The organism is Streptomyces swartbergensis, from assembly GCF_002148965.1.
Classification (GTDB): Bacteria; Actinomycetota; Actinomycetes; order Streptomycetales; family Streptomycetaceae; genus Streptomyces; species Streptomyces swartbergensis.
Genome location: NZ_NGFN01000022.1, coordinates 1 through 45,809, shown reverse-complemented (window position 1 = coordinate 45,809; position 45,809 = coordinate 1). Strand labels below are relative to the sequence as shown.

The following is a 45,809-nucleotide window of genomic DNA, read 5'->3' as shown; positions in this document are numbered from 1 at the left end:
CCCGTGCATCGCGCCCGTCCCGCGGGGGATGCCCGCCCTGTCGCTCGTTCCCGCCAGGTCCGGCACGCCGCCGGCCCCGGCCCCCCTCCCGGCCACCCTCCCGGTCGTCCTCTCCGTGGGGCGGCTCCGGTGCCAGGATCTCCGCCATCCGCAGCCCGCGCGCCAGCGCGTGCTCCCCGGCGTACGCCTCGATCTGCTCGGCCGCCGCGCAACCCCCGGCGGGCAGCCGCGCCCACACGGTCTTCCGGCCCGTGCGGTATGTGACGCCCCAGGACTCGGAGAGCGCGCCGACGAGCCGCAGGCCGCGCCCGTACTCGGGGGTGTCGTGCGGCGTCTCCGGCTCGCCGCCGCGCGGGGCGCGCGAGGGGTGGTGGTCGGAGACCTCGACGACCAGCGCGGCCGTGTCCTCGTCGTCGGCTTCCAGCCGGCACTCCAGCTCGACGTCGGTGCCGGCGTGCACGACGGCGTTGGTGACGAGCTCGCTGACGACGAGCAGGGCGTCGTCGGCGAGACGGTCGGTGAGGTGCTCGCCGCCGGGCAGGCCGAGCCCGGTCCACTCGGCGAGCGCCGCGCGCACCAGGGCGCGGGCGGAGCCCGGCGCGAGGGAGCTGCCGGACAGGGTCGCGTACGCCCGCGCACGCTCCTTCTCAGGCGCCTCCGAAGCGACCACGGACACCTCCGATGCGGCCATGGGCTCCTCGGACACGAGCACGGGCGCCTCGGACACGAGCACGGGAGCCCCGGGTGCGAGCACGGGCTCCTCGGACACGAGCACCGGCCCCTCAGTAGTCAGCACGGGCGCCTCGGATACGAGCCCCGGCGCCTCGGAAGACAGTGCGCACTCCTCGGACACGGCCCCCTCGTGCACGGGCACCGGCGTCTCCGAGGCGTGGGCAGGCGCCTCTGAGGCACGGGAAGCGGTCTCCCGTTGCGTCGGAATGGCCCCCATGGACAGCTCCCCGGGCAGTTCGTACGAATACGCCACAGTCGATGCCGACAGGGTGACAGACTGGCCACGCCCATAAGCGCCGAGTTACTGAAGTGGGCCGCCATGAGTGAGAACAGTGCTACTCCTGTGGTCGAAGACGGGCACGAAGACGGTCAGATTCGTGCATCCGATCTCCGTCCCCTGCTCGCAGCCATGACAGCCGCACGCGACGGCGACTTCACCAAGGTGCCGGAAGCCGGCCACGGGATGGTGGCCGAACTCACCGCGGTCTACAACCAGATCATGGACCGCAGCGTTCACTTCACGACCGAGGTGCAGCGCGTGAAAAGGGAGCTGGTGCGGCACGGCCGGCTCGACGAGCGGCTCTCGGCCAGTCCGGGTCAGGGCCTGTGGACGTCCCGCGTCAACGACGTGAACCAGTTGCTCGACGCCCTGGTCGCCCCGGCGGCGAACGCCACGCGCGTGCTGGACGCGGTGGCCGGCGGCGATCTGACCCAGCGGGTCGATCTGCACGACGGCACGCGGGAGTTACGCGGCGACCTGCGGCGGCTCGGCCGGGCCGTGAACAAGATGGTGGACCAGCTCTCCCTGTTCACCGGCGAGGTGACGCGGGTCGCGCGCGAGGTCGGCACCGAGGGGCGGCTCGGCGGCCGGGCCAAGGTGCAGGGGCTTTCGGGCAGTTGGCGGGACGTGACCGAGGCCGTCAACACCATGGCGGCCCGGCTGACGGCCCAGGTGCGGGACATCGCGGCGGTCACGACGGCGGTGGCGCGCGGCGACCTCACCCGCACGGTCACGGTCGAGGCGACCGGCGAGCTGCTGGAACTGAAGCTGACCGTCAACACGATGGTCGACCAGCTCTCCGCCTTCGCCGACGAAGTGACCAGAGTCGCCCGCGAGGTCGGCACGGAGGGGCAGTTGGGTGGCCGGGCGCAGGTCCGGGGCGTGTCCGGGGTCTGGAAGGACCTCACCGACAACGTCAACTTCATGGCGTCGAACCTGACCTCGCAGGTTCGCAACATCGCCCAGGTGACGACGGCCGTGGCCAACGGCGACCTGTCCCAGAAGATCACGGTCGACGCGCAGGGCGAGATCCTGGAGCTCAAGTCGACCATCAACACGATGGTCGACCAGCTCTCCGCCTTCGCCGACGAGGTCACCCGAGTCGCCCGCGAGGTCGGCACCGAGGGCAACCTCGGCGGCCGGGCCCAGGTCCGGGGCGTCTCCGGGGTCTGGAAGGACCTCACCGACAACGTCAACTTCATGGCCGACAACCTCACCTCCCAGGTGCGCAACATCGCCCTCGTCTCCACCGCCGTCGCTCAGGGCGACCTCGGCAAGAAGATCACGGTGGAGGCCAAGGGCGAGATCCTGGAGCTGAAGTCCACGATCAACACGATGGTCGACCAGCTCTCCGCCTTCGCCGACGAGGTCACCCGAGTCGCCCGCGAGGTCGGCACCGAGGGCAACCTCGGCGGTCAGGCCCAGGTCCGGGGCGTCTCCGGCGTCTGGAAGGACCTCACCGACAACGTCAACTTCATGGCGCTGAACCTGACCTCGCAGGTCCGCAACATCGCCCAGGTCACGACGGCCGTGGCCAACGGCGACCTGTCGAAGAAGATCACGGTCGACGCCCGCGGCGAGATCCTCGAACTGAAGGACACCGTCAACACGATGGTGGAGCAGCTGCGCGCCTTCGCCGACGAGGTCACGCGCGTCGCCCGCGAGGTCGGCACCGACGGCCGGCTGGGCGGCCGGGCCCAGGTGCTGGGTGTCTCCGGCGTCTGGCGGGACCTGACGGACAACGTCAACTCCATGGCCGACAACCTCACCTCCCAGGTGCGCAACATCGCCCAGGTCGCGACGGCCGTGGCGCAGGGCGACCTGTCCCGGAAGATCGACGTGGACGCCCGCGGCGAGATCCTGGAGCTGAAGACCACGATCAACACGATGGTCGACACGCTGTCCTCCTTCTCCTCGGAGGTCACGCGCGTGGCCCGCGAGGTCGGCTCCGAGGGCCAACTCGGCGGCCAGGCCCGGGTCGAGGGCGTCTACGGCACCTGGAAGCGCCTGACGACGAACGTCAACGAGCTGGCCTCGAACCTCACCACCCAGGTCCGCGCGATCGCCGAGGTCGCCTCCGCCGTGGCCCAGGGCGACATGTCCCGCTCGATCACGGTCGAGACCCGCGGCGAGGTCACCGAGCTGAAGGACAACATCAACCTGATGGTGGCCAACCTGCGCGAGACGACCCGCGCGAAGGACTGGCTGGAGTCCAACCTGGCCCGGCTCGCCGCCCTGATGCAGGGCCACCGCGACCTGATGGAGGTCGCCGACCTGATACTCCGCGAGCTGACCCCGCTGGTGAACGCCCAGTACGGCGCGTTCTACCTGGCCGACCCGGAAGAGGCCGGAGCAGCGGTTCCCACCAAGGGGCTCGCCTTCATCGCCGGCTACGGCGCCGCCCAGGACGCGACCGTCGAGACCGGCGCCCTCCCCGTGCACGGCCTGGTGGCGCAGGCGGCCCGGGAGAAGAAGCGGATCCTGGTCGAGGGCGCCCCGCCCGACTACATCAAGATCAACAGCGGCCTCGGCGAGGCGGCTCCCACGACGATCGTCATCATCCCGATCCTCTTCGAGGACAAGCTCCTCGGCGTCATCGAACTCGCCTCCTTCTCCCGCTTCTCCGACGTGCACCTGGCCTTCTTCGACCAGTTCGTCAACACCATCGGCGTCGCCATCAACACGATCATCGCCAACTCCCGCACGGAGTCCCTGCTCGGCGAGTCCCAGCGCCTGGCCATGCAGCTCCAGGAACGCTCGGACGAACTCCAGAAGCAGCAGGGCGAACTCCAGCGCTCCAACGCCGAACTGGAGGAGAAGGCCGCCCTGCTGGCCACGTCCTCGCAGTACAAGTCGGAGTTCTTGGCGAACATGTCGCACGAACTGCGCACACCGCTCAACTCCCTGCTGATCCTGGCCCGGCTGCTCTCCGACAACCCGGACGGTCATCTCTCGGACCAGGAGGTGCAGTTCGCGACGACGATCCACCGCTCGGGCTCGGACCTGCTCCAGCTGATCAACGACATCCTGGACCTGTCGAAGATCGAGGCCGGCCGGATGGACGTACGCCCCAAGCGGCTCCCCCTGATCAAGCTGCTCGACTACGTCCACGCCACCTTCCGCCCCCTCACCATCGACAGGGGGCTCGCCTTCGAACTGGCGGTCGGCGAGGACGTACCGCGCGAGATGTACTCGGACGAACAGCGGCTCCAGCAGATCCTGCGCAACCTCCTGTCCAACGCGATCAAGTTCACCGCGGCGGGCAAGGTCGAGCTGCGGGTCGACCGGATTCAGGACACCGAGCATCGCTACGTCCGGGACACCGACGACGTCATCGCCTTCGCCGTGTCCGACACCGGCATCGGCATCGCGCCGGAGAAACTCCCCGTGATCTTCGAGGCGTTCCAGCAGGCCGACGGCACCACCAACCGCAAGTACGGCGGCACCGGGCTCGGCCTGTCCATCAGCCGGGAGATCGCGGGCCTGCTCGGCGGCCGGATCGTCGCGGAGAGCGAACCCGGCAAGGGCTCGACGTTCACCCTGTACGTGCCTGTCGTGAGCCCCGGTGACACGGCCCCGGGACCGGCCCTGGGCGACCACCCCGAACTGCCCTTGCCCCTGCCCCTCCAGCCGTCCACCGCCGGACCGTTCCCGGCCGCGTACGACACGGACGAAGCCTGGCCCCTGCCGACCAAGCTGGAGGCGTGGACGTCCGGCAGGCCGGGCCGGATCCTGGCCGGGCGGCGGGTGCTGATCGTCGACGACGACATCCGCAACGTCTTCGCCCTCACCCATGTCCTGGGCCGCGTCGGCATGATCGTGCTGTACGCGGAGAACGGCCGGGAGGGCATCGAGACGCTGGAGCGCAGCCCGGACGTCGAGCTGGTCCTGATGGACATCATGATGCCGGAGATGGACGGCTACGAGACCATCGCCGCCATCCGCAGCACCCCGCGCTGGGCGGAGCTGCCCATCGTCGCCCTGACCGCGAAGGCGATGCCCGGCGACCGCGAGAAGTCCATCGCGCGCGGCGCCAACGACTACGTGCCCAAGCCGGTGGACATCGACCGGCTGCTGACGGTCGTCTGCGAACTGCTGAACCCCGAGGACGGGGAAGAGGAAGCATGAGCAGCTCGGCCGGTCACCCCGAACGCGCCGGGATCCTCCTGGTCGACGACATGGAGGACAACCTGACCGCCCTGGAGGCGGTCCTCGCCTCCCTCAACGAACCGATGGTGCGCGCCCGTTCCGGCGAGGAGGCGCTGAAGGCCCTGCTGCGGCAGCCCATCGCCCTGGTCCTGCTCGACATCCGCATGCCCGGCATGGACGGCCGCCGCCGACTACGTGACCAAGCCCTTCGACCCGTGGGTGCTGAGGGCGAAGGTCAGCGTCTTCCTGGACCTCTATCGCAAGGGCAGGGAGGTGGAACGCCTGCGCGCAGAGATCCAGGACCTGAAACGCCGGGTAGAAAAAGGCACCTGAGGGGCGCGGGGAACTGCGCGACAAGCCACGACGAACCCGCAGCCGCCACACAGCCCCCCGACCACCCCCCTACGCCTCGCGAGACCCTTCGTACATCTCCTCGATCAGATGCTTGTACTCCCGCTCCACAACCGGCCGCTTCAGCTTCAGACTCGGCGTGATCTCACCGTGCTCGACATCGAGATCCCGCGGCAGCAACCGGAACTTCTTGATCGTCTGCCACCGCTGAAGCCCCTCGTTGAGCTGCTTCACATACCCGTCGACCATCTCGACCGTGACCGGCGAGGAAACGATCTCCGCGTACGACTTCCCCTCCAGCCCGTTCTCCTTCGCCCACTCCCTGATCGCGACCTCGTCGAGCGCGATGAGCGCCGTGCAGAAGTTCCGGTCGGCGCCGTGGACGAGGATGTTGGACACGTACGGGCACACCGCCTTGAACTGCCCCTCGACCTCCGCGGGCGCGATGTACTTGCCGCCGGACGTCTTGATGAGGTCCTTCTTGCGGTCGGTGATCCGCAGGTACCCGTCGGGCGACAGCTCCCCGATGTCCCCGGTGTGGAACCAGCCGTCCGGCTCCAGGACCTCGGCGGTCTTCTCGGGCAGCTTGTGGTAGCCCTCCATGATGCCCGGGCCGCGCAGCAGGATCTCCCCGTCGTCGGCGATCCGCACCTCCGTGCCGGGCAGCGGCTTGCCGACCGTACCGGTGCGGTAGGCCTCGCCCGGGTTGACGAACGACGCGGCCGAGGACTCGGTCAGGCCGTAGCCCTCCAGGATGTGGATGCCGGCGCCGGAGAAGAAGTACCCGATCTCGGGTGCCAGGGCCGCCGAACCCGAGACGCAGGCCCGCAGGTTGCCCCCGAAGGCCTCCCGGATCTTGGCGTACACCAGCGCGTCGGCGACCTTGTGCTTCGCGCCCAGCCCGAACGGCACGGACGCGGTTCCGGTACGCCGGAAGTTGTCCTGGGAGACCTTGGCGTACTCGCGGGCGACCTCGACGGCCCACTGGAAGATCTTGTACTTGGCCCCGCCGCCCGCGCGGGCCTTCGCGGCGACGCCGTTGTAGACCTTCTCGAAGATGCGCGGCACGGCCGCCATGTACGTCGGCTGCACCACCGGCAGGTTCTCGATGATCTTGTCGACGCGGCCGTCGACGGCGGTGACGTGCCCGACCTCGATCTGGCCGGAGGTGAGCACCTTGCCGAAGACGTGCGCGAGGGGCAGCCACAGGTACTGCACGTCCTCGCTGCTGACCAGCCCGGTCGCGGCGATCGCCTTGGCCATGTACGACCAGTTGTCGTGCGGCAGGCGCACGCCCTTGGGGCGGCCGGTGGTGCCGGAGGTGTAGATGAGGGTGGCCAGCTGGTCCCTGGTGAGGGCGCCGACCCGTTCCTTGATCAGGTCGGGGTCCTTCTCCAGCCGGGCCGCCCCGCGCTTCTCCAGCTCGTCGAGGGTGAGGATCCAGTCGGCGGTCTCGACCCCGGCCGGGTCGATGACCACGACGTGCGTGAGATCGGGCAGCTCGGCGCGCTTCTCCTGCGCCTTGGCGAGCTGCTCGACGTTCTCCGCGATGAGCACCCGGCTCTCGGAGTCCGACAGGATGTACGCCGACTCCTCGGCGTTGGTCTGCGGGTAGACCGTCGTCGTGGCGGCGCCGGCGCACATGATGCCCAGGTCGGCGAGGATCCACTCGATGCGGGTGCTGGACGCGAGGGCGACGCGCTGCTGGGGCTGCACGCCCAGCTCGATGAGCCCGGCGGCGATGGCGTAGACCCGCTCGGCGGCCTGCGCCCAGCTCAGCGACTTCCATTCGTCCGGCCCTTGCCCGGACGCGGGCACCGGATAGCGGTAGGCCTCGGCGTCCGGCGTGGCCGCCACGCGCTCCAGGAAGAGGCCCGCCACGGACGGCGGACGGTTCTCGATCAGTGTCTGTGTGTCGCTCACGACATCCTCCGGGGGCCCGCGACAGTGCGGCTGGCTCAAGTGCGGCTGGTTTTCACTCACGAGCTGCTGTTCGCGAGCGTTGTTTAACTCGCGAGTAACTATCGAGCAGGGATCAGAGTAAAGGTCGACCGGCCGCTTCGTAAGGGTCCGCGGCCTGTCACTTCATACAGAGAGCTACCCCGCATACGCACAGGGCCCGCCGCACTTTCGCACGACGGGCCCCTGTTCTACCCGGTTTGCGGCGTAACCCACGGTAACCCGTGATTACTTCTTGCCCTTGCCCGACCCCGCGTTCTCATCGCTCGACAGGACGGCGATGAACGCATCCTGCGGAACTTCCACGGAACCCACCATCTTCATCCGCTTCTTGCCCTCCTTCTGCTTCTCCAGCAGCTTCCGCTTACGGGAGATGTCACCGCCGTAGCACTTGGCGAGGACGTCCTTGCGGATGGCGCGGATGGTCTCGCGGGCGATGACCCGGGAGCCGATGGCGGCCTGGACCGGCACCTCGAAGGCCTGCCGCGGGATGAGCTCCTTGAGCTTCGCCACGAGCCGCACGCCGTAGGCGTACGCCTGGTCCTTGTGGGTGATCGCCGAGAAGGCGTCGACCTTGTCGCCGTGCAGCAGGATGTCGACCTTGACCAGGCTGGAGGTCTGCTCGCCGGTGGGCTCGTAGTCGAGCGAGGCGTAGCCGCGGGTCTTGGACTTCAGCTGGTCGAAGAAGTCGAAGACGATCTCCGCGAGCGGGAGGGTGTAGCGGATCTCGACCCGCTCCTCGGAGAGGTAGTCCATGCCGAGCAGGGCACCGCGCCGGGTCTGGCACAGCTCCATGATCGAGCCGGTGAACTCGCTGGGCGCCAGGATGGTGGCCCGCACGACCGGCTCGTAGACCTCCGAGATCTTGCCCTCGGGGAACTCGCTCGGGTTGGTGACCGTGTGCTCGCTGCCGTCCTCCATGAGGACGCGGTAGACCACGTTCGGGGCGGTCGCGATCAGGTCGAGCCCGAACTCGCGCTCCAGCCGCTCCCGGATCACGTCCAGGTGCAGCAGGCCGAGGAAACCGACGCGGAAGCCGAAGCCGAGGGCGGCGGAGGTCTCCGGCTCGTAGACCAGCGCGGCGTCGTTGAGCTGGAGCTTGTCGAGGGCCTCGCGCAGCTCCGGGTAGTCCGAGCCGTCCAGCGGGTAGAGGCCGGAGAACACCATCGGCTTGGGGTCCTTGTAGCCGCCGAGCGCCTCCTGGGCCCCCTTGTGCTGGCTGGTGACGGTGTCACCGACCTTGGACTGGCGTACGTCCTTCACACCGGTGATGAGGTAGCCGACCTCGCCGACGCCGAGACCGTCGGACGCCAGCATCTCCGGCGAGTTGGTGCCGATCTCCAGCAGCTCGTGCGTGGCACCGGTGGACATCATCTTGATGCGCTCACGCTTGTTGAGCTGCCCGTCGATGACACGGACGTACGTCACCACGCCCCGGTAGGAGTCGTAGACCGAGTCGAAGATCATGGCACGCGCGGGCGCGTCCTTCACGCCGACCGGGGCCGGGACCTGTTCGACGACCTTGTCCAGCAGCGCCTCGACACCGAGCCCCGTCTTGGCGGAGACCTTGAGCACGTCGTCGGGCTCGCACCCGATGAGGTGGGCGAGCTCCTCGGCGAACTTCTCGGGCTGCGCGGCCGGCAGGTCGATCTTGTTCAGCACGGGGATGATCGTGAGGTCGTTCTCCATCGCCAGGTAGAGGTTGGCGAGGGTCTGCGCCTCGATGCCCTGGGCGGCGTCGACCAGGAGGATGGTGCCCTCACAGGCGGCGAGCGATCGCGAGACCTCGTAGGTGAAGTCGACGTGCCCCGGGGTGTCGATCATGTTCAGGATGTGCGTCTTGCTCTTGTCGTGGGTCGGGGCCCACGGGAGTCGCACCGCCTGGGACTTGATCGTGATGCCGCGCTCACGCTCGATGTCCATGCGGTCGAGGTACTGAGCACGCATCTGCCGCTGCTCGACCACTCCGGTCAGCTGGAGCATCCGGTCGGCGAGCGTGGACTTGCCGTGGTCGATGTGCGCGATGATGCAGAAGTTGCGGATCAGAGCCGGGTCGGTACGGCTCGGCTCGGGCACATGGCTAGGGATCGCGGGCACGCAGGGTCCTGATTCTTGAGGCGTCCGCAGTGTCTGCGGTCTCGGGTCGGATCGATACGTAGCCTCCATGGTCCCACGGGTGGGGACCATGGACGGGTTTGGGCCATGAATGAGCCCGCTGGTACCGTGGGGGGCTGTGCCTCATGCCCTCTCGCAGGAGGCACGCCTGAAGAAATCACCCGGTACAGACCGTGCGGCATCCGTGCGGCCCCGTGCCAGAACCTGAGAAGGCTCATTCGTGGCGAACATCAAGTCCCAGATCAAGCGGATCAAGACCAACGAGAAGGCGCGGCTGCGCAACAAGGCCGTCAAGTCCTCCCTCAAGACCGCGATCCGCAAGGCCCGTGAGGCTGCTGCCGCGGGTGACGTCGAGAAGGCCGCCGAGTACCAGCGCGCTGCCGCGCGTCAGCTCGACAAGGCCGTCTCGAAGGGCGTCATCCACAAGAACCAGGCTGCCAACAAGAAGTCGGCGCTGGCTCAGAAGGTCACCGCGCTCAAGGGCTGACATCTGATGTGACGCCGGAGGGAATCGAGCGGGCCCTCTCTCATCCGCTCCCGTCCGGCACCCCTCGGGTCCGCGCGCGGCCTGCGTTCGCCACGCGGGCGCGGATCCAACAGCTTGAAGCGAAGGCCGGGTGCTCTCCTGTTCCCCATGGGAGGGCACCCGGCCTTCGGCCTGTTCAGGACCAGAATTCATTGTTCTTGTCGATGTCCTCGACACACTCGTCGAGGTCGGTGACCTTGTCTCCGACGATCCGGAAGATGAGGCATCCGGTGTCGTCCAGGCGCTTGCCGTTGCGCTCGGCCGTGAAGCGGGTCATGCCGACCGCGTGACCGCGGCCGTCGACAGCGATGCCGATCAGTTCGGCGCGCATCGTCCCGTTGGTCTCCGCGCCGAGCCGTTCGTACATCTCGATGATCGAGTTCACCCCTTTGAAGTCGCCCGACAGCGGGTGCTCCCCGGGTACGTGGTGTGTGGCGTCCGCTGCTATCAGCCCGCGCAGGGTGTCCATGTCACCGCGCGAGAAGGCCTCGAATCCCTTGCGGACCAGCGCTGCGTGCGGGTGCTCAGCCATGTCCTTCGCCACCTCTCCGTCTCTTGGCGAGTACGGCCGACACTCCCGATTCTCCCTCCGGACGGTTCTGGCGGCACAGTGGAGACATGGACGGACACAGGGACGCAGAAGACGGGAACGCGCTGGCCGTGGCCCGTGTGGCGACCAGGCTTCCCGCCCAGGACCTGGACCGGGCACGGCGCTTCTACTCCGAGAAACTGGGCCTGGAACCGGCCGACGAACGGCCCGGCGGGCTGCTGTACCGGTGCGGCGGCGCGGAGTTCGTGCTGTTCCGGTCGACGGGAGCCTCGCCCGGCACCTTCACCCAGATGGCGTTGGAGGTCGGCGACATCGATGCCGCCGTGGCGGAGCTCAAGCGGCGCGGCGTGGTCTTCGAGGAGGTCGACGTGCCCGGCTTCCGCACGGAGGGCGGGATCGCCGAGATCGAGGGGAACTACCCGAGCAAGGGCGCCCGGGGTGAACGCGGTGCCTGGTTCCGGGACAGCGAGGGGAACCTGCTGGGGATCGGGGAGCCGGTCGTCTGAGCGGAGGCTCGGTGACCCAGGTGATGGGGGCGAGGCGTCCCGCTGGGATTACCCCCGGCCCCTGGACCGCGCCGCCCGTGCGATGGTGACCACCGCCTTCTCCAGGGCGTACCCGGGATCGTCCCCGCCGCCCTTCACCCCCGCGTCCGCCTCGGCCACGGCCCGCAGCGCCACGGCCACCCCGTCCGGAGTCCAGCCCCGCATCTGCTGCCGCACCCGGTCGATCTTCCACGGCGGCATGCCCAGCTCCCGGGCGAGATCGGCCGGCCTCCCGCCACGCGCGGACGACAGCTTCCCGATCGCCCGGACGCCCTGCGCCAGCGCACTCGTGATCAACACCGGCGCCACTCCGGTCGACAGCGACCAGCGCAACGCCTCCAGCGCCTCCGCCGCCCGCCCCTCGACCGCCCGGTCGGCGACCGTGAAGCTCGACGCCTCGGCCCGGCCCGTGTAGTACCGCCCGACGACCGCCTCGTCGATCGTCCCCTCGACATCCGCGACCAGCTGCGACACCGCCGACGCCAGCTCCCGCAGATCGCTCCCGATCGCGTCGACGAGCGCCTGGCACGCCTCCGGCGTGGCGGACCTGCCCACCGCCCGGAACTCCTGCCGCACGAACGCCAGCCGGTCCGCCGGCTTCGTCATCTTCGGGCAGGCCACCTCGCGCGCCCCCGCCTTGCGCGCCGCGTCGAGCAGCCCCTTGCCCTTGGCCCCGCCGGCGTGCAGCAGTACCAGGGTGATCTCCTCGGCGGGCGCCCCCAGGTAGGCCTTCACGTCCTTGATCGTGTCGGCCGACAGGTCCTGCGCGTTGCGTACGACGACGACCTTGCGCTCCGCGAAGAGGGACGGACTCGTCAGCTCGGCGAGCGTGCCGGGCTGCAGCTGGTCCGGGTTCAGGTCCCGCACGTCCGTGTCGGCGTCGGAGGCCTTCGCGGCGGCCACCACCTCCTGCACGGCACGGTCGAGCAGCAGCTCCTCCTGGCCCACGGCGAGCGTCAAGGGGGCGAGAGGGTCGTCATTCGCAGTCTTCCTGGCCATCGCGACAAGCATCCCACGCGGCACTGACAACCAGGCCTACGGTTCCTCCCGCCAGCCCTCCCACTCACCGGCGAACCGGTCCAGCTCCCCGGGATCCAGCCGCTCCTCCTCGTCCCTCAGGACGACCAGCCACTGCGCGTCCTCGGCGTCGTCCTCACCGGCCAGCGCGTCCCGCACCAGCCGCGGCTCCTCGACGACCGCGAACCGCTCCCGCAGCGCCTCCACCACCTCGTCCGCGGCATCACGGTCGGGCAGCACCAGCACATGTCGCACATCACTCACGCCGGCCATTGTCCGACACCGGCTCACGACCCGGCCGCTCAGCCCTTGCGGACGACTTGCACGTCGAGGTCGACCCTGATGCTCGGTCCCACCACCGCGATGCCCCGGGCCAGCATCGTCTGCCAGCTCACCGTGAAGTCGTCCCGGTGCAGTTCGGTCGTGGCCCGGCAGGCCGCCCGCACCTCGCCCTCCATGCCGTTGCCCAGCCCCAGGTACTCCGTGTCCAGCGTGACCGTGCGCGTCACGCCGTGCAGCGACAGCGCCCCCGTCACGGCCCACCGGTTCCCGCCCTTGTGCACGAACCGGTCGCTGTAGAACTCGAGGGTCGGGAACTTCGCGACGTCCAGGAAGTCCGCCGACCTGAGATGGTCGTCACGCATCCTCATGTTGGTGTCGATGGACGCCGCGTCGATCACCACGTGCATCGCCGACTGCTCCAGCGGCTCGCTGATCCGTATGACTCCCGCGAAGGACTTGAACTGTCCGTGGATGCGGGCGAGTCCGATGTGCCGCGCGGTGAAGCCGATCGAGGAGTGCGCCGACTCGATCTCCCAGTCGCCGGGCCCCGGCAGCTCCGGCGGCCGGGCCACCTGGAGCATCACGTCACCGAGCGACGCGAGCGCGTTCTCGGCGACCTGCGTGGTCGCCCGGTACGGCGTGTACCCCTCCGCCGACACGGCGAGCCGGTACTCCCCCGCGGGCACCGTCGTCATGAACGACCCGAACGGGTCCGCTCCCCCGCTGACCACCGGACGCCCCATGGCGTCGGTGACCGCGAACTCCGCGTGTCTGACCGGTTCGTTGACCGGGTCGAGTGCCCGGCAGGCCAGCACCCCGGCGCTCGGCGGCATCGGCACCGCCGCCAGAGGGCTCGTCCGTTGCACCCGGTTGGTTCGGTTTCCCAGCAAGCGGCCGATCATCTGGACACCTCGCGCGACTCGTATGCAGCTGTTTGATCACGGTTGATCGAGGAGGCATTCGACCACCGATGAGGCTTTCGAGGCAACACGAGACCACATCACGGGAATCCAGCACTTGTGCTGGGACTACGCACGAGTAGCACCATGTGGCCCAAGTGGGCTTTCTGGCCCATCTGCCCCTTATATCCTCGCTACTTCATCGCCCTTTCCTGCCCTCCTGTTCCTGCCCTCCTGCCCCTCGCGTCCGGATCAGCTGTCCCGGCCGGTGCCCCGAACCGTCGGCACGGAGCCGAGTTCGATACCGAACCGCTCCCGGTACACCCGGAGCACCTCCTCGTCCGTCCCCAGCTCCCGCTCCTGACGCGTGCCGTCGGCCCCGGTCACCGTGAACCTGCGGCCGCTGAGCGTGATCCGCCCTCCGTCCTCCGTGACCCGCGAACAGACCAGCGACCGCGTGAAGTGCGACACCGGCGAGGTGCTGTGCCACCACGCCCCGGCCACGAAGTCCCCCAGCACCCGCGGCCGTACCTCCAGGCGGTACTGCGGTCTGCCGTCGCGGATCACGTCCAGGTCCGCCGCCTCCATCGAGTCGTGCCCACCGCGCACCCCCGCCGCGTCCGGCCGCGCCTCGACGATCCGGAACGTGCCCCCGGGATCCTCCTGTTCTCCCCTCTCCCCGAACGCCAGCGGCAGGTGGCTGTGCGCCCCGAACCCGACGTCGGCCAGCCAGTCGCCCCCGTCCACCGTCCGCACCCGCAGCGCGAGATGGTCGTACGGGATGCCGAGCCGCTCCTCGTCCCCGTAGACCCGCGCCGCCAGCAGCGCCACGTCGTACCCCAACGCGGCCAGCAAGGCCCCGAAGGCTCCGTTGAGTTCGTAACAGAACCCGCCCCGCCGGGCGCCCACCACCTTGTCCAGCAGCCGCTTCTCCTCCAGCACGATCTCCTCGCCGAGATGGATCGACAGATTCTCGAACGGCACCGTCTGGAGGTGGCGCAGGTGCAGTTCGCGGAGCACGTCGACGGTGGGCCACGCCGGGTGCTCGACTCCCAGGCGGCGGAGATAGGCATCAATCTGTGCTGAGTGCATGCCCTCAGTCTCTCGCCACCCTCAGCTCGCCGCCCCCTCCTACGACCGCCAGTGCGCCGTCCCGGTCCGTCCGCAGCACCGCCGCACCCCCGGCGCGCAGCGCCGCCACCGTGCCGGGCGCCGGATGCCCGTACCTGTTGTCCGCACCGCAACTGATCAGGGCCAGCCGCGGAGCCGCCCGGCGTATCAGGCCGGGGTCCTGGTAGGCCGAACCGTGGTGGGCGACCTTCAGCACGTCCACGCTCCCCAGCGCCTCGGCCGCCGGTGATCTCGCCAGTGCCCGCTGGGCCGGGGGTTCGAGGTCGCCGAGGAGCAGCAGGCGCAGCCCGGCCGACCGGACCAGCATGGCGACACTGGCGTCGTTCGGCCCCTCCGGCGCCGGGTGGRCCGGGAGGAGGTGCGGATGCGAGCCCGGTGGTGTCGGGGGCGGGCTCGGGGGCGGCCACACCACCTGCCAGGACAACTCCCCCGCGCGGCGCTGCTCCCCGGCGGCGGCCCGCGTCACGGGAACCCGCCGGGCCGCCGCCTGTCTCCGTACGAACGCGGCCTGGTCCGCGGGCTCTTCGAAGCCGGTCGTCTCGATCGCGCCCACCGCCCGTCCGCGCAGCACCCCGGGCAGGCCCGCCACGTGATCGGCGTGGACGTGTTCTTTACGTTCACCATGTCTCATGAGACATCGACTAGTAGGAGGCGTCCCTGCTCCAGCTCCTGCGGTGCTCAATTGTCCTCGGCTAGCGGCAGCGGTGCCGAGACAATGGCACGCCACGGCGCTGGAGGCAGAGCCTGGACACGGTCAGCTTCCGTGATGCGGTTGGTCCTGCAACGGGGCTTGCGTCGGAGGCGCCAGGAGTTGATGGTGGCCATGGCCTGTTCGCCGAGGGCTCGGATTTTGGCCGTTGACGACGCCCTTGGCCTTGATACGGCGAGCGCCGCCGCGGGGGCCGGCATCGCGCGCGTCTCGGACCAGTTCTCCCGCGGCACGGGTGCACTTTACAGATGATCGACTAGCCATTGCACCAGGGAGACCGCACCAGTGATCGCGGCCAGTACGAACACGGCCACGGCCGCCACGACGAAGGTTATGAGCAATGCCGTCCGCAGATTGGCCCACCATCCCAACCGTCGACGGCACCGCCATCTCACATACACCAAATATCCCCAGACGAACGGTTGGATCAGGATCCGCAACCCTCCAAGCGGGCGCAGCAGATTCCGCCGTGACTTGGCAGGCAGGTCTTGCACCAGGACGTCGTCGTCCGTCATTTCCCTGAGCTGTTTCAGGCGAGCTCTCATCCGCTCGGTCGGGTCCTCGCCCTCCCCGGGCAGGTCCTCCGCCCGGAGGATGGCCTTGTGGAGTCTCCGTTCTGTGTCCTCGCCGTCCAGTTGCCCTGACAGGAGGAAGGCCAGCAGGTGGTGGGCGGCATCGAGCCGTCCCCACGCGAAGTCGTGCCCCCGCCATTCCTTGCTCAGAAATGCGGCGAAGTGGTAGCAGCGCAGCCCATACAGCTTCTTGGCTCCCAGGTCCACCGACCAGTCCTCTTTGAACAGCGGCCCCATGTGATCCGGGCCGAGCCGCAAGAATCGGAACTCGGGGGCAAGCTTTTCCATGGCTCGTGCGGGTGGGGCGAAGCTTTGCGTGAGGACCTCCACCCAAAGCATGGCCGCAACGACGTCCTCCGGTCTCCGCCAATGCCTCAGCCGGGCACTTCCGTGGGCCGTTTGCAGGAAGCAGAGCGCGGCGGCATGCACCAAGCTGCCGACCGTCGAAGGGATTGAGAGGTTGGTGAAGACGTCATTTACTTTGATCGCTTCCTCGCAGGGACCGGGAGGACACTCGTCCCATTGCGTCTGCTTGCGCACAACCTTGTTGATAGCGAGGACCTTGAGGAGACTGTCGTTGACGGCCCGGATTGCATCGGACACCAGTCGCACGTTCTCCCTGTCGTCGGTCTCCCGCGCTCTACGGAGAAGCAGATGAAGCAGGAACAGAAGGTTCTGCAGCAGACGTTCCGCAGGGGTGAGACCCCAACGCCACTTTTCCAGCCCGGGCTCGATGAGGCTCCGCTCGGTGGCAGGCGGGAGCCACACCAGATTCTTCTGCGCAAGGATCTGCCGAAGGAGCGCTTCTGGAGGCTCGTCGGCGGTTTTCAGTGAGGTCACGCGCGCGTTCGAAAGGGCGAGCCGTTTCCGCACGGCCAGGACCCGACTCCTTCGGTATTCGGCGTACAGCGCCTGTGCCGCCACCCGCATGCCGCACTCCTCCTCGCTTCCGCGGTTCAGGAGCCGTTCGAGCAGCTCGTCCCGGGATCTCGGGCCGCTGATCTCCAGGCGAAACTGCACATCCTCAATGCCAGAACGGAAGTCGATCTCCTGTGGGTAGTTAAGCGCGCTCCAAGCGGCCGTCTTCATGCTGATCTCGTCGCACCGACGGTTTTTGACCGCCTCGTCGGCCAGCACTCCCCCGGATGGGACAACGAACATGACGACACGCTCGGCCGGGCCGCCACGGCGTTTGGTGATTTCGTCGAGGACGGGGGCGAAGGGAGCGTTGTTGAGAACTCCGCCGTCCATCACACAACTCGCCGGGGCGTCAAGTTCCTTGTCCGGGTGGACCCGGTAGTCTAGGAGTGGATGTTCACTGACCGGCTGGAACGCCACCGGATAGCTGGCCGTGGCGCGCGCCGCTGTGACCAGAACCTCGGTATGGGCGTCGGTGAAGTCCCTGATGGCCCACGGCTTGAGCTCCCACCCGGTCCCCTCGTCCCTGTAGCGGAAGGTTTCCGGCTCGTTGCGGAACCGGTACATGCGGCGGTGGTCCCGCGCGCTGAAATCGCTGCCGGCGCTGTCCTCATAGGCCCTGTGACGGCCGTCCAGGGCGGTGGCGGTGACGAAGAGTGTGACGCGCTCCGACTCCGCCCCCCGGAGCATGTCGGAGAGAACGCCCCTCACCTGCTGCTTGAACCAGTCTCCGTCGAGCAGCGCCTTCCGTGAGGGGCCCTTGCGGCTCAGTTCGTCTAGCGAGGCGACCGTGCGCCACAATTCGCGAAGGGGGAGGAACTGCGATCCCCGGGCAATGCCGGTGGCCATGAGTAGGCCGTTGAGACCGCCGGCGGAGGTGCCTGAGATGATGTCGATTTTCACCTCAACCCGGGCCTTCTTCGCCACTTCCTGCCAGAGCCGGAAGACTTCGCGCTCCTCCTCCGGGACAGTGTCGGGGTGATCTCCGCGTGACGCCCGCCGAAGCAGGTCGAGTTCGTGGGTGACGCCACCCATCCACACGGCGAGACTGACGCCGCCGTTCATCACGAGTGCAATCCGGTGCTCGCTCTTCGGCAGGGAGCTCGGTTCGTCCCGGGCGCAGGCCGAGGCTGAGGCGTCTGTGCCGGGCGGGCTGGAGGGATCGTGCCGACGCAGCTTGGCGTGGGCGCGGCGCAAGCTCGCAGGAAACGCCGTGCGCTTCTGTTCGGGCATGCGATCTCCTCCAACGGCGCCGGGCCGTCCGGCGAGCCGATCCTGCTCGGGGCGATGACGTCCTCAGCCTCGCGTCGTCCCAGGGCGGGCGCCACCGGGCGGTGCCGTCCGGACGAAAGGTCCCCACCCTGCTGCGGGAACCCGCCCCGCAGCCCGCCCGTCGAACGGATCGGGTTGCCGGACAAGGCTCCGCGCCGTGGTGTCGGCTCCTCACCACTGGCCGGGAGAGGCCAGCCGTGTCTGGCTCGCGCGCCGGCGCCTAATACTGCAACGGGCGGACCCCGCGCTCACCGCTCTCGCCCAGAGCTGGTGCTTGGCGTGACTGCTGGCCAGCTCAGTCGCTGATGTGGTTATGGGTGGGGACCTTGCTGGTATTAGGTTGTGGGCGGGTGAACTGTGCGTGCTGCACGAGCGGTTCGTGCACTGGTTCAGCCGAGAGGAGCCGCTTTAGTCGACGCTGGCTATATGCGGGGACTGGTTGCTGCGGCTGGAGCGGAAGAACGGCTGGACGCTGGCAGAGGAGGCCGGACGCGCGGGACAGGACCACATCCAGCGGCCACTGAACCGATCGGCTGGGACATGGCCGAGGTCCTGGCTGGACGACGTCCGTGACTCCGTCGTCGACCACCTCGGAGACCGGGACGCCGTCCTGATCGTGGACGACACCGGCTCGGAAACCATAACGACACCACCCAGCGGATCCCACTGAAACATAACCCGTTTACTCCAGGGCGAAGCCACCGTTGATGTACCAGGAACTGCTAGCTAGAGCTTGGAACATGGCTGTCTTCCATGCGTTGGGGTCTTCATCGGCCCCACCATCGGCCTCGTCTTTTAGGTAGGTCGGGATAGTGGAGGGCGCCTTACGTTTCAAGACGTAGCGAAGGCTAGTCATCGCCCGGCCGGCCTGGTTTCCGTAGAGCTCCGCAAGGCCGAACATCTGAAAGTGCCAGTGCACCCGGGCCGTCAGGACCTCATCCCAGCTTTCTGGTGGTTTTACGTAGAATGAGACACATGCCGGGGCTACTTCATGGACTCGCGCAAAGAGCCATTGCTCTTTGCTGATGTCATCGAAATAGGGATGCAGCGTCTGATCAAAAGACCCCTTAGGGTCTGCATCACTCTTCAACGTGTTGCAGCTCCGGCAAGCGGGGACCAGGTTAGAGGGCACCACAGCCAGCAAGGGATACAGCGACTTCGGCAACTGGTGGTCGAGAGTTTCCACATCACGGTGAGCACAGAGAGGGCATAGCCTACCTGCGATCTTCAGCTCGTCATAGATTTCTCTCGCTGGGTGATCCTTGTTTGCCAGGCGTTGCGTGTAATTCTTCGTGAGCTGCACCCTGTCCGCTTCATCGGAAGGGTTGGTCTTGAGTTCAGCCAGTGCATGGAGGGCGACCGTGGAGGCGGCAGCTTCGAACTTGTCGGCGGCCTTGACTACGTCCTCCTCCAGGGCTTTCAGTCGCGCCTTGACCTTCGGCAAAGTCTTGCTGATGCAGAGGGCGTAGACCTCGCGTGCCGATAGGTCCGGGGCCTGCACGGGGCGCATTAGAACTGGCCCTCCATTTCGCCGGTATCACGGACCGCGATGAGAGATCGGACGATGGACTTGGCCTCGCCCCCCAACTGTCCGCTGAATCGCCTAAGCACGCTTTCGTATGACAGCCCTTGGCGAACCGCTGCCTTCAGATCACGGTGGAATCCGGAGTCCGTAACCTCCAGTCCGAATACCTCGTGGGTAAGGACGCCGACATTCTCGCCGAAAGTTTCGAGGGTTGGGCGGTCCGCAGCCATATGGTTACCGAAACGACGTAGCTTCCAGACGCAGGAGGCGGGTACCTCTTGAAGTACCACCGGCGAGTGAGTGGCAACCACAGCCAGTCCGTTACGCTCGGTCAACAGATCAGACAGGGTGCGAATGAATGCGGCCAACAATGGCGGATGGAGGTGGGACTCGGGTTCGTCTATGACCACGAGGGATCGTTCCGTCACGTGCTCTACAAGGCGAGTCATCGTCAGTAGGACCACCTTGTGGCCCGAGCTCAGGCCGGCAAACAACTGCTTCGCTTTGCGTCTACGGGCAGTTGCGTTCTGCGTGTCCTGGAAGTTCTCCACCCAGTCTTCTTCAATAAAGCCAGCACTGGCGTATTGCAAAGTTCGCAGTGTTTTGGCCCACCTGTCTGACCGTTCCCCGGTCAGACACGCTTCCACGCTATCTGCGAAGTCGTCTTTCAGCTGAGATGGTGTCTTTACCCGTGGCGTCCGATTGCTTGTGGAGGGGACTCGAAGACCTACATAGGCGTAGGAGATGGCTACATCGTCATCGCTGATGAGCGGAAACTCGTCAAACGCACTGAAGGTGACACTGACCAAGTTCGCGAAGGAGCTGCGCCCACCCCGGTCGCTTTCAATGATGCGACCGACCTCGCGTGGGTCAGCCTGATAGACGCCGACCGCGCGAGTCAGTCTGTTGAGAAGGAATGACTTTCCAACACTGTTGCGGCCAATCAGCACGTGAATGTTCGTTGACGGCCGCGAGTTCGGTGACACGCTGAAATGCAAAACCACAGGCTTCCCCCTGCCCCCAGCGGGGGCCGGGGCCTCGTAGGCCACTTTGAAGCTCGACACTCGAGCACCGCCCTGGGCAATGCGGCGGTACTGCTCCGTGACGGCGGCCGGCTTCACGAATCGCATGAGTGACTCGACGGTCACCTTCTCGTGTTGGGCACGATCAAAGATTCTGTCGTTGAACGCTATGTCCTTCAGCGCGGACAGCACAGAACGACGCACATCGTCTCCGAGCTGGCGTAGGCGCTCGTAGTACGAATCATCCTGCCCCAGAGAAAAGTGACGTGGTCCGAGCTCTTCAAAAGACTCGGGTACTCGGACCACACGGCCTGGGTGCTTGGCACTCGGCTCGACCCCGGACTGCATCCCGAACTCGCCGATCTTCACTTCGCCGATGCCATGCCGGCGGCCGCTCTCGTCGTAGACCACCAAGTGGAACATGGTCACGAAACCGAAGTCATTCCAGGCGTCCCGTACGAGCAGCGCATGGGACCGCAGGTCTTTCGGCTGCCGACCGCCTCGTTCCACGACTGTGAACTGCACGATTTCTCCGCCCCCGCCCCCATACGGTCAAACAACTTCCTGCCACCAATGCAACGCACGAGCAGGCCAGTAGCCTGCCCTACCTGACCATCCCAGCGGCCCAGTCCATCTGGGGCACTGGAAGTGGCCCAAAGCGCAGCCACTTCTTGGCCGTTGGGATGGTGGGGCACCGCAAAGTATGTCGATGCTATTGCGTATTGATGTCGAGATCTTCGGCTGCTTCTTCGATGGGTTCCAAGAATCCGTTCAAGAAGGAAGCGCGGTCGAACTCGCCTTCGGCACGGATGTTGATCTCGATGCGCACAGAACCCTGCTCATCCCGTAGCCAGGAGAGAGACCGACCAAGGTTGAAAAGGCCAGATCGTTCCACGACGGCTTTGACGTTGGCCACTCGTACAACGTCGCTTGGTCCTCCCCTGCCCGAGCCCGGCTTACCTCCTCGTGGGGTTGCGGATGGTGCGGGAGGAGCGGGCTGAGGTTTGGCCCCACCTGTCGAGTCGGGTTCAGGGACCTCTGGGGTCGGCTCGACGACCGTTAGAAGGAACTCACGAGCGTAGTCGTGCCAGAGGATCGCTGCGTCGTTTGACAGGTCGACTTCATCAGCTGTGAGGCGTTCTCCAAAACGCACTTGACGGGCGTCCCGAGGAACGATGCTCTCCCCTTCCCGTACTACGCCCACCACATAGCCCAGCTCTGACTCCGAGACCGCCTTAGCGATAGCAGAGGCAACGGCATGTTTGTCCCAAAGCTTCGTGAAGTCGTAGTAGCTGTAGAACCAGTCCACGAGGTCGGCGCATGTGACGGCCTTACGATCCGGCCCCAGGCCGGCCAGCGCAACCAGCTTCGCTGCGGTGATGGAGCTGAACACGCGTTGGCTGAGGGCTTCTACAACCCGTTCGTGAAGGGCTCGCCCCGCCGCGAGCATCGTGCGGAGGTCGGAGGTTTCCAGTACGTACGGTGCATCGCCCGTCCGGGACCGGATAGGGATAGTTACGGTGCTGTACGCGGCGCCGATGGCCGCGGAGCCGTCCCGTCGTGCGTTGCCGGACTTCTCTCTTAGCTCTTCGATCTGCTCGGCGCTGAAGTTGTACTGCCTAGCCTTCGACAGGAGCGAATCAGCAGCCAAGCGCAGCCTTACGGCATGACGGGCAAGGTCAAACTGCCCCTTGTCCGGAAGCACCAAAGCAAGCCCGTTGCGGTATCGCCGAGGCGCGCCCTTGCCTGCCTGCTCGATGAACTTCGATTGTGGATCGCGATCCTCTGACCAGTCTGGATGCAGGTAGGCGACCGTGAAAACAGGGCGCTCGTCAGCGATACCGCTCGGTGCTTCTGGCCACAGGGCCACCCCCTTGGTTCCGCGCAGCTGATTCTCAAGCTCGCCCCGAACCTCAGTGAGTACCTCGTTGGAGCTGAGCTTGGTGGCCTCGTCCCGCACAAGCTTTGTCAGGTTGGGTGTCGGTTCGAACCGGTAGCGGCGCCCCGTGTAGTGGAGGTACAGCTCCTCCTCGCGCAGGTCGTGCAGTGCGGACACGACGACATTCCGCGTCAAGCCGGGAACGAGGACGCTTTTGACGAGGTCCGTCTCAAGGACACCACGGTCCTCGCCCTCGCGGGCCCCGAAGCTGTAGAGCATGATGGCGGAAGCAACGCGAGTGCCTACTCGGAGTTGCGCGAGCATAGGGCTGTCGGCTCCGAGTGTGCGGTCGACGGTCGCGCATCCGGCACCGTCCGACGTGACATCGCTCGACAGCACGGACACGTACCTCTCCCGCTCACCGACCTGCGAGAAGAACGCGCCTCGGGTTGCCTCGTCGGTGAAGTCGATGTCCCCGGGCCCGATGAGCGGGCTCTTCGCACCGGACTTCCACAAGGCGTGCACAACGGCGGCCAAGAACTGCAAGGCACCACGAGTTCGCTGGTAGGAGATCAACGATCCCCAGCGGTGGTACATCAGATCCAGTAGTTCTGGGTGGAAGGGGTAAGCAGCCAGAATCCGCTCTTCAAGAGAATCGGCAGCCGCATCAGCTTCCCTGCGTGCGTCACCCGTTTCCGCTGCAGCAAGCAGTTGTTTCCGAAGGAGGTCGGAGTAGGAGCGGGCAACCTCCTGGTGAGTGGCGTCGTCCCCAAGCTCGGCGAAAAGCCGCCGTTGGACGACGCGCAGCACCTCGTCGCCTGCGACCGGTTCACGCTTGGAGTCCACTCGGGCAACAAGCTTGTCCAGGTCGCTCAGCAACCCTTCAGCCCCGACAGCCTCGCCAACACTCGCCTGGAGGCTGTAGACCATGACCACGTTCGGCTGGGCGCTGACGACCTCAGTGAGGGCTTGGAGGAACAGCATGGCCTGCCGGCCTGCGTTTGATTCTCCCCTAGCAACCACCATGGCCTTCTCGACGTAGATCAAGACCTCATCGAGAAGGATCAGTGTCGGGCTCTCCCCGATGATCTGGCGCAGCACCTCGCCGCCCGGCGCAGCGCCCGTTCGATCGTGCTCTTCTACGAGTTCGTAGCGTCCGAGCTGGGCGGCAAGCTCCCCCCACAGAGTGTGCGTCTCGATTCCAGTCGCCGTTGCCGGAGTAAGGGCATCGAGCTCCTCACCGGACAGTACGGCAACCTGAACATTGCCGGGGTCAGCAATGTCCTTCAGCTCCGGGCACGCAGCAACCGAAGCGGCACGGTTACGAACCAGGTGGAGCAGCGCCACGAGGCTGTGCGTCTTACCGCCGCCAAAAGGGGTGCGAAGCTGGAGAACGTGAGAACCGGCCCCGCCCGCGAGCACGTCCATGACGTCCGTCAGCAGCTCGCCCATCTTCCCGGTGAGGTACGTCGCCTGGAAGAATCGGCCAGCATCTGAATAGACGGGAGAGACGCCCCTGCGGCCGCGGAAAACCGCAGACAGGTTGGCCGCGTAGGTGCCCATATCGAGGACACCTGCTGCCACATCCTCATGTGGGCGTGCGACCTCTGTCCAAGGCGACAAACGATAGCTCGAACTCACAGCCTCATAACCCCCTGTGCCTCAACGTTACGGACGATCCGCACCTCAGACCAGTCCTCGATCACCAATCATCGTCTTCCACGACGCCAGCAGCCGCTCCGCTGCGGCCGCCTCTCGACTCTTCGACTCACTGGAGCTGGCGCGGAGGGCCCGGCCGGCCAAGGTCTGGATGACCTGACGGACCGCGTCGACGTCGACGTTTACGGACATGAGGTAGGCGGGAATCTGCCTCGGCTGGTACTCGGCACGCCAAAGGACTCCATGCGCGACGTCGATGAGCGGCGGTGCGACAGACGACTCAACCTCGTAGAGAGGCATGGTTCCGCTTGCTTCTGTGTTTGGCTGTCCCAAGCGCGGATCGTCCCCGCGGTCCTCGAAGTCCCTGAGGACGACCGTGGACTTGACCTTGGCCACGAGTGGGTTAGGGCCGTTCGTCAACCCACCAGGGCCGTCGAGGTCGGCGCCGGCCATGCGGGCAAGGTTGTTGGCTTCGTCGAAGGGGACGGCCGCGTACCCGTAGGAAAACTGAGCTGCTAGGTAGTAACGGGTCACGGGGTCCGTGCCAGCCAGCCCCTCAACGATCGCGTCGAGAACCCGGTTCTGGACCATCTCCAGGAATGTCTCAGCCGGCAGCACTTCACCGTTGTCCTGCTCGACGCGCTCGTAGCGGGTCAGGGCACGAAGGCCAGCCCCGACTGTCGCGATGACCAAATCCGCACCCGTGATACCAAGTTCCTCAAGTCTTGCTCGGCGTTCCATGATGATCTGCCCCAGCTCGACCATCACGTCGGCCTCACTGCCGACCCCGGCGTCGGGCTGGCGTTTGCGAGCGACGAGGAAGATGGACGAGGCCAGGCTGGCAGTTCCTCGGCCAACAGCCCTTTCGGGCATCTCTGTGTCCAGGGGCCAAGCCTCAGTGATGGTGAAACCCGCGGTCCTGAGCGACTCGACCAGGCTGGACCATCCCGAGGTGGTCTTGTGCGCATAGACGCAGATGAGCGGAGCGCCCGGCTTGAGTACCCGATGGGCCTCGGTGAAGGCCTGCTCCATAAGATCTTCGTAGTGCTGGCGGGCCTCGCCCTTGTTCCCGGAGTGGCGGTAGGCCGCTACCACCGCCTCCTTCTTCTTCGGCGTCAACTCTCCGCCCAGGTGTGTGGGGTAGAGGAAGCCGATCGACCGCTTCAGCCACACGTAGAAGAAGTCGGACAAGTCCGCGTACGAGATGTTGTCGTAGTACGGCGGGTCGGTAATCACCGCGTCCTGCGAGTCACTGGCCAGGGGGAGGGAAGCTGCCGACCCCCGCACGCAAGTGGCGGCGTTCGGCAGCGTAGAAAGCCGCTCAATGAGATCGGCGGTCTCCTTGAGGTACTTACGGATGTCCCCTGATGCGCCCGCGAAGGGGTTGGCCTCGTAGAAGTCCCACACCATGGGCAGCGCCTGGCGGGCGAACGTGTTCGTTCCGCCCTCGTTCTTTGTGTCGAGACGGCATAGGTTCGAGAGACGGTCGGCGACCCTGTTCAGCGCCATGGCGAATGCGGTGGCCATGGCAGCCGCGCGTCCAGTGTCCATGCCTTCGGCGCAAGCCTTGTCATAGGCGGTGCGGATGCCAGCAGCCATCGTGCTCAGAGCGAGAGCCTGGCGCGGCGTGAACAGGTCACGGTAGTGAGAGAAGCCGTAGACCATGCACGTGCCGCCGGTGATGCGCATGGTGCCAGGAAGCGGTTCGTCCAGCGGGGCGACAGGGAGCTCTTCGAGACGCTTCAGACACTCTGCATCGTCGGGCAGTTCGTACTCGCCGACCGCCAGGTAGTCCCGTCCCTTCCGATTCGGCTTGGCCGCGAGGGCTGCGAGCGGCGCTGTCCCCATGCGTCCCGCGCGTGCCTCCTTCTTCACGTACTCACTTTTGACCGGCGCGCCGCAGATTCGGCAAGCCACTTCACCTCCCCGGGAGCCCTCGGCGGGGTCGAACCCAAGGTCGGCCTCGTTCGCCGCTGTAACGACCTCGTAGCGAAGCGTAAAAGTGCTGTGGTCGACCACTGGCCTGAGAGCAACCAGTCGGTTCTTCTTCCGGCCGAGCCAGGTTTGACGTACGAGGTGGGCATCGTGCTCAGGGGTCCCGGGAGAGGGGTTGGGGCACCGCACGGTCCTCGTCCACAGGTACGCCAGGGGGAGGCGTCGTTCACTCCCGCCATCGTCGAGGAAGGCCTGCTGGCCTGTACCGCCGTCAACAGACGGGTAGAAGGGTGCCAGGTCCTGCCATGCTTGGTCGACCCAGATCTTGCCCCACTTGCGGACGTCGTCAGCAAGGCCTGGGTAGCTCTGTGGGAACTCCATGAGCATCCGCTCGATGAGATGAGCCACAGGGTTCAGTTCGTTGGCGGTGACCTCACACCCTAGGCGCAGGGCCTCGAGGGGAATGGCGCCTCCTCCGGAGAAGAGGTCGACGACCTTGGGGGGACCGTCCTCGCTCGTCGCAAGTACCTCACTGCGCGCAGTCCGTATGGCGTGCTCGTCGCCTCCCCAGGTGCACAGGGCCTCGAAGAAGTCCGATTCCTCCGCAAGTGAGCGCGTGCGGCCTTCCGCAGGAGTGAGGGCTGCGTAAACAGCGGCGCGGGAAGCCGCCAGCGGCCGGCGAGCCCACCAGAGGTGCATCGAAGCGGGATGGCCGACTCGGCCACCAACCTTCTCGCTGGCGCTGGTACGGCTGATGACATCGATAGGGATGACGTCCTCGATGAGCCGCTTGTCACTGCTGTCGCGCACTCTATTCCTCTCGCTCCGCAGCTCTTCCCTCTACAACCGCGTGAGCTCGGATGCTAGCTCCCGGTACGCGATAGCCGGTAACCTGCCGGATCTCGGACACATTGGGCAGCGTATGGTACGGATCTTGGACCCTCAGCAGGACAGGGTTTGTTGTGGCGCTGTAGACCACATACAGCCAATAGCCAGCGGCCCATCGCTGTGCGGCATACCACTCCGTCCGGTACAAGCCCACATCGCCCGAGGCGTCGGCACGCCCCTTCACCTCAATCCGGCGCACCTGCGCGTTGCCATCGGGAAGCGTCCGCGTCGAGCGGATGTCGAAGCCGGTGCCGTCCATCAGATGGCCAAGATACTCAGGCTCCCACCCCTGCTGTCGTTCGAAGGCCATAGCCACCTCAACCGCCGCGTCCTCCACTTCCTTGCTGCTGGCTCGCATGACGTCGACATCAGGGTGCTCTGGCGCACTGGGCGGTACGACTGAGGCTGACCCGAGGTGCGTCACCTTGCCTGAACGCACTACGCCGAGGCGGTTGAGGGACTCCAGCTTGGCGGCTCGCCGGTGCTTCAACTCCTGGAGCTGTCGTGCGGTGTTGTCCCTCTGAAGGCGATACGAGTCGTCCCCGGAAGCGACCTTGGTGTCGTAGACGTCCCAGCGGCCTTCCAGGCGGCGCTTCTGCGCCTCCATGGCTTCCTCAAGGTAGGAAGCCCGAAGTTTGGCTTGATCCAGGCGGTTGATTCGCTCCGCGTTACTGCGGGGGAGCTGGATCTGGACGCGCAGCCAGTCCGTCGCCGCCTTGATCTTCTCTGGCGAGACTGCGGCAGCTTTGCGTGCCTCCGTGGGGGTAGCCGGCGTAAGGGTGTGCAGGACGTCAGCTGGCCCCCGGTGAAGGCCGTCATGATCCTCTATCACCGCCACCACTTCCGCGAAAGCAAGTTCCGCGGCCCCGTGCAGGTCCTCACCGACTACCTCGTAGGCGAAGAGGTGAACGAAATAAGGTGCCCGCGCACCAGGGTCGACGAACGCTGCAGCGCCCTGAGGGATGCCGTCCGCAGTTAGGTCTCGCTCCAGGGATTCAGCGAGCGCCGAGAACAGCGGGTGACCTGGTGAACACAGCACTGAGTCCTCATGCTCGACTCGGTCTCGTTCTTCCTTCTTGAAGGTGAGTTTGCGGTACTCCGAATCCGGACGACCGCGATACTTGACCGCCGCGAGGTCCTCGCTTCGCAGGGCGACGGGAACGTGTTCGATCCGGAGAAGCTGGTCTGCGCGGCGTTCCACACGGAGGCGTTGACGGCTGGCGGCTCGCAGGAAGAACGCCTCCGCATACTCCGGCATGAGGCGCCGCTCCTCAGACAAGAAGTTCTGGCCGCGTACCCAGTCGATGTCGACGTACTTCTTCGCCAGGGCGATGCCTGTGTCCTTCTCGTACTCAGCCAGCTTGTCCGGGTTGAGGCGGTTGATCGCGGCGACGGCAGCGTCTCGGTTGGCCCGAGTAGGGCTGGCGAGGGTCTCCTTGACGAGCCGCTCGAAGTCGATGCCGTTGATGGTGAGAAGTTCGCCGATCACGTCGTACACACGGCCGTCGAGGTCATCTCTCATCGCTTCGAGCCGCGCGTGCAGACCAGCCAACAACTGGCCTTCAATCGTATTGGTCGCGCAGAAGTTGAAGATCCAACAGTCCGCACTCTGCCCAATCCGATGCACCCGGCCCATGCGCTGCTCCAGACGGACCGGGTTCCACGGAAGGTCGTAGTTGATCATCAGGTGGCAGAACTGAAGGTTGATGCCCTCCCCAGCAGCTTCGGTAGCGATGCAGATCTGCTTGTTCTGACGGAAGTCGTGCTGCGCTCGCTTTCGCTCCGCGGGGGACTGCCCACCGTGGATCGTGCACACGGTGTAGCCCTGCTTGCGGAGGTCCTCTTCCAGGTAGTCAAGGGTGTCCCGGTGCTCCGTGAAGATGAGGAGCTTGCCCCGACCATCCTTGAGCTCATCGAACTCTGCCCTCTTGAGGCACTCACGCAGCGCCACTAGCTTTCGTTCATCACCCAGGTCCCTGACCCTGTCCGCGTGAACCACAAGCTTTCGGAGCTCGCTTACTTCGGCGCGCAGCTGCGAGAGCTGTTCGGCACTGGTGACCTCGGTGACCAACGCGTCATCGGCGGTTTCGTCAAGGTCGTCTGAAGCCGCTTCACCGTCGTCTTCAAAGTCTGAATCCGCCGGCATGCGCCCGAGGGAGGCAAGGCGCTGGTTCCGATCGGCGGACGGCATCATGTTCAGCTGATCAATGAGGTCGCTCAGGCGCTCGGCGCGCTTCACCAGCGAAGACCGGATGGCCCCGAGGCTGGATGCGAGCCGACGCTGAAGAACGGTGCGGGCGAGGGCCACAGCGTTGCCGCGGGACCCTGCACTCGGCCCCAGGTACCGGTTCACATACTCGGTTACATCCTGGTACAGCGCGTATTCAGCAGTCGAAAGTTGGAACGGCTGGGTGCGAACGTGCCTCTCAACGAAGAGTGCGTGATTGTGTTCGTCTACGAGGTCTTCCTTCTGGCGCCTCAGGAAATACGGGTTCCCCTCGTTGGCGATCTGCTTCTTCACAAGGTCTGGCGTTGAGAACTGATCCGGGTCCAGTAGCCCAAGGAAACGAGTGAACCTGTCCTCGTCACCGGAGTGCGGTGTTGCGGTGAGTAGAAGTAGCCGGTCTGCCTGCTGAGCAACGCCTTCCACTAGGGCGTACCTCTTGGTCTTCACGACTCGCTCGTCTCGGCCCCGCTTCGTGAAAGCCGATGCCTTGTGAGCCTCGTCAACGACAACTAGATCCCACTGCGTGCGCAGAAGGTCATCCCGCACATCGTCGCGCTTGGCGAAATCGATGCTGCTGATGGCGAGGGGGAAGCGTTCCCAGGGGCTCTGGCCAAGCTGGTAGCGGACTTGCTCACCTGACACGATCTCGAACTGTTCGTCAAACTTCTCTAGCATCTCGTCCTGCCACTGCGTGGTGAGCGGGGCAGGGCTAAGGATCAGGATGCGCTCCACTGCGCCTCGAAGCTTCAGCTCCTTCAGGAGCAGTCCTGCCATGATCGTCTTGCCGGCACCGGGGTCATCTGCAAGAACGAAGCGCAGGCGTGGTTGTGGCAGCATGTGCCGATAAACAGCTTCGATCTGATGCGGCAGACCCCGAACACCACTCATCGAAACAGCGAAGAGTGGATCATGGGCGAAGGCATGTTTGATGCGCTGAGATTCCACCCATAGGAACAGATCTTGCGCCTCAACCAACTCCGGTTTTGGAGCGGCCTTCGCCAGGGCGGCCTCGAGTTCAGATTCCAGGATTTGCGTTTCGTCGGGCGCCCCATTGGCGTGACGAACCCGGACGAGGAATACGCCAGAGCCGATCGGCTCGACGTGCTCCACTCTCACGGGGTGCGCGAAATGACCATCGAGCATGACCAAACGATTCTTGGCGCGCTCACTCACGTCCTTCACGGGCCGTCCCTCCGTAACTTCCGCGTCAACAGCGCCAAACCTAGCCCAAGTGGCGAAGGTCAAGGAGTGGCGAAAATTGTGAGACAGGTGATCCCACCGCGTCCACCCGGGCCGCCGTCGCGCGGGCATGGGCGCAGGACCTGGCCGATCGGCACAGTGTCACTGTGTGGGCCTGGCGCTCCTCGTACACGGGCGGCTGGGAGGTGGACTGGGAGCGCCTCGACGGCGCCCGACGAAGGAGCAGGTCCGCCGACCCAACGGCTGGCGCATACGTCGGCGGGATCACCCTGCGCCCAGCCTGGGCTGTTGGCGGTGGGGGCCACCGGCTGTTGCGGCAGTCGGGGCGGTGTCGGCGAGCGTGATGGCCCAGCGGTGTGGGCCCATTGTTGACGAGCCGATTGAGTACGGCCACGTACAGGGGCATGCAGCGCATGCGACGGCCCGAGGTAGTCGATCATGCCGTCGGAAGACGGAGCGAAGGGCTGAGTGGCATCACGGTTTGTCGTACAGGTCGGTGCCACCTGAGCCAGCTTCGGGTTCAGGGAGCACCGACGCTGCCGACTTGGTGCCCGGTGTCAGAGCTGGATGGACTCCGCAGGAGAGGGCAGGCGGCTCTGGATCAACAGGCTGAGCCGCCTCCTGCCGGCGTCGCCACTGAATCCAGAGGCAACCGAACCGACCTTCCAGAAGTCGGCGCCCGAGCGGATCGACAGATGGCCGGCATTGTCGACGGACTCACCTTCCAAGGTGGGAAGGTCCTTCATAACCTCCGCGTACGCTTGGAGCTGGCCGAGCCGCCCGCCATTGCTTCGGACGACTTCCACCACCTGGGGCAGTACTCGGTGCAGTGCGACGGCCCCGCTACCCTTCTGAAGAACGTAGTCTGACGCCTCCTCGAAGGGCTCGGGCATGACCTGCTTGATTCCGGACCAGTAAGCATTGAGGACGACCGCGACGGTAGCGGCATCCGCTCGCTTGAACGACGGCATGTCCAGCACTGGCTTGAGAGAGCGAGCGAACTGCGGCTTGGGGATGGTTACCCCGTCGCCCCTCGTCTTGCGACGGTTGGCCTCCTGGAACCGGCCTTTCCATGGGCCGTCGAGCTTTTCCAGCTCATCCACGACAGCGTAGGCACGGGTGATCCAGTCCCTGTCCTCAGCCGCAAGCATTTCTCGGAGCTCGGGATCGTCCTCGGCCATTTTGGTCAGTAGCTGCCATGCGAGATCGGTCTTGACGCTGGCAGCATTCGTGTTGACCTCATAGAACTCGCGCATCTCTTCACCCGGGTCAAGTCCCAAGGTGAGGCTGATAGGGACGGGAAAGTCTTCGAAGTCCTCCTGCTCACCGAGCAGCTGGTTCAGCCCGCCCGCCCGGTGCTGTCCGTCGTAGATCCACAGCGACAGCTCTTCGGTGAACTCGATACGCCCAGTGCCGATCCAATTGCCGTCTTCAAGGACGGCGTTCTCGTATCCCGCGTGGTCATCATCGACCACGATGACCACCCGCTCCTCGTCCATGTCGATCTTGCGGACGTTGACGAGCAGAGGATTGGGCATCCGGCCCTTCTTCTCGTCGTAGTACCGGGCTGCCTTGCGCACCCGGGCGGTGACTGGTGCCCGCTGGTACCCCTCGCCGGTATCCGGGTCGAAAATGTCGACCTTCTGGTGATCGGACACGGTGATGGCATCGGCGAACGCCTGCAACATACGCGTACCCCTCTGCACACATAGTGCCCCTGCGATCTGGATGGTCGCCACGCTCTGCTTACCCATGTGTCCCTCTCATTCCCAGGATGACGCCACGGGCTGCGGCGTCCAGGTATGAGGTTGGACCTGCGCACCCAGATCTAGCAATCAGATCTGAAGGATAGATCTATTTTTGCGTACAAGAGGGCGGACCCATTTCGTTCCCATCTCACAAATGACCAGATTTGATAGTTCTCCTCTGCTCGCTTCCGCTGAGCTTGGCCCCGGCCGTGAGCGCGTCGGAACTCCTGTCGGAAAGCGATGCCGGACTCGGGGTGACGTGGTGCCTTGCAGCTCGGCACAGACCCCGGTGGCTTCGAGCCCTCCGGCCCGCACGGCGTCGACCCAGCAGGCAACGACTGAGCCAACCTCACGGCGAGACGGGCGCATTCGCGACTAGGCGCCGATACGCGCGCCAAGCCTTACGCTTCCTCTATCTGCGCGCCTTCGGACCGCACGGAAGATTTCAGCGGGCGTGGCTGCGGCCTCGACGCTGAAACCTTCCGTGCAGCGACACGGGACGACGCGAAACCACCCGTCACTTCAGCGCCCGGTGGTTGTGGCGTGTGGGATTCCTGTGCGGTCCGGGGGGTCAACGTTTGACACGGCTGCGGACGGCCAGAACCGCGAGGCCGAGGAGAACAGGTTCGGTGAGGCGGGAGAGCATCTCGGTGTACGTGCCGAAGGTGGTCAGGTCTTGGCCAGAGGAGCGGAAAACCACCGAGTTGATCACCACCCGTACCGCCTTGTCGAACCGCTCGGTGGTAACGCGTTCGCACAACGGGCCGGTGGGGTTGCGGGGATCGGGTGTGTCGGTGGTGAGCTTGAGGTTCTGCCCGACACTCACCTGCTTGCCGGTGGTCTGCGGATTCGGGTCGTCGACAGGCAGGCCCCACAGCACCATCATCGTGATCGTGGCGACCATGGCAGCCACCAGCCAGGCCAGGGCACGCACAGCACGCAGTCCGTAGCCAGACAGGGCCCAGTAGGCGGTTAGCAGCACCCGCTCACCAAATGGACGAGTGCTGTCGTGGCGGCGCATCTCGCATTCGCCGTAGTAGAAGTCGGCGGCGTCCGGCTCGTTTTTGCCGTCCTCGAGGGACTTGCGCAGCTGCCGATACAGGGCGGCCACCGCCACTGGCTTCAGCTCGAGGGCGCCAGGTGGCGGGGACGTCCAGCCAGGGGCGGTGCCCCGGCCGGAACCGCGGGCGGTGAGTACCCGCCAGTGATGCTCTTCGACCAGCGTGTTGCGTCGACTCCACCGCCAGGGGAATCGCCGGTTCCAGCCGGTAGGGGTTGTGGCGAAGGTGCACCAGCCGTCCACCTTCATCTGGTCGAGATGGACAGCGCCAGCTAGACGGCACGTCTTCAGGTCGATGTCGTGAAGCGCCAAGTGCGCGGCATCCACCCCACCCACCGACGCCAGGCGCACACCGGGCTTTTCGCCGGACAGCTGTGCTTCCGATAGCGGGTCGCCAAGTCTAGGACGGAGAAACGGATCGGGGCGGGCGGCGACAAGCACCGGGTACTCGAAGACCGCATCCCGCAGGTCCAGTTCGGCGTAGCGCAGGTGCAGTGTGGCGGTCGACACCCACCGTGTCCGCGCACAACTCACATGACGGGCAGCGATCTCCACCGTCACCGGTCGCTGGAACACCGCACCGTCCAACACCACCCGCTTACCGCCCACCAGCGGCCCCAAGTGGGGCGCCAGTTCGAACCGAGCCTCGCTGAAGTTGACGTCGCCGGAGAACGTAGCCTCGGCGAACCCCGCGATGCCTTCGAACGCCGCCTCATTGAACCCGGCGTCGCCTTCGAAGGTCGCCCTGCCGAAGTCGGCGTCGCGGATGAAAGTGGCCGCGCCGAACAGGGCGGTGCTAGAGAACGTCGCCCCGTCGAACTCGGCGGCCCAGGAGAACGTCGCTGAACTGAACCGGGCGGTCCCGGAGAACGTCGCCGAACTGAACCGCGCGGGCCCGGAGAACGTCGCCCCACCGAAGCGGGCAACCCTGGAGAACGTCGCGCCCTTGAATTGGGCAGTCCCGGAGAACGCCGTCTCGCTGAACCGGGCCTCCCTGGAGAAGGCCGCATCGCGGAATCCAGCACCACTGGAGAACATCGCCTGGCTGAACCGAGTTTCGCCAGAGAACGTCGCCTGGCCGAATCGGGCGGGCCCGGAGAACGTCGCCGCCTCGAACCGGGCCTCGCCGGAGAACGTCGCCTCACCGAACCGGGCAACACCAGCGAACGTCGCCCCCTCGAACCGGGCGGGCCCGGAGAACGTCGCCCCACCGAACCGGGCAACCCCGGAGAACGCCACCCCCTCGAACCGGGCCTCGCCGGAGAAAGATGCCCTATAGAACCGGGCGTCGCCCGAGAAGGTCGCCTTCTCGAACCGGGCGTCGCCTATGTGAGGGCTGTCGGTGGTGGGGTCGGCTGTCAGGGCATCGAGTAGCCGGCTCAGCAGTTCAGGGGTGAAGGAGGTACCGCGGTGGTCTATGTCGGCGCCGGGTGACAGAGCCGCAAGGTAGGCGGTGCGGTCGGCCTCGGGCAAGTGGGACAGGCACGCGGTGTATCCACTGACGTGGATGCCCTGGCAGCCGACCGGGTCGGTTGCCGCGTTGCTGCCGTGGCCGCAGTGCCGCCAGTGCTGCGGAGGTGAGGGCCGGGCGGGGCTTGCAGACATCATGCTTTGAGGACGATCGGCAGTGGCCGAGCGGTTGCCCAACGAAGGCCGAACGGTGCCAGCGCTGGCCGGTGCCACTTCTTGGGGTGAAGCATGGGGTTATGGACTTCTTCGATGTCGAAGGTACGTGGTGGCTACCGGGCCGGCAGGCAGAAGCTGTCGCTGGCAAGCTGACCTTTGATTCGGACGGGCTGAAACTCACCGCCTACGGATCACTTCACGCTGTCGAACGGCTGGAGCCGGGTGGAGAGACACCGCTGGAGCTCGTCTGGGTAACCGAACCCTTGGTTTACGGAACCGCGCGGGACCAGCGCGACATCAGTCTGATCAACGCTCGTGGTGGTTACCTGCCGGACGTCCCTGCCGCGGAAGAAACCTACCGCCCAGAGCTGGTCTTGATCGGAGGCCACGTGCCGGGTGCCGAGTTCTCGGAGGCTCGGGTGGAAATTGATCACCTGGCCGACTGGATCGATGCTCCATCTCTTACAAGGCGGCAAGGAAGAGACATCTCCTTGTCCACGCAGTCCGTAGAGCTGATGCAGACCAAGGCTGGCGACTCCACCGTGAAGGTCATTTCCGGGGCGTACGGGAGGGTCAACGACGACAGTGTGCATCTCGACCAGTACTGCATGTTCACCGTCACCACCAAGACGCCGATGGACTGGCAGGGCATGCTGGCCGAGCAGGTGAGGCCATTGCACGACCTCATGATCCTAGCCCTGGGGCGACCGCTAGCGATGAATTCCTTCTACCTTCGCCCTGCCGTTGGCGACAAGCGTCCACTGTGCGAGGCGTACTTTGACACGCTCCGGCCGAAGAAGACGACCGGCTCTATCCGCAACGACGCTGCCCCGACGTTGCTCCTGGCCAGCGACAGTGCTATCGACCTCGCCGAACTCGTAACCTCGTGGTTCCAGTTTCACCGACGGTTTAAGAAAGTGCTACTACCGCTGTTGAACCCATTTTTTGCTCCCTTCACTTACTCGGAGCATAGGTTCATCTCCATCTTTCAAGCGCTGGAAGCCCTTCACCAGGATAAGAAGTTGTATGCCAGCACGGATGTGACCAAAGAGCAGCACAAGCAGCGAGTAGCTGCGGTGATTGATAAGTTTGACGACGCCGGCCTCGAACAGGAAACCCTAGACTGGGCCAAGTCGGTACTCCTGGGGCGCAATGATAAGCCGCTGAAGCAGCGGGTCCAAGAGGTTGTTGACTCCACTGGCAAAATGGGTGAAGTCATCCTGAAGAAGGCTCCCAAGTTCGCTCAATCGGTCGCTTCGGCACGGTCAGGACTTTCTCACGGTGGCGGCAAAAACCCCTTCACGCCAGCCGCTCTACACTGGCACGGCGAGGTCCTGATGTGGGTTACGCGAGCCAGACTTCTTGCCGAACTTGGCGTACCTGATGTTTATGCGCGAGCCGTCAGCAAGGCACCCTTCACCTTCGCCGTGGAGCAAATCCGGTGCTGACCTCACTCCCCGACCCTGACTTCCCCCTGTGGCTACAAGCTGGACGGCGAGCTGCCTGACTTCCGCCCTGGGCCCACGCACCATCGCCACGGCCACCGAGGGCATTCTGGGTACGGCCCCATACGTGCGCCAGGAGTGCTGGGCAGCCACCACCAGATGGCTTTCCCGGTCACCCCGGCCGCCGACGACCTCTGTCAGTCACCATGCTCATCTGCGCGACAACTCGTTTTTAGGCACTAGCCCTCGTCATCGCGGAGGTCTCGGCTATCACCGAAAGGACTACCACTCGGCAGGTCGCCGAAGCCGGTCGGAACCTGGAGCCAACGGGCCCCTGGGAACCACAGAGGAGTACAAGAACCTCACATGTGGGGCTGCCGACGCAAGGAGGCTTTTCACGGGAAAAGGATATATTCATTTTGAGGGGAAAGTCACAGATACCGATGAAGGGACCGGTCTTACTAGCGGCCTCGAACGCGGATCCATGAAATCGCACGTGCCTGCCTGCGCGACTACGGTCACCGGAAGAAGCAGCCTGGAACAAGCTTGAAGCCAATGTTGGGACGTTGTGCCGCCCAGGGGGCAGCCGGCGCCCGAACAGTGACGAGTAACTTCCGGAAGGCAGCGGCCCATGTGAGCCTGAAGCACTACAGAGAGTCGCGGCCCCTCCCCTCAACTTGCGCCGGGCTGCTGGCCTCCGGAAACGCCTCCTGCTCGGCATCGAAGACAGCCAGCAGGCGGGAAGGTTGGACGTGCAGGCCGCGAGCAAGGTTGATCAAGGTTGTCAAGCTTGGATTTCGCTGGCCGTGTTCGATATAGACCACTCCGCGGAAGCTCAAGCCGCTATGGGCCGCCAGATCCTCCAAGGTCATGCCGCGATCCTCGCGAATGCGCCGGAGGTGCATTCCGAACGCGTGAAGCACAGGGTCGGGCGGAGACGGAGACACGCCACTGACTTGAACAGTCGCACCTCTTTGACCACCATGAACAGCTGTGCATAATCCTTCCAGGAAGGCAGGAAGGCCGCTCAGAGGCTGCTGTCCGTGGCACTTGTCCGGTTGTGCCGAACAGCTTGGAGGTGACCACTCGTGCCCGCTCAGCGCAGGTATCCGCCCGACGTCATGGAACGCGCCGTGCGCATGGTTCTCGACATCCGCGCTCAGGACCCAGACCGCGCTGGCGTGGTCGGTACTGTCGGCGAACTCATGAAGATTCACCCTGAGGTACTGCGGCATTGGGTCAAGAAGGCCGAGGCGATCCGTCGCGAGCCCACCCCCGAGGCTCCAGGGGGCGATCAGGTGCGCGAACTGGAGCGCGAAGTCCGGGACCTGCGCCGTGCCAATGCAGTTCTTAGGGCTGCCACACTGATGTTCGCCTCGGAGCTCGAACTTGCCCAGACCCGTTAACTGTTCCAGTCTTCCCCGCGCATGCCGGTCCGGCCCGGCTGTCCTACCGCCAGGCCAAGGGATCTTCGAGGGGAGCACACCGTAGAGCTCCTTCGCCACGGTTAGATTGTGGTTGATCGCCCTCCGGTGCGTATCCCGTGCCCGCACGACCTTCTCGGTGGTGGTGTCCACTGACCCAGGTCACAGGGCACCCTGCCGTCGACGCCAATCGGGCTTACGGGTCTCCTGGAGCCAGAGCGCCAAGTCTCGGCCCCAGTGATCTATCAGCTGGGTCCTTACGTCACGACGGTAGCCATGACGCACGCGGATCGATTCCGGCAGGGCTACCTCGGTGGGTGACCAGCACAGGTAGACAGCGAGATCTCGGGTGGATCGGTTGCGCCGGATGAGCAGGTGGAGGTAGCTGTCGCTACCGATGTGGGCCCAGGCCCAGGTAGCAGCGCGGGCCTTTGGCAGCAGGGCCGGCGCTCTGCCGGTGGCGGGGTAGGCGGCATGCGAGGTGTCCGCGCGGGCGGGGCGCGTCCGTGGTTGATTCGTACCCTTGCCAAGCCAGGTGACGGCCACACGTAACCGATGTCAGGTCTCTCAGTTGCGTTGGCTGCGGCCGCGGGGCCGGATGGGCGTGACGGTGGTTGAGACGTCGCTATGAAGTTGCTGCCGGAGGGCTTCGTTGTCGTGGAAGAGGGCGGCGATCGCGGTGTGGGCGGCCCTGAGTTTGTTCTCCAAGAGCGTGCATTCCTGGGTCTTCTTGGTCAGTCGCTTCTTGAGGTCCGCGATGGCCGCGTCGCGTTTGGCCTCGCCGCGAGTAGCCTTGCCGTGGGCAGCGATGTACGCGTCCCACTCGGCGAGAACGGCATGAGCGCGGTTCATGGTCGCGCGGCTGACCTGGGCCTCTTTGTAGAGGTTCTCCTTGGTGAGGCGGCCGTCAGTCCGCTGGGGGCGGCCTTCGAAGAGGCGGGCCATCGCTGCCCGCAGGGCCGCGGCGGTCTTGGGGCTGACCTGGTCTTCGGGGGCGTCGGCGGAGTCGGTCACTGCACCTGTCCTGCCATCTTGAGCACGTTGCGGGTGATATCGAGTTCGCGTTCGGCGAGGTCGCGGCGGCACCTAGGGACGGCGGGACTGTTAATGATTTCGAGCTGTTTGCGATTGTGAGAGTCGTAGATCGGCAGGTGCTCGGGGCCGATCATGCTGTTGGCGCATCGGTCGGGCCGGCAGCGTTCGTCGAGGGGGCCCGTGTGTCCTTCGGGGACGACCGCGTTTTCGAGGCAGACAGCGCCGACGGGGTTGGTGTGGTCAGCGGTGCAGTTGTTGAGCATGCCGAAGCGGATGTGGATCCGCGTGGTGCGCAAGAGGGTGTCGGCGGTGCGGGCATCGCCGTTGCGGGCCTTGACGGTGGCGGTGATCTGGTCGAAGGCGTCCTTGACGCGTTCGGCGCCGGGCCCGAACCCGATCTCCTCGCCCGAGGTGTGGCGCTCGTAGAGGTCCTTGATCTTGCGGAACTTGACGTTGTCGAGGGCGTCTTCGAGGTATTTGGCCCACTCAGCGTCAGAAGCCGCATAGCTGCGGGTGGTGACGTTGGCCAGGGCCCGCGTGGCGAGGTGCTTGAGCTGGATGCCAGTGGCGATTTCGGAGCCGGGGAACTGATCGGTAAGCATCGCCATCGTCCTGCGGAACATGTGAGGGCGGATGTAGGTGGCAGGGATCGCGTCGAGTCCGGTCCAGGCCCGGTTGGCGTTCACGAACCTTACGAACGACTTCAGCATTCTGACGCCAAGGACGGCGCCGTCCTGCTTGGTGGTGTGGACGGGTGCGAAGATGCGTTCGGGGTGAATGGAGACGGCCTCGGCAACAGCGAGGGCTTCGGCGAGGGGTTCGGCGATCCACCAGTGCTTGCCAGGACGGTTGGTGGTGCCTTTGATCTTCGTGGAAGCGATGGCGGGGGTGCTGTAGTGCTCGACGACGGGGTCCCGCAGGATCTCGTGAACCTCCGAGTCGCGCATCATCGACAAGCCGACGACCAGGGTGAATGCCGCGTCACGAATTGCCGTCTTCGCGTCGAACAGAGCCCGCTGGTCGAGGCCTGGGTGCCAGGGCCCTGTAATGCCGTCCGGCCGGGCAACCTGTACCAGTTCTCCGCTCAGCGCGTGGGTTGTGGTCCGGCCATCGGCAACCGCGTCCAGGATCAAGGTGCGGCGGCGTCTCCGCGCCGGGCAGCGGCCGTTGAGCGCCTTGCTGCAACTCTCGTAGCCGAGGAGGAGCATCAGCAGGTTCCACTGCACCTCGGGAGTTTGCCCGTCCATCGACTCGGCGTGGACGGGGATCTTGTTCCGGGGGTCGGCGAGCCACTCCTCAAGGCGCTCATCGATGCCGACAACCGACGTCCGGGCGGCTGCTCTGAGCTCACGGAGCCGGCCGTCGGTGCGCAGGACATCGGACGCGAAGTCATGGATGTAGGCCCAGGCCGCACGGATCAGCGGAAACCAGGTCTTCGGAGGAACAGTGGGGGTGGCGATGGCCCTCCTGCCCGCGAGCTCGACAACCTGACGGGCACTCTGGCCCGGCCATGGATCACCTTCCGGCCATGGCAGGCTCAAGGCGGGCGTAGCCGCCGCCAAGCTCTTCAGAGTGCCCACGTGACTTCTGATCGTTTCCGGAGAGGAGCCTTCGGTCGCCATGTCGGTGATGCGTTGCCGCAGGTCCTCCACCCTCCATCCGTCCGGATAAGGCGGGAGCCCGTTCTCACGGGCCCAGCGGGCCGCGGTCCGCAGACGCGAGGCGATGTGGTTCAGCGTGCGGGGGTCAGTTGAGCCGTCGAGGACGATGCCGCGCTTGAGAACCTCGGGGTGACGCTGGTTGCAGGTGAGCATCATCAGCTCTCGCGCCAGCAGATTCCAGTACGGGTCCTCGAGCTCCAGGCTGAAGGTGACCTTCCAGTTGCAGGCCTTGACGTTGGCGGGCCGCTTGAGCACTCCGTTGAAGTCCCAAAAGCCGGCGTCGCCGAACCGGGGGAGGTAGGCGCCTGGTTCGCGAGCCGCGGGCAGGAGCGATCGGCCTTGGACGACGGGCTCGTCGTCGGGGAACAGCGATGGGCATCGCTGCTGGAGCAAAAGAACGTTCATCCGTCGAACTCCGTGTGGGCAGCCAGTGGCAAGTCCAGGCATGCCCCGCCGGCCTCGATGTGCTTGCGGGCCTGAGCGAGTTCCTCGGGGGTGCGATCGCCTAGAACGGTGTTCAGGTTCACCCAACTTTGCCCCCAAAGCCGACCGAAGGCCTGGGGGGTCAGAAGCGTACGAAGCCTTTCCAAGTGGGCTTGGAAAAGCAGGAGTTGAGGCAGGTTGGCGGGCAGGATCCAGGCGTTGCGGCACTCCAGGCAGCGCAGCGGTGCGACGGCGCAGAGTTCACCCGGGCGGCTGTAGGGGCCCTGGTAGGGGTTCTTGCAGTGGGAGACGCCCATGTCGAGCTGGCCGGCCATGATGCCCTCGGCTTCCTCCGAGGTCAGTCCGGTCTCTTCGAGCAGGCCCTGGTCGATGTCCCCGGAGCCGGTGACGACGGTGGGGCCGTCGACGCGGTCGAGTGCCTGGTCGAACCAGTGCTGCTGAGCCGTGGCGATCGTCCGGCCGGACATGATCCGCAGTGTGGTGCCCTGAGCATAGTGGCCGGCGAAGGTCTCTTCGGTGTGGTCATCCGCAGCGGCGTCGATGCGGCCCTCTGTGACGATGGCCTTCTCGACCTTGGTCGATTTGCGCAGGCGCCCGATGTGCCGGTCGCCCTTGACCTTGACGTCAATAGCGTCCAGCCAGTGGCGGAACTGTGCTCTGCCCTGGCTAGGGGTCCACCGGTCGAACACGACGGTGTGGTCGGGGCGCACGGCGACGTTGACGAAGAGTGTGTCGGTGACGTGCGGGGCCTTGGCGCGGACCCGGGCCGTGAGATCCATGAGCTGCCGAACCACCTCGCTGGCCTCGCGCCGGGGCCAGTTCACGGTGAGCCGCCCGCTGCCGTCCTCGTCATCGGGGGCTGTCGTCTCGGGCCGGTTCTGGTCGCGAAAGGCCCGGTGCCGCAGCCGCTCGGCGCGGTTCTTGAGCAGGGTCAGCCGGACTCCCTTGGGTAAGAACTCCACGCCCGCCTCGCCGAAGCTCGTGACCTCTTCGGAGGTGTAGCCGGTGGCGTCCATCAGCAGGACGCGGAACGCGTGCAGGTCGAGGGCGGTGGGATACAAGCGTGCAACCAGCCTGCGCACCAGCTGCATGCGTGCGGTCGCCGGATTGAGCACCTGCCCCGGCCCGGCAGTGAACTCCAGCAGATCCAGCGGCCACTCGCGTGACGGAGGAACGCGGCGACGGATGTCCTCGACCGTGATCTCTTCGTGGGCCAGGCCCCAGAGCAAGTCGGCGATACGGGTCCAGCTGCCCTGATCAGGATGGCGTCCCTGTCCGGCCAGGGCCCAGCTGTCCTCGATGCGCTTGCGGGTGGCATGCGCGCTCGTCCAGGCGGCCCGGACGATAGCCAGCTTCTCCTTGCGGGTGAACTCGTCCCGTTCCGTGCTCTCCCCGCTGCCGAGGAGCGCAGGGCCACGGGCGAGCCTGGCCAGATCCGCAGCGACCATCCGCTCGTCATGGTCGTCCCGGCGGATCACCAGCACACGCAGGGAAGCGGCCAGCAGACCAGGCCTGGCCGAGCTCTCGGCGTATTCCTCGGGCAGGGACAACTCCCACTTCACCAGCGTGTCGAAGAGGTCCGGATCGGCCAGGCTCGCTTCCTCGGCCTCAGCGCCGAGCACCTTGTCCACGTAGAGGCAAAAGTGGTCGATCGCATACTGGTAGTTCTTCGCTTGGAGTCCGATCTGGGTAGCCGCAACATACTCGACCCACTCGTCCGCTAGCTGCATGGCCAGCAGCGAGCACCGGTAGTCCGCCGGATCCAACGCCACGAGGTGCCCGGGCAGCTGCACCACCCTGGGGCCGATCCCCCCTGGCGGGGCCGGATTCGCCAGCGCGGCGAGGAGTCGCGCACGTTCCTCGCCTTTCCGGCTCTTCGCCTTCCTGCGTGGCCCGGTCATCGGCGGCCCCCGTTCATTTCGGACAGGGCGCGCGAGGCGATCTCGGCGTAGGTCGCCTTATCGTCGCCCACCCAGCCGTTGAACGCGGCCTCGAACTCGTTGATCAAGTCGTCCGTGTACTGGAGGTACTCGTAGGTGGTTTCTGGGCTCGAGTGACCGAGCCTGCGGCTGACGATCAGCAGCGGGTTGTGCCGGATGTGACCGCTCAAGTACGACCGGTGCCGGCGACGGCGGGCGTGCAGGTCCGGCTCCTCGCCATCCATGAGGTTTTCCAGGTAGGTCAAGAGCCGCAGAGCGTAGGTGTGCCTTAGGTCGTGCCATCTCCACCGCCGGGCGGGAAGGTGCGGGGTGGTCTCGTCGGCGAGCGCGTTCATGCGCGCCCAGGCCCGGTGGCGGTAGCCCTTCCAAGCGTCCGCCCCCGGCATCAGACCGCCGCGGCAGACGAACAGGGACAGTGCCTCCAGGCCGAATTCGCCCTCGTAGACGGTGATCCGCCGCAGTTTGGCGGGCATGGCGGACATCTGGAACTCGCGCACGACACCGTCCAACACGCCCCTCACCCAGCCGCCAGCGACGTCGACCTCGCCCACCACGAACAGGTCACGGGCCTTGCGCTCCAGGGTCCGGGCCGCTCGGCGAACGATGTCCGGTCTCTCCAGCAGGCAGAACAGGTCGGCGGAGGCGACGGCGTCCTCGGGGACGTAGACAGGTCGCGCTTTGCCGTACTTCGCGCACGCCTGGACCGTGTACTCGGCTGCCCCGCCCGGTATCCCGGGCCAGAGGCCGATCTCAGGAAGCAGCACCGTCGACCACTCTCCCCAGCGTGTCCCCGATCCCAGGGCTATATCCGAGCCTGCCCGATTGCGTAACGGTGCCCACCCGCGGAAGGTCTGGTCCACCTGGGCGTTAGGGAGCTGGCCGCCCAGTCCCACGTCACGGAAGTGCCGGTACTGCTCGAAGGTCAGGTGCCGAATGTGCATGCCGACCCGGAGGCGCGGCGCCAGCGGGTTGCGTCCCCGCGCCGCCACTCGGACCGGCCTGTGCGACAGGATCTTGCGGTCGACCAGGAAGCCGTAGAGGTCGTCCAGGACGAAGGATTCCTTGCTCCACGCATTCCAGCCGATCGGCTTCTTCTGCCTCTGAGTCCGATAATTACGGTAGGCAACGAGCTCGGACTCACTCGCCGACAGGACATCGCTTTCCAGCTTGACCAGGTAGTTGTCCGTCCTGAAGACCGCCCGCCCGTAATCCTTCAGCGTGCCTTCATCCAACAACGACGTCGACAGATACCGGCCGTACTCACACAGCGCCGGCACCGGCATCTGCGTCTCCTCGTCGAGGAACACCGGCATCCCGTCGAGCACACCGCGCCGCTTGAGCAGAGCAGCCACCTCTGCCGCAGAGATGACGTCACTGTCCAGGAACCTCTCCAGTCTCCCGGACTGCACGAAAGCAAGATCCACCCTCGCTCCTCCCAAGTCGCCCGAGACGAACTCCCTGGCTCACATGTCTCTGTCACCACAACGGAACAGGACTGAACCACACCTCTCGTGAGACAGACTGGAACAGCGGAAAGAAGAAGTGGGTGAGCACGACCAGCGGAATCCTGGTGATGCCGAGTGAGCGCAGGCAGTGGTCGACGAGCTGTGGATCGGGTCCCGCGTCCACCACCACGCCGCTGCCCTCGCCGGCCGCGAGCACCATGGCGTCGCCCTGCCCCACGTCGCACATCACCAGCCGCCAGCCGGGCGGCGGCCAGCCCGTGACCACCCGGGTCAGCGGCGGCGGCTGCACGACCACCAGCACCAGCGCCAGGCCGCAGACCCCGCACCACCAGGGATGCCCGAGCAGCCGCCGCCCCACGAGCAGCACCACGACCGTCACGGCCGCGAGCAGCGCCGCACCCGCCCAGCTGCCCGGCCAGTCCACTCCCGCTCCCGGCAGCGCCGCCCCGGTACGGGCGACCTCCGCGATCCACTCGGCGGGCCAGTGCGCGCACCATGCCAGGGCCTCGGCCACCGGCATCGCCGCCGGCGCCGTGGCCAGTGCCGCGAAGCCCAGCACGGTGGCGGGCGCGATCGCGAACTCCGCGATCAGATTGCACGGCACCGCCACCAGGCTCACCCGCGCCGACAGCACGGCGACGACGGGCGCGCACAGGGCCTGCGCGGCGGCAGCGGCGGCCAGCGCCTCGGCGAGCCGCGGCGGCACCCCGCGCCGCCGCAGCCCGGCGCTCCAGCGCGGTGCGAGCGTGAGCAGGGCGCCGGTGGCCACGACGGACAGCAGGAACCCGTAACTCCGGGCCAGCCACGGGTCGTACAGCACCAGCAGCAGAACCGCCGTCGCCAGCGCCGGGATGAGTGACCTGCGGCGGCCGGTCGCGAGGGCGAGCAGCGCGACGGCTCCGCAGGCCGCGGCCCGCAGCACGCTCGGATCCGGTCTGCACACGACGACGAACCCGAGTGAGAGCACGCCCCCGAGCACCGCGGTCGCCCGCAGGGAGACACCGAGGCGAGGCGCGAGTCCCCGCCGCTCGACGTGCTGCGCCAGGCCCGGCGGCCCGAGCAGCAGGGCGAGCAGAATCGTGAAGTTGGCACCGGATACGGCCAAAGTATGAGTGAGATCGGTTTCCTTGAAGGCCTCCTCCAGCTCCGGGGTGATCCGCGAGGTGTCCCCCACGACCAGCCCCGGCAACAGGGCCCGGGCATCCGCCGGCAACCCGTCGGTCGCCTCCCGCAGCCCGGCGCGCAACCGCCCGGCGAGCCGCTGAGCAGCCGAGGGTTCCCCCACCACCTCCGGTTCCGCCTGGCCCCGCACCCGCAGCACGGCCGCGAACCGGTCTCCGCCCGTCATCGCGGGCGCCAGCCGCGCGCTGACCCGCAGCCGCGTCGACGGCAGCAGCCCCAGCCACGGCGACCGCACCGGCCCGTCGGCGGTCTGCCTCCCACTCCCGGCGGACCCGGTCCCGGGTACGGGCTGCCCATCCCCGACGGCCCCGGTCGCCCCGTCCGCAGGTGCCGATCGCCCATCCCCGATGACCCCGGACGCACCACCCACGGGCACCGATCGCCCATCGCCAACGGTCCCGGTGGCACCACCCACGGGTGCCGACCCCTCATCCCC

At 66.1% G+C, this 45,809-nt stretch carries 26 protein-coding genes and 5 pseudogenes; 7 read left to right on the top strand and 24 right to left on the bottom strand.

The window, feature by feature from the left end; all coding sequences use genetic code 11:
• The coding region (locus CA983_RS06220) for an ATP-binding protein (RefSeq protein WP_244206673.1) at window positions 1-691 on the bottom strand (691 nt) is incomplete at its 3' end.
• Between the two features lie 360 nt (window positions 692-1,051).
• Between CA983_RS06220 and CA983_RS06215 the strand changes: the two genes are divergently transcribed.
• Both CA983_RS06215 and CA983_RS06210 read left to right on the top strand, forming a co-directional pair.
• The gene (locus CA983_RS06215; protein ID WP_208636900.1) at window positions 1,052-5,140 is read left to right on the top strand and encodes a HAMP domain-containing protein; all 4,089 of its coding nucleotides are present in this window, start codon (window positions 1,052-1,054) and stop codon (window positions 5,138-5,140) included.
• A pseudogene (locus CA983_RS06210) lies at window positions 5,137-5,461 on the top strand (response regulator); the annotation flags it as partial. The gene CA983_RS06215 and the pseudogene CA983_RS06210, both read left to right, overlap by 4 nt.
• A 102-nt stretch (window positions 5,462-5,563) precedes the next feature.
• On the opposite strand, the gene CA983_RS06205 reads toward CA983_RS06210, so the two are convergent.
• Together CA983_RS06205 and lepA are read right to left on the bottom strand one after the other, a co-directional pair.
• Window positions 5,564-7,435, bottom strand: coding sequence for an AMP-dependent synthetase/ligase (locus CA983_RS06205; RefSeq protein WP_086599874.1), 1,872 nt, complete (start codon window positions 7,433-7,435; stop codon window positions 5,564-5,566).
• 264 nt (window positions 7,436-7,699) lie between these two features.
• The gene (gene lepA / locus CA983_RS06200; RefSeq protein ID WP_086599873.1) at window positions 7,700-9,568 is read right to left on the bottom strand and encodes a translation elongation factor 4; all 1,869 of its coding nucleotides are present in this window, start codon (window positions 9,566-9,568) and stop codon (window positions 7,700-7,702) included.
• A gap of 238 nt (window positions 9,569-9,806) precedes the next feature.
• Here lepA and rpsT point away from each other — a divergent pair, with 238 nt between their 5' ends.
• A complete protein-coding gene (gene rpsT / locus CA983_RS06190; protein ID WP_086599871.1) occupies window positions 9,807-10,073 on the top strand; it encodes a 30S ribosomal protein S20 in 267 nt (88 codons plus the stop codon).
• A 175-nt stretch (window positions 10,074-10,248) separates the two neighbouring features.
• Here the strand turns inward: rpsT and CA983_RS06185 are convergent, their stop codons facing one another.
• Window positions 10,249-10,644: a nuclear transport factor 2 family protein gene (locus CA983_RS06185; protein ID WP_086599877.1), complete on the bottom strand. Its 396-nt coding sequence runs from the start codon at window positions 10,642-10,644 to the stop codon at window positions 10,249-10,251.
• An 86-nt stretch (window positions 10,645-10,730) separates the two neighbouring features.
• Between CA983_RS06185 and CA983_RS06180 the strand changes: the two genes are divergently transcribed.
• A complete protein-coding gene (locus tag CA983_RS06180) occupies window positions 10,731-11,168 on the top strand; it encodes a VOC family protein (protein WP_086599870.1) in 438 nt (145 codons plus the stop codon).
• Between the two features lie 48 nt (window positions 11,169-11,216).
• On the opposite strand, the gene holA is transcribed toward CA983_RS06180, so the two are convergent.
• From holA to CA983_RS06145, 7 genes and pseudogenes are all read right to left on the bottom strand, one after another.
• Entirely contained in the window at window positions 11,217-12,206 is a 990-nt protein-coding gene (holA, locus tag CA983_RS06175; RefSeq protein WP_208636899.1) for a DNA polymerase III subunit delta, read from the bottom strand.
• A gap of 36 nt (window positions 12,207-12,242) precedes the next feature.
• Window positions 12,243-12,488, bottom strand: coding sequence for a ubiquitin family protein (locus CA983_RS06170; protein ID WP_086599876.1), 246 nt, complete (start codon window positions 12,486-12,488; stop codon window positions 12,243-12,245).
• A gap of 38 nt (window positions 12,489-12,526) precedes the next feature.
• Window positions 12,527-13,408 carry a YceI family protein gene (locus CA983_RS06165; RefSeq protein WP_086599868.1) on the bottom strand — a complete coding sequence of 294 codons (882 nt, stop codon included), beginning with the start codon at window positions 13,406-13,408 and terminating at the stop codon, window positions 12,527-12,529.
• Window positions 13,409-13,657: 249 nt separating this feature from the next.
• Window positions 13,658-14,497, bottom strand: a complete 840-nt coding sequence (locus tag CA983_RS06160) for an arylamine N-acetyltransferase family protein (RefSeq protein WP_086599867.1) — start codon at window positions 14,495-14,497, stop codon at window positions 13,658-13,660.
• Window positions 14,498-14,501: 4 nt separating this feature from the next.
• Window positions 14,502-15,236, bottom strand: a pseudogene (locus tag CA983_RS06155) (ComEC/Rec2 family competence protein); the annotation flags it as partial.
• Window positions 15,215-15,397 (bottom strand): annotated as a pseudogene (locus CA983_RS06150) (hypothetical protein); the annotation flags it as partial. The pseudogenes CA983_RS06155 and CA983_RS06150, both read right to left, overlap by 22 nt.
• Before the next feature lie 90 nt (window positions 15,398-15,487).
• Window positions 15,488-17,968: a DUF3376 domain-containing protein gene (locus tag CA983_RS06145; RefSeq protein WP_086599865.1), complete on the bottom strand. Its 2,481-nt coding sequence runs from the start codon at window positions 17,966-17,968 to the stop codon at window positions 15,488-15,490.
• Between the two features lie 352 nt (window positions 17,969-18,320).
• Here CA983_RS06145 and CA983_RS06140 point away from each other — a divergent pair.
• Window positions 18,321-18,638 (top strand): annotated as a pseudogene (locus CA983_RS06140) (IS701 family transposase); the annotation flags it as partial.
• Between the two features lie 51 nt (window positions 18,639-18,689).
• Here the strand turns inward: CA983_RS06140 and CA983_RS06135 are convergent.
• The 7 genes from CA983_RS06135 to CA983_RS06105 form a co-directional block, all read right to left on the bottom strand.
• The gene (locus CA983_RS06135) at window positions 18,690-19,508 is read right to left on the bottom strand and encodes an HNH endonuclease (RefSeq protein ID WP_143645454.1); all 819 of its coding nucleotides are present in this window, start codon (window positions 19,506-19,508) and stop codon (window positions 18,690-18,692) included.
• 8 nt (window positions 19,509-19,516) lie between these two features.
• A complete protein-coding gene (locus CA983_RS06130) occupies window positions 19,517-21,079 on the bottom strand; it encodes an AAA family ATPase (protein WP_086599863.1) in 1,563 nt (520 codons plus the stop codon).
• Window positions 21,080-21,266: 187 nt separating this feature from the next.
• On the bottom strand, window positions 21,267-23,996 hold the full coding sequence (locus CA983_RS06125) for an ATP-binding protein (protein WP_086599862.1): 2,730 nt from the start codon (window positions 23,994-23,996) through the stop codon (window positions 21,267-21,269).
• A gap of 123 nt (window positions 23,997-24,119) precedes the next feature.
• Window positions 24,120-26,837, bottom strand: coding sequence for a DUF1156 domain-containing protein (locus CA983_RS06120; RefSeq protein WP_158101835.1), 2,718 nt, complete (start codon window positions 26,835-26,837; stop codon window positions 24,120-24,122).
• 1 nt (window position 26,838) lies between these two features.
• The gene (locus tag CA983_RS06115) at window positions 26,839-30,324 is read right to left on the bottom strand and encodes a helicase-related protein (RefSeq protein ID WP_158101834.1); all 3,486 of its coding nucleotides are present in this window, start codon (window positions 30,322-30,324) and stop codon (window positions 26,839-26,841) included.
• 575 nt (window positions 30,325-30,899) lie between these two features.
• A complete protein-coding gene (locus CA983_RS06110; RefSeq protein WP_086599859.1) occupies window positions 30,900-32,096 on the bottom strand; it encodes a DGQHR domain-containing protein in 1,197 nt (398 codons plus the stop codon).
• Between the two features lie 565 nt (window positions 32,097-32,661).
• Entirely contained in the window at window positions 32,662-34,623 is a 1,962-nt protein-coding gene (locus tag CA983_RS06105; RefSeq protein ID WP_244206671.1) for a pentapeptide repeat-containing protein, read from the bottom strand.
• 233 nt (window positions 34,624-34,856) lie between these two features.
• Between CA983_RS06105 and CA983_RS06095 the strand changes: the two genes are divergently transcribed.
• Window positions 34,857-36,224, top strand: a complete 1,368-nt coding sequence (locus CA983_RS06095; protein WP_143645453.1) for an ApeA N-terminal domain 1-containing protein — start codon at window positions 34,857-34,859, stop codon at window positions 36,222-36,224.
• 644 nt (window positions 36,225-36,868) lie between these two features.
• Here the strand turns inward: CA983_RS06095 and CA983_RS06090 are convergent.
• On the bottom strand, window positions 36,869-37,126 hold the full coding sequence (locus CA983_RS06090) for a helix-turn-helix domain-containing protein (protein WP_086599856.1): 258 nt from the start codon (window positions 37,124-37,126) through the stop codon (window positions 36,869-36,871).
• A gap of 183 nt (window positions 37,127-37,309) precedes the next feature.
• Here CA983_RS06090 and CA983_RS06085 point away from each other — a divergent pair, with 183 nt between their 5' ends.
• A complete protein-coding gene (locus CA983_RS06085; RefSeq protein WP_086599855.1) occupies window positions 37,310-37,627 on the top strand; it encodes a transposase in 318 nt (105 codons plus the stop codon).
• 585 nt (window positions 37,628-38,212) lie between these two features.
• Here CA983_RS06085 and CA983_RS06075 read toward each other — a convergent pair.
• From CA983_RS06075 to CA983_RS06055, 5 genes and pseudogenes are all read right to left on the bottom strand, one after another.
• Window positions 38,213-38,659, bottom strand: coding sequence for a hypothetical protein (locus tag CA983_RS06075; protein ID WP_208636898.1), 447 nt, complete (start codon window positions 38,657-38,659; stop codon window positions 38,213-38,215).
• On the bottom strand, window positions 38,656-40,746 hold the full coding sequence (locus CA983_RS06070; protein ID WP_086599854.1) for an integrase: 2,091 nt from the start codon (window positions 40,744-40,746) through the stop codon (window positions 38,656-38,658). Before CA983_RS06070 ends, CA983_RS06075 begins: the two co-directional genes overlap by 4 nt.
• Window positions 40,743-42,581 carry a hypothetical protein gene (locus tag CA983_RS06065; protein WP_086599853.1) on the bottom strand — a complete coding sequence of 613 codons (1,839 nt, stop codon included), beginning with the start codon at window positions 42,579-42,581 and terminating at the stop codon, window positions 40,743-40,745. The genes CA983_RS06070 and CA983_RS06065 overlap by 4 nt, the downstream gene beginning before the upstream one ends.
• Before the next feature lie 101 nt (window positions 42,582-42,682).
• Window positions 42,683-44,149: a site-specific integrase gene (locus tag CA983_RS06060; protein WP_086599852.1), complete on the bottom strand. Its 1,467-nt coding sequence runs from the start codon at window positions 44,147-44,149 to the stop codon at window positions 42,683-42,685.
• 115 nt (window positions 44,150-44,264) lie between these two features.
• Window positions 44,265-45,809 (bottom strand): annotated as a pseudogene (locus CA983_RS06055) (ComEC/Rec2 family competence protein); the annotation flags it as partial.

Coding starts and splice junctions, on each gene's coding strand:
- CA983_RS06215 (WP_208636900.1), top strand. CDS start 1,052: ATGAGTGAGAACAGTGCTACTCCTGTGGTCGAAGACGGGCACGAAGAC.
- CA983_RS06185 (WP_086599877.1), bottom strand. CDS start 10,644: ATGGCTGAGCACCCGCACGCAGCGCTGGTCCGCAAGGGATTCGAGGCC.
- CA983_RS06180 (WP_086599870.1), top strand. CDS start 10,731: ATGGACGGACACAGGGACGCAGAAGACGGGAACGCGCTGGCCGTGGCC.
- holA (WP_208636899.1), bottom strand. CDS start 12,206: ATGGCCAGGAAGACTGCGAATGACGACCCTCTCGCCCCCTTGACGCTC.
- CA983_RS06165 (WP_086599868.1), bottom strand. CDS start 13,408: ATGATCGGCCGCTTGCTGGGAAACCGAACCAACCGGGTGCAACGGACG.
- CA983_RS06160 (WP_086599867.1), bottom strand. CDS start 14,497: ATGCACTCAGCACAGATTGATGCCTATCTCCGCCGCCTGGGAGTCGAG.
- CA983_RS06145 (WP_086599865.1), bottom strand. CDS start 17,968: ATGCCCGAACAGAAGCGCACGGCGTTTCCTGCGAGCTTGCGCCGCGCC.
- CA983_RS06125 (WP_086599862.1), bottom strand. CDS start 23,996: ATGGGCACCTACGCGGCCAACCTGTCTGCGGTTTTCCGCGGCCGCAGG.
- CA983_RS06110 (WP_086599859.1), bottom strand. CDS start 32,096: ATGGGTAAGCAGAGCGTGGCGACCATCCAGATCGCAGGGGCACTATGT.
- CA983_RS06095 (WP_143645453.1), top strand. CDS start 34,857: ATGGACTTCTTCGATGTCGAAGGTACGTGGTGGCTACCGGGCCGGCAG.
- CA983_RS06090 (WP_086599856.1), bottom strand. CDS start 37,126: ATGCACCTCCGGCGCATTCGCGAGGATCGCGGCATGACCTTGGAGGAT.
- CA983_RS06070 (WP_086599854.1), bottom strand. CDS start 40,746: ATGAACGTTCTTTTGCTCCAGCAGCGATGCCCATCGCTGTTCCCCGAC.